Genomic DNA, 40,932 nt, shown 5'->3' on the forward strand with positions numbered 1-40,932 from the left:
ATGAAGGTGAAGTGATGCGTGGCGCCTTCGCCGGTGTACCGCATGGCCAACTCGAGGCGGCCCGCGCTTTCGGCATGAGCCGTTGGAAAATCTTCAGGCGAATATGGCTCCCGCAGGCGATCAGCCGGGCGCTGCCGACGCTGGCGGGTGAAACCGTTCTCCAGTTGAAAGCAACACCGCTGGTGGCAACGATAACCATGGTCGACATCTATGCCGTAGCCTCGCGGGTGCGCCAGGATCTCTTCGTCACCTACGAACCCTTGCTGCTTCTGGCGTTGGTCTATATGTCCATCACCGGTATCCTGGTGTTCGGCTTCCACCGGCTCGAGGCGCGGATCCCGAGCAAGCTAGGCTAAAGCTGTTAAAGTCGCGAATTCAGGGCAGCTACCATGCAACTCAGTCTCGACCAGGCGACAGGGCTGTGCCGGATGGCCGCACTTGGCGCCGGCGCCAACGAAGAGGCGGCGCAGTCGCTGGCTGCCTCGATCGTCGCGGCCGAGGCTGAAGGACTGTCGACCGTCGGGCTGTCGCATTTCATTGATTATCTCGAAGCGCTGGAAGCCGGCCGTATCGACGGCAATGCCGATCCTGTCATCACCAGGCCAGCGCTCGCGGTTTATCTCTCCGATGCCCGCGGCGGACTGGCGCATACCGGTTTCGACCGCACGATCGATGACCTCGCCAAGGCGGCGCGGCTGTTCGGCGTTGCCATCTTTTCGCAGAAGAATGCCTATACGTGCGGCGCGCTCGGCTATTTCACCGGACGGCTGGCCGCGCAGGGATTGGTGTCGTTCGCCGCGACCAACGGCCCGGCCGTGCTTGCCGGCTCGGGCTCGGTCAAGCCGGTCTACTGCACCAACCCGATGTCCTTTGCCGCACCCGCCGCGGACGGGGCGCCGCTGGTCATCGACCAGTCGTCGAGCGCCACCGCCTTCGTCAACATCCGCAAGGCCGCCGAGGATGGCAAGAAGATCCCCGAAGGCTGGGCTCTGGACGCCAGCGGCAATCCAACCACGGACCCGGCAGCCGCCATGAAAGGCGCCATGCTTGCCTTCGGCGGCCAGCGCGGCGCCAACATCGCGCTGATGGTCGAGGTACTGGCTGCGGGCCTGTCGGGCGCCAACTGGTCCCTCGATGCGCCATGGTTCAGCGGCGGGCCGGACAGTCCGGGAACCGGCCTGTTCGTGCTCGCCGTCGAGCCCAAGCTGCTCGATCCGGACTTCGAGAAACGGATGAAGGACCAGCTCGACCGGTTGCGGCGGCGCTATGGCGTGCATGTGCCGGGGCGTGCCCGGGCCGAGGCCGCGGAGAAGGCGGCGGCGCGCGGCATAAGCGCGCCGAAAGCCGTGGTGCAACGCATTTCCGAATTCGCCGCGCGCTATTCGTCCTGAAGAAATTCGTTTGTCCGATGAGCGGCTGAGGAGGCCGGCCGATCCGGCAGCGCGAGCCTACTTCCCGCAATAATGATCGTTGATGACGTTCGCCGCATTCGCGTCCGGTCCTACCCTGTTGTAGGAGCAGGGTTCGGCGGCCGTCGTGAACAGGTGGTTGTCATAGTAGCGCGGGCCGCCGAACAGAATGTCGATGATGTCTCCGTTGGCCGGAACGTAGCGTTCGGGTTGAGCTTGGTGGTGATGCCGGTTTGCCGCGAATGCCGAGGCACCAATGCTGCAGCCTGTTGCGAAAGCCAGAGCGAAGAGCGCAACGCGTTTTGTCGTCATCGGCAATATCCTCCATTCGGAATCAAACCATACATCTAAAATCGCCGGCCGAACAAAGGTTCCTGTTTCGAATGGAGTTGCCGTAAAGCCGGGCGGCGGCGGCGTTTACTGCCATTTCGAACGGATATCAGAAATCATGCTTCAACAATGCCGGGCGACCGATGGTCGCCCTTTGCCTTTGGCGCGAAACCGACTATGAAACGGCTTCAATCAAGCCCATCTGGATAGCCCGCCGGAGCCAGCCATGACCGAAATCCTGCAGACCCCAAAGCTCGTCGTCGTCTTCGGCGGCTCCGGCTTTGTCGGTCGTCATGTCGTGCGGGCGCTGGCCAAGCGCGGCTACCGCATCCGGGTCGCCTGCCGCCGGCCCGATCTCGCCGGCCACCTGCAGCCGCTCGGCAATGTCGGGCAGATCCAGCCGGTGCAGGCCAATGTCCGGGTGCGCTGGTCGGTCGACCGCGCCGTGCAAGGCGCCGACCACGTCGTCAATCTGGTGGCAATCCCGTATGAGGCCGGCCGGCAGAAATTTACTGCCGTCCACGAGTTCGGCGCGCGTGCCATCGCCGAAGCGGCGCGCGCCGTCGGCGCCGGCGTCACCCATATCTCGGCTCTGGGTGCGGATCTCCACGCGCAATCGGACTATGCGCGCACCAAGGCGCTTGGCGAAAAGGCCGTTCTTGAGACGGTCCAGGACGCTGTGATCCTGCGGCCATCGATCAATTTCGGGCCGGAGGACGGTTTCTTCAACCGCTTTGCCAACATGGCCCGCTTTTCCCCAGTCCTGCCGCTGATCGGCGGCGGTCAGACGAAATTCCAGCCGGTCTATGTCGGCGACGTCGCCGAAGCGGTGGCGCACTCGGTCGACGGCAAGGTCCAGGGCGGCCATATCTATGAGCTCGGCGGGCCGCAGGTGCTCACTTTCAAGGAATGCATGCAAGAATTGCTTGTTATCATCGAACGCAAGCGGTTTTTGCTGCCTATGCCGTGGTGGCTGGCGAACCTCCAGGCATCAATTCTCGGGCTGCTGCCCAATCCGTTGTTGACCAAGGACCAGGTCCTGCTGTTGCGCCAGCACAATGTCGTGTCGGATGCCGCCGTCAAGGACAACAGGACGCTCGCCGGCCTCGGAATCCAGCCACGGTCGATCGGAACCATCCTGCCCAGCTATCTCTGGCGCTACCGCGCCGCGGGCCAGTTCCAACGCAAGTCCGCCGCATAGTACCGGCGCGAATGGACGTTCAGCCGCTTACGAGGCGCGCCGGGTGACTTGCATCGGCAGCCCGCCTTGCGGTTGCGTCGTCAGCTTCTGCACCGGCCAGGGGCGGGTCTCCGCGGTGGTGTCGAAGCGGTAGCGCGACAGCATGATCGCCAACGCAATGATCGCCTCCTGCATGGCGAAGCTGGCACCGATGCAGACGCGGGGGCCGGCGCCGAACGGCAAATACTGGAAACGGTCGATCTTTTCGCGATTCCCCGGATGAAAGCGCTCCGGCATGAAAGCGTCCGGTCGGTCCCATAATTTCCTGTGGCGATGGACGACCCACGGCATCACCAGCACCGCGGCGCGGCGCGGTATATAGAGGCCGTTCCAGGTTTCGGGTTCGATCGGTTCGCGGTTGATCGACGGCGCCGGCGGATAGAGCCTGAGCGCCTCGTCGAAGGCGGCACGGGTCAGCGGCATGGCGTCGAGCCATTTCGTCGGGTCGGGCTCACGCGCCAGCACAGCATCGATCTCGTGCTCGATCTTTTCGCGCTCCCACGGCGCTTCGGCAAGGCAGTAGAGCGTCCAGCCGAGCGCCCTGGCTGTAGTCTCATGGCCGGCGCCGATGAAGGTGATGATGTTGTCCTCGACCTCGGCCCGGGTCAGCCCGCCCGGTCCCTCCGCCTTCAGCAGCAGCGTGAGAAAATCCTGCGGCACCGTGTCCGGAGCGCGCCTCAGCCGCGCCTCGCGCATCTGCACCGTGTCGGTTACGATCTTGCGGAAGTAGGCCATGGTCTTGCGGCCGCGGATGCGCGTCAGGCGCGGCAGCCAATCGGGCGCACGCAAAAGGTCGAGCGGATCGACCCGGCCCATCGTCTCGAACAGGCGGTCGATCTCCTTGGCGAAGCTGCCCGGCTCGCCCGATATCTCGCCCGAAAACAGCGTCTCAGCCAGGATGTCGAAGGTGAGCAGCGTCATGTCGTGGGCGATATCCGACGTGCCACCTTGCTCGTAACGGGTGACGAATTCGAGCGTGCGTTTCAGCATCGGCTCGGCGAAGCCGAAAATGTGACGCGGCGTGAACACCGGCGCCATCGCCTTGCGCGAACGCCGCCACACCTCGCCTTCGGCGGTCAGCAGCCCGTCGCGCAGGATCGGCCGCAGGATCTTCTGGCGCACCGTCGCCATCTTGTAGTTCTTGGCGTTGTCGACCAGCACATGGCGGATGAGGCCGGGATCGTTGGCGATGACCAGCGGCCCACCGACGCCGTTCACCGAAATCCAGGGCTCGTTGTAGGTCGCCTCGCCCCACAGTTCGAGCGGATTGCGATAGACGATGCGGATCATCTCCAGCGTCGAAGGCGGCGCGGTGCGCGGCTTCGGCGCCGGCGGGACGAAGGGGACGGGCTGACTGTCCATGGCTTGCTCCGCTGACCCCTCAATGTAGTGGCTGGCAAGGCAAGCGTCCATGTGGCCGGACGACAAGGCGAAGCATCCGCTCTCTGGAATGTGACCGGGGCACCGGAAAGTGCCTGCTTGCTGTGTCCGGCTGTGTGTCTTAGGTGGCAGCACCACAGATGCCACTAACCGGCGGGAGCCTGCCTTGAAGCACCAGTTGAACGTCATCATCGGCAGCACGCGGCCGGGCCGCGCCGGACCCGTTTTCGCAAGGTGGTTGGAAAGTTTTGCGCGCGAACACGGCAAATTCGAGCCATTGCTCACCGATATCGCCGCCTTCAACCTGCCGGTGCTGGACGAGCCGCATCATCCTAGACTCGGCAGATACGAAAACAGCCACACGAAAGCCTGGTCGAAAGCAATCGACGCCGCCGACGCGTTCGTCTTCGTAGCGCCGGAATACAATTATTTCGCAGCCCCCGCGATCGTCAACGCGGTCGACTACCTGCTCAGGGAATGGCGATACAAGCCGGCCGCCATCCTCAGCTACGGCGGTGTCTCCGGTGGCTTACGAGCGGCGCAGGCGGTCAAACCGTTGCTGACCGCGGTCGGCGTCATGCCGATTCCGGAAGGCGTGGCGCTCCCGATGTACCAGAAGCTGCTCGACGAGACCGGCGCCTTCCTGCCCAGCGAGCAGGTGCTCGGCGGAGCCAAGACCATGCTGGACGAGCTGTCCCGCTGGAGCGAAGCGCTGAGGCCGATGCGCGCCAGCTAACAACGCGAACGGCCGGGCTTGCCGATGCCATAACTTGCTCATGCCATAAAGAGATGGAATGCTCCGGGAAATGACCGGGCCGGGGCGGTTCGATTTGCGTCTTCTGTTTGCTTTGCTGCTGATCCTCTCGACGGCCTCCGGTGCCATGGCGGAGCGGCGCGTTGCGCTGGTCATCGCCGAGAACGACTACCGGCTGATCCGGCCGCTCGCCAATCCCGTCAATGACGGCGAGGTCATGGAAACGGTGCTGAGGAAGCTCGGTTTCGAGGTCTTCCTCGAAACCAACCGCGACCTGCGGCGCATGCGCCGGGCGCTCGACGATTTCCGCGAGGATGCTAAAGGCGCCGACGTGGCACTGGTGTTCTTCTCCGGCCACGGCGTCGAGATCGCCGGCGAGAATCGGCTCCTGCCGGTGGATGCAGACGCGTCGTCGCTCGCTACGCTGGAAGGGACCAGCCTGCCGCTGGAGGAGATCCGCGCGGCCGTCGCCGCCACCAGCAAGGTCGGACTGATCGTGCTCGATGCCTGCCGCAGCGATCCGTTTGCTGCCACGGGCGGCGAAGGCCGCGGCGCAACGGCGCTGGTAAAAGAGGTCAGCGACAAGGTCCGGCCGGGTCTTGGCCGCATCGGGCGGGCAGAAAACATCCTGTTTGCCTTCTCGGCGGCGCCCGGCGAGACCGCCTCGGATGGGACCGGCCAGAATTCGCCGTTCACCGCGGCGCTGACGAAATACCTCGGCACCGAGGGTCTTGAGATCCGCTCCGTGCTGACGCTCGTGCAGCAGGAGGTCTACGATCTCTCGCGCGGCAGGCAATTGCCCTATGTCGAGAGCGGCCTGCCGCAGTTGTTCTTTGCCACGACAGCCAAGGAGAAACTGCCGGAGCGCGAACGCTTGTTGCTGGCCATGGCCGAGGTGACGCCCGCGATGCGTGGCGAGGTGGAAAAGATCGCCAGCGACGCCGACATGCCGCTGGCACCGCTCTATGGCGCGTTGATCAGTTCCGATGCCGGCCGCCTCTCCGCGGACAGTCTGAACGCCAGGCTGCGTGAGGCAGCCGACGCCTTCGTCAAGGTGCGGAGCGAAATGCGGACGCTTTCCTCCGACGATCTCAGAGTGGCAGCGTTGCGCCGGCAGGCGGAAGAGCAGCTTTCGCTGGGAGCGTTCGATGCCGCGCGGAAAAAGCTTGCCGAAGCAGCCGAGATCGACAATATCTCGCGCAACGCGCTGAAGGCCAATTTCGTCAGTCGCACGCTTTCCGAAGCCGCGACGCGCTATTTGTCCGGCGGGGCAGCGCGCGCCGACCTCGACTACGCCACAGCCATCAAGGATTATGAATCCGTGCTCACGCTTTATGGCGAAGCCGGACAGGTGGTGCTGTCGCTCGACGACGCCGACCGCTTGATCCGCACGCTGGACGAGCTCGGCAAGCTCTATACCACGGTCGGCAACATCGATGCTGCTGGCCGCGCCTTCGAGGCGCTGCAAGCCGATCTCGAGCGGCGGTCGCGCCACGAAACCGATCCCAACGTGAAGCGCGACTTCGCCGTCAGCCACGTCAAGCTCGGCAACGTGCGGATGGCGCAAGGCAATCTGCCGGCAGCGCTGCAAAACTATGAAACGGCCAAGACCATTCTGCAGGACCTGACCGAGGCAGAGCCGGACAATCTGGAGTGGTTCGGCGACCTCGCCATGACCGACGACAAGATCGGTAACGTGCTGGCGACGCAAGGTGATCTGGCCGGCGCCGCACAGGTCTATCAGGAAAGCCTGTCGATCAAGAAACAGCTCGCTGCCGGAGAGCCCGACCGTGCCGAACTGCAGCGCGACCTGACCATCACCTATGATGAGATCGGCCACCTTGCCCATGTCGCAGGTCAACTGGACAACGCACAGGCGGCCTATCAAGAGAGCCTGAAGGTGCGGCTGGCGCTGGCGGCGGACAGACCGGGAGACGCCGATCGGCAGCGTGACGTCTCGGTCAGCCACGATACGATAGGCGACCTGCTGCGCGAACGCGGCGACGCCGCTGGGGCGCTGACGGCCTACAAGGAAGGCCTGGCGATCGTCAAGCAACTGGCGAAACGCGATCCGGACGACACCGAGCTGAAACGCGACCTGTCCGTCGGCAACGCCAAGGTCGGCAACGCGCTGAGCGACCAGCAGAATTGGCCGGCGGCACTTTCGGCTTATCGTCAGGCATTCTCGCAAGCCAGCGCGCTCGCCGCCGGCGACCCGAACAACACCGATTGGCAGCGCGACCTGTCCGTGTGCCTCGAGAAGGTCGCCGGCGTCCTGGCGATACAGGGCGACCACAAAGGCGCACTGAAAGCCTATCTGGACAGCTACGCGATTGCGGAGAGGCTGGCGAAGCTCGATTCCGCCAATTCCGACTGGCAGCGGGACTTGTCGATAACGCTGTCCGAAGTCGCCACGCTCCGCCTCAGGCAGCGCGACGTCAGGGGAGCCCGGCAAGCCCTTCAGGACAGCCTTGCCATTCGCGAGAAACTTGCCCAGTCAGATCCGGACAACGCCACCTGGCAGCGCGACCTGGTGCTTGCCTATATCGACTACGCCCAAGTCGCAAAGGACCCGAAAGCCGTCCTTTCCAAGGCACTCGACATGACGCTGGAGCTCGACCGGACCGGTCGGCTGGCGCCGCGATACAAGTTCATGATCAAGTTTTTGCGTGAGCGGCTGGCCAGGATCGAAGCCAGGCGCCGGTAGCGGGTTCACGCGACGGTCATTCCGTTCGGAAATGCCTGCAAACCTTGGAAAAACCGCCTTTTGCGCCTATATCTACGACATTAGGAATGCGCGATTCGACGCCGATTTTTCGCGCTCTGCACACGGCACCAATCAGACAGGTTTTCATGAGCGACCAGACCGACATCGCCAACGGCGTTGAAGCCGAATACGGCGCCGATTCCATCAAGGTTTTGAAGGGCTTGGACGCCGTTCGCAAGCGGCCGGGCATGTATATCGGCGACACCGACGACGGCTCGGGCCTGCACCACATGGTTTATGAGGTGGTCGACAACGCCATCGACGAAGCACTGGCGGGCCATGCCGACCTGGTGACGGTGACGCTCAATCCGGACGGCTCGGTGACGGTCATCGACAATGGCCGCGGCATTCCGACCGATATCCACACCGGCGAAGGCATTTCGGCGGCCGAAGTGATCATGACGCAGCTGCATGCCGGCGGCAAGTTCGACCAGAACTCCTACAAGGTGTCGGGCGGCCTGCACGGCGTCGGCGTGTCGGTCGTCAACGCACTGTCGGCCTGGCTGAAACTGAAGATCCGCCGCAACGGCCAGATCTACGAGATGAGCTTCACGCATGGCGACGCCGACGCACCGCTGCGCATCACCGGCAGTTATGAACAAGACAAGGTCCCCGGCACCTATGAAGGGCGCAGCGGCAGCGAAATCACGTTCTTGCCGTCGTCCGAGACCTTCACCATGGTCGAGTTCGACTATGGTACGCTGGAGCACCGGCTGCGCGAGCTCGCCTTCCTGAACTCCGGCGTGCGCATCGTTTTGACCGATGCCCGCCATGCCGACATCGTGCGCCATGAACTGCACTATGATGGCGGGCTGGAAGAGTTCGTCCGATATCTCGACCGAACGAAGAAGCCGTTGCTCGACAAGCCGATTTCGATCCGCGCCGAGCGCGACGGCATCACCGTCGAAGTCGCCATGTGGTGGAACGACAGCTACCACGAGAACGTGCTGGCCTTCACCAACAACATCCCGCAACGTGACGGCGGCACGCATCTCGCCGGTTTCCGGGGTGCGCTGACACGCCAGATAACCGGCTATGGCGACTCCTCGGGCCTGACCAAGAAGGAAAAAGTGGCGCTGATCGGCGACGATTGCCGCGAAGGGCTGACCGCGGTGCTGTCGGTCAAGGTTCCCGACCCGAAATTCTCCTCGCAGACCAAGGACAAGCTGGTGTCGTCCGAGGTTCGCCCGGTGGTCGAAGGCCTGGTCAACGAGGCGCTCGGCACCTGGCTCGAGGAGCACCCGACCGAGGGCAAGGCGGTCATCGAGAAGGTCATCCAGGCCGCTGCCGCGCGCGAGGCCGCGCGCAAGGCACGCGACATCACCCGCAAGAGCTCGCTCGGCGTCACCTCGTTGCCCGGCAAGCTGGCCGATTGCCAGGAGCGCGATCCGGCGAAATCCGAAATCTTCATCGTCGAGGGCGACAGCGCGGGCGGCTCGGCCAAGGGCGGCCGTTCGCGCCAGAACCAGGCCATTCTTCCGCTGCGCGGCAAGATCCTCAATGTCGAGCGCGCCCGCTTCGACCGCATGCTCGGCTCCGACATGATCGGCACGCTGATCACCGCGCTCGGCACCTCGATCGGCAAGGACGAGTTCAATGCCGACAAGCTGCGCTACCACAAGATTATCCTGATGACCGACGCCGATGTCGATGGCGCCCATATCCGCACCTTGCTGCTGACCTTCTTCTTCCGCCAGATGCCGGAACTGATCGAACGCGGTCATCTCTATATCGCGCAGCCGCCGCTCTATAAGGTGACGCGAGGGAAGAGCTCGCAATATATCAAGGATGAAGCCGCCTTCGAGGAATTCCTGATCGGCTCGGGGCTGGAAGAAGCGTCGCTTGCGCTCAGCACGGGCGAGGTGCGGGCCGGACAGGATCTGCGCGGCGCCATCGACGATGCCCTGGCTGTCCGCCAACTCATCAACGGATTGCATACGCGCTATAACAGAGGCGTGGTGGAGCAGGCAGCGATTGCCGGCGCGCTCAACCCCGAAATCTTCACCGACCTCGGTCGCGCCAACGAGATGGCCGAGCGCGTTGCCCGCCGTCTCGACATTATCGCCGAGGACACCGAGCGCGGCTGGACAGGCCGCATGTCGACCTCCAACGAGGGCGTCGGCGGCTATGTATTCGAGCGCACGGTGCGCAGCGTCAAGGAGTTCGCGCATCTCGACCTGGCGCTGATCAATTCCGCCGACGCACGCCAGCTCGACCGCTATGCGCCGCGCCTGGCAGAAATCTATGGCGAGCCGCCGGTGCTGCGCCGCAAGGATGTCTCCGAAACAATTTCGGGGCCGCTGGCACTGCTCAATGCCGTGTTTGCCACCGGCCGCAAGGGTCTGACCATGCAGCGCTACAAGGGCCTTGGCGAAATGAACGCCGAGCAGCTCTGGGAAACGACCCTCGACCCGAATGTGCGCTCGCTCTTACAGGTCAAGGTCAATGACGCGACTGACGCGGACTCACTGTTTTCGCGACTGATGGGCGACGAGGTTGAGCCAAGGCGCGAATTCATCCAGGAAAACGCGCTGTCGGTCGCCAATCTGGACATCTGAGCCGCCATCCAGAATACCCAGCCTGCAGGCATGAAGTGCATTGGTGCATCTTGGCGCACCGACGCCGACTGCTGCACCGCAACAAAGATCACCGAGGATCTCCCGGAACGGAAAGTCTTTCAAGGCATTGTAGTTGATCACAATCGCCGCAGGAGGCATTCATGGGACGTGGCATTTTGCTCTGGCTTCTCGGAGTCCCGATTCCGATCATTATTCTGATTCTGCTTTTTGCAAGGTAGGAGGCTTCCATGCCGTCCACCCTAACGACTACCGAGGTTTCCGCACCGACGGAATCCTCATCCCCCGCCGTCAGCTGGGGACCAATCGTCGCCGGCGCCTTTGCTGCGTCGACGCTTACCTTCATCTTGATGCTGCTCGGCTCCGGGCTTGGGCTGAGTATGGTCTCGCCATGGTCCGGCTCGGGTGCGTCAGTCACAACTTTCGCCGTTTCCACCGCCGTCTGGCTGATCGTCGTGCAGTGGCTGTCGTCGGCCCTCGGCGGCTATCTTGCCGGGCGCCTGCGCACCAAATGGGTCGGCATCCACACCGATGAAGTCTTCTTCCGCGATACCGCGCATGGCTTCCTGGCCTGGGCGCTGGCGACGCTGCTCGTCGCCGGTATACTCGGCACGGCGCTGTCGGCCGCGATAGGCACCGGTGTCCAGGCTGCTTCGACTGTGGCATCCGGCGCGGCAATGGGCGCTTCGACAGGTGCTGCTGCAAACGCTGGTGGCGCCTCGACTGACAACGCCACATCGTATTTCGTCGATATGCTGTTCCGCCCGGCCGATCCGGCAAGGCTCGCTGCCGCCAATCCGGAGAGCGACGCCGCGGCAACGGCGCAGGCATCGCGCATTCTGATCGCGAGTGCCGCAGCAGGCGAAATATCGGCCGACGACAAGACCTATCTGTCGCGGCTGGTGGCCGCCCGGACAGGCCTGTCCGAAGCCGATGCCACCGCTCGCCTCGATGCGGTAATCGCCAGAGCGCAGGACGCCAAGGTCAAGGCCCAGCAGGCGGCCGACACCGCCAGAAAGGCCGGCGCCACCTTCTCGCTGATTGGCGCGCTGTCGCTGGTCGTCGGGGCTTTCATTGCCAGTGCGGCTGCGGCACTTGGCGGCAGGCAGCGCGACGACGAGGAAGCGATTTTCCTGACCAATCGCTGATCGGCGCCTAAGCGAACTCGGTCCGCTTCGAAGATTACTCCGAGCGGACCTTGCTTTGGGCTGTCGGCGCAGCATTGTCGTGCGTTGCTCGCCACCGACAGCTCAGTCCCCCAGCTTGCGGCCGAGATCGACCGCATCGCGCAGCACGGCAAGGTGCGAGCGCGGCACGCCGGACGGTGCGTTGGCCTCGACGCCGCTCGCCGTCAACGACCAGTAGAGAGTGTGCGTGAAGACGCGGCCGAGCGAGCCGCGCAGCTCGACCTGGATGTTTTCCACGCCCGGACCAAAGTTCTCCGTCATCGGCCCGGAGATCGGGTCGCCGGTCAACCAGCCATTGCCTCTGTCGAAAATGTTGGTCCAGCGCATCGCGGCAAACATCGCGCCATGATGCACCGCCCGCTGTGGCTTGCCCGAATGGCTGCGGCCTTCCTGATAGAGCATAGTCCCGCCCGCCGCCCTGTCGGCGATCGGCGGGCATGCCGAGAACAGCCGCTCGGCGATGCCGCGCCTGAACTCGGCAAGATTGTAGGTCACCAGAAACTCGCTGTGGGTCAGCGGACTGCCCAGCGTGACGAAATCGCTGATCTTCCACGGCAGCGGATGATCGGCGTCACTGTCGCGAAGCTGCCGGTAGAGTTCCCATTGGCCGCGCCGGAATGCGGGGAGGTCATCGAGGCGGTCGGGCCAGGCGGAAGCATCGGCGGCCAGCGTCGCCTTATCGACGGCGTGGATCGCCTTCAGCCTCGCTCTGTCGCGAATGGCTTCCAGCTTTCGAGGCCTGAAATCGGCCCATAATATCTGCAACAGATCATAGGCTATGATCGACCCCAGGCTGTGCGAGACCAGCACGATGCGGTCGTAGGCGTCGTCCACCATAAGGCGCTTCAGCAGCTTGAGGCCACGCTCGCGGACCAGCGCGCGCTTCTCGACCGTCGCCGCTTCGGCCCGCACATAGGCGGCGACATCGCCGAAATAGGGCAGGCCAAACTGGTCCACCGACCAGATAACGAACGACGCCAGGACGGTGACAAGCACGCCGGTCGTCCAGGAGATATAGCCTTGCCAGGCCGACGTTGCGAGCGCCAGCGCCGCGCCAAGGACGACGATGGTGGCCAAAAGCGTGACGACATAGAGTTTGCGCACATCGCGCGGAATATCGGCGGGCTTGCGCCAGAGCAGGGTCGTCACCCAGGCAGCAAGGCGGCTCCGGGTCGTGCCCTGGGTGATGTCGGCCCAGTAAAGCTCGTAGAAATCGGTGCGGCGGCCATCGACATCATACGGTGTGGTGATCCGGCGAAGCTCGTGCGAATTGGTCCGGCTGTCGGGCGTGATCCAGCTCTGGTTGATCTTCGCACCCATTGGGTCGGCCGGATCAGCGACATGGGCATAGAACGGAGCACGGGCCGGATCGTGGCTCCAAACGGCCTGGACAAATCCCCTCAACGTGTCCATGGGCCGCTGTTCGCCCATACCGTGCACGACCACCACCGCCTGGCTGCGCTTGCGCGGCACCTTCTCTGCTGCGGTCAGATCGGCGGCCGGCGACGCGGCAGAACCAGGGTCGGGCACCAGCACCTCCACCGATGACGCCGTTAGACAAGACGACGGGTCGCTATCGTAGCTTCAGAACCGGTAACAGCCAAGAAAAAGCCCGGCGCGGAGCCAGGGCTGTATTTCGACGACCGGCAGTGAGTTGGCAACGACGCCGTTTCAGTGATCAATCGCCTTGACGATCTCCTCGGTCATCTTCTTGGCGTCGCCGAGCAGCATCATGGTGCCGTCCTTGTAGAACAGCGTGTTGTCGATGCCGGCATAGCCGGACCCGAGCGAGCGCTTGACGAACAGGCAGGTGCGCGCCTTGTCGACGTCGAGGATCGGCATGCCATAGATCGGCGACGATTTGTCGTCGCGGGCGGACGGATTGGTGACGTCGTTGGCGCCGATGACATAGGCGACATCGGCCTGCGCGAACTCAGAGTTGATGTCCTCCAGCTCGAACACTTCGTCGTAAGGCACGTTGGCTTCCGCCAAGAGCACATTCATGTGGCCGGGCATGCGGCCGGCCACCGGATGGATGGCGTATTTGACGTCGACGCCGTTGGCCTTGAGCTTGTCGGCCATTTCGCGCAGCGCGTGCTGCGCCTGGGCGACGGCCATGCCGTAACCCGGCACGATGATGACCTTTTGCGCATTCATCATCAGATAGGCGGCATCCTCGGCAGAGCCCTGCTTGACGGTGCGCTCGATGCCGTCGTCGGCAGCGGCTGATGTCTCGCCGCCGAAGCCGCCGAGGATGACCGAGATGAAGCTTCGGTTCATGCCTTTGCACATGATGTAGGACAGGATGGCGCCCGATGAGCCGACCAGCGCGCCGGTGATGATCAGCGCCAGATTGCCGAGCGTGAAACCGAGTGCCGCCGCTGCCCAGCCCGAATAGGAATTGAGCATCGATACGACCACCGGCATGTCGGCGCCGCCGATCGGGATGATGAGAAGGACACCGAGCACGAGCGAGGCGGCAACGATCAGCCAGAACACCAGCTTGGACTCGGTGGTGACGAGCAGCATGATCAGCACAATGAGCGCTATGCCCAGGGCTGCGTTGATGAAGTGACGGCCGCCGATCATGATCGGCTTGCCCGACATGCGGCCGTCGAGCTTCAAGAAGGCGATGACCGAGCCGGTGAAGGTGATGGCGCCGATGGCAACGCCGAGGCTCATCTCGATCAGCGCCTGGGCATGGATATCGGCGACGGTGCCGATGCCGAAACTTTCCGGCGCATAGATGGCGGCGGCCGCCACCATGACCGCGGCAAGACCGACCAGCGAGTGGAAGGCGGCGACCAGCTGCGGCATCGAGGTCATGGCAATGCGCCGTGCCGTGACCGCACCGACCGAGCCGCCGATGGCGAGGCCGAGCACGATCAGCGCAAAGCGGCCGGCGGAAGGGGTGGCCAGCGCCAGCGTCGTGACAATGGCGATGCCCATGCCGATCATGCCGTACATGTTGCCCTGGCGGCTGGTGGTCGGATGCGACAGGCCGCGCAATGCCAGGATGAACAGGATGCCGGAGACCAGATAGAGGAAGGAGGCGAAGTTGGCGTTCATAGCGGCCTACTTTTCCTTCTTCTTGTACATGGCCAGCATGCGCTGGGTGACGAGGAAGCCGCCGAAGATGTTGACCGATACCAGCATCAGCGCAACAAAGCCGAAGCCGGTGGCGATGCCCGAGGCCGAGATGCCGACGGCAAGCAACGCGCCGACGACGATGACGGAGGAAATGGCGTTGGTGACCGCCATTAATGGCGTGTGCAGCGCCGGCGTGACCGACCAGACGACGTAGTAGCCGACGAAGATCGCCAGCACGAAGATGGCGAAGCGGAAGACGAAGGGATCGATCGCGCCGCCGGACAGCGCGTGCGCGGCGTCACCAGCGGCCTCGGTGCCGGGCGCGGTGGCCAGGTTCCGTACCGCAAGGCGGACGGCAGCTGTGGCCTGGTCGAGCTGGTCGAGGGCTTTCTGCAGGGTCTGATCCATCACGCGATCCCTCCGGTGGTCTTGGACTTCCTCGAAGCGGCCGGCCTCTTCGCAGCCGGCTTCGCCGAAGCCTCGGCAACCATCGTCTTGGCCGGAATGGCCGGCGGTTCGACATGTTGGCCCTTTGGCGGCTCCTGCTCAGCCCTGACGAAGGCGGGATGCACGACCTTGCCGGCATCGGTCAGCATGGTTGCCTTGACCAGCTCGTCGTCGCGGTTGATGGCAAGCGTCTTCGTCGCCTTGTCAACCAGCGTCTCGAGGAAGGCATAGAGGTTTCTCGCATAGAGCAGCGAGGCGGAGGCGGCGACGCGACCGGGAACGTTGAGATGGCCGACGATCTTTACCCCGTTGGCGGTGGTCACCACCTGCCCCGGAACGGCGCCCTCGACGTTGCCGCCACGCTCGACCGCAAGGTCGACGATCACCGAGCCGGGTTTCATCGAGGCGACCATTGCCGCAGAAACCAGCTTCGGCGCCGGCCGGCCCGGTATCAGCGCGGTGGTGACGACGATGTCCTGCTTGGCGATGTGCTCGGCGGTCAGCGCCGCCTGCTTGGCCTGATACTCCCTGGACATTTCCTTGGCGTAGCCGCCGGCCGTCTCGGCCGCCTTGAATTCCTCGTCCTCGACCGCCAGGAACTTTGCGCCGAGCGAAGCAACCTGCTCCTTGGCAGCCGGGCGCACATCGGTGGCGGTGACCACGGCGCCGAGGCGGCGCGCGGTGGCGATGGCCTGCAGACCGGCGACGCCGACGCCCATGATGAAGGCCTTCGCCGCCGGTACCGTGCCAGCCGCCGTCATCATCATCGGCAACGCCCGGTCATATTCGGCAGCCGCGTCGATCACCGCCTGATAGCCGGCGAGGTTCGCCTGGCTGGATAGAACGTCCATCGACTGGGCGCGGGTGATGCGCGGCATGAACTCCATGGAAAAAGCAGTAGCACCGGCCCTGGCCAACGCGGCGACGCCGGCATCGTTGCCATAGGGATCCATGATGGCGATCACGGCAGTGCCCGGCCGATAGACTTTCAGCTCGGCATCGCTCGGCCGGCGCACCTTCAGCACGACATCAGCCCTGGAAACATCGCCGGCCTTGCCGATCGCGGCGCCGGCCTTGGCAAACTCCTCGTCGGGAATGCGCGACGCCGCGCCGGCGCCAGCTTCGACGACCACGTCGAAACCCAGCGCCGCCAGCCGCTTCACCGTGTCGGGCGAGGCCGCGACGCGCGGCTCGTTCGCGTCGAGCTCACGAGGGATGAAAACCGTCTGTCCCACCACATGATCCTTTCGGCCGCAACCCGTTACCGCAAGACGCCGGCCGGCCCCCGGCGGCGTCCTCGACAAAAATTGGAGGAGTTATCGGAGAATAAAGGCGCCGACGGCCAGGATCAGAACGAACAGGATGGTCCCCGAGAAGAAGCCGCCCACAAAGAAGCCGAACGCCATGGCCAGAAGCACTGCGGCGCAAAACAGCGACCCGTATTTGGCCAGCATCAGGAAGCCGGCATAGGTGCGGTCGTGCTCGGCATAGTCCATCTTCGCGCCCAGTTCGACAGGACCGGTCGGCGTGTGTTCAGCCATAGGAATACCCCTTCGAAGACCTCTTTCAGGCACATAGCGAAAAGCCGCGTTAAGGGCAATGGCGCTATTGCCGCATCGCCGCAGCCAACAGTCTCAAGCGAAACTTGAAATCGCTGCGTCAATGATGTGCCGCAACGTGCGCAGCGGCTATGACTGACCCAACCCCTGAAACGAGGCGGGTCGGAGCGCGGCCATACCAATCACAATGGATGGCAGGTCCGCTATTGCCGATGTCGTTAGCTGGCGAGGTGCGGGAACAGCCCGAGCAGGCCGACAACGATCAGATAAAGGGCGACGATATAATTGAGCAGCCGCGGCATCACCAGGATCAGCACGCCTGCAATCAGCGAGATAAGCGGGGTAAGGGCGAGTGTCGAAATGGTCATATCGGTTCCTTGGATCGGATCGCTATCGAAGCGATGCTTGGCGGATGCCAGCCTACCACCAGCACCTTGCCCAGAACGCCGAAGCTACCGGAAGGCTCCATGGGCTCGTTCAGGCGGCTTCGCGAAAATACTTGGCGGTAGGCAGGATGGTCAGCGGAGCGAGTTCGCCGGCACCGGGCGCATTGAATAACATACGCTGCTCCATTGGCGTCGAACGGAAGAATGGAAAGCGCGACAGCGACCGTTCGCGAATAGCGCCAACATCAGCACGGTAGAGCACGACCTTGTTATAGACGCCAGGATAGGCACGAGGCTCACTGATCTTCTCGGCGTAGTAGATCCGCTTGTAGAAGCCGGCGTGATCCTCGCGGATGGTCGAAAGGCAATAGGGCGCGTTGAAGTGAAAACATGCCATGCCGGCGAGCCGCAGCGTGAGATAGGGTATTTGCGGATAGACGCGCGACCATTCCGGGTCGGAGGCGAACCGACTGGGGCAGACGAAGCTCATGCCCTCCTCGAGCATCGGCATGACGATGTCACCGAAAGCTTTGGTGGAAGGCGATCTTGGCGTCGACAGCGTTACGTGATGAATACGCAGTGTGCTGACGAGTTCCTGGTCGATGTAGACACCGAACCGGAAGACGTTAGGCACCTCGTCGAGTTCGTCGTGAATGGTGTGGTTCTCGTTATCGGGAACCATATCGTTGGAACGGTACGACTTGTAGCGCAGGCGATAGATGTCCTCGAGATCCTCGCCCTTGTCGCAACGGCGGTATTCCGTCCGCTCCAGCATCGCCGAAACATTCCTGGCGAAACTAGACATAGTTTCGGACGAATTTTCACCGCCCGCGCTCGCCGCATGGCCGAGCGAACTCAACTGGGCACACATGAACTCTATTCCCCGCGATTACCGCCACCAGCCGACACTACGGACGGGTCATGAGATGTAAAGATGAAAATGAGTACGAGCTCGTTTACCGCTCGTTAAGGTTAACAATTAATAAAATTATACTAAAATACGCGGTTTTCAGCGCAAATCAGCGCCGCGGCGCCTTCCTTGCGGTCTGGATGTCTTTGGCGAATGGCCAGACGGTGCTTGACATCGTCTCGATGCCGGACGCGCTGAGTGCCGACCCGAACAGAAAGCCCTGGACCAGGTCCGGCTTGATCTGCAACGCCAGGATCTTGAGCTGTTCGAAGGTCTCGACACCTTCGACGGTAACCGAAAGTCCCAGCGGCCGTGACAGGTTGACGATGCCCTTGAGCAATTCGAGCGACCGGCTGTTCTGGGTAACGTCGATCAGGAACGAGCGATCGATCTTGATCTTGTCGAGCGGCAGTTTGTGGAGATAGCTGAGGCTCGAATAACCGGTACCGAAATCGTCGAGCGCGATGCGAACGCCGAGCCGCTTCAATTCCTCGATATATTGGCGTGTCAGCGACTTGTCATCGAGCAGCGCCGTCTCGGTGACCTCGATCTCGAGGCGGTCGGCCGGCAGACCGGAACCGGCCAGCGCATCGCGAACCTTCTGGATGACATCACGATTGCGGAAATCCTTGGCCGAGAGATTGACCGACACGCTGGTCTGGGCCGGCCATTTGGCGCATTCCGTGCAGGCCGCATGCAGGACGAAAGTGCTGATGTCGGAAATGATGCCCATTTCCTCCGCAAGAGGAATGAAGATACCGGGGGAGATCGGCCCGAGGTCGGGATGATCCCAGCGGCACAGCGCCTCGCAACTGGCGATCCGCATCGTGTTCATCGCGACGATCGGCTGGTAGACGACTCGCAGCTCCTTGTTTTCCACCGCACTGCGCAGATCCGCCTTCATCAGCTGGCGGCTGCGGAAGGCAGCGTCCATGGAGGCCTCGAACAGCCGCCAGCCGTTCTTGCCAAGCTCCTTTGCCTTGTAGAGTGCAAGGTCGGCCTTGACGATCATGGCATCGACGTCGGTATCCCTGACCCGCGAGAGCGCCGCACCTCCGCTGGCCTGGATGCGCAATCCGTGGCCGGCGACATCGACCTCGCCCTGTAGATTGACAAAGATCTCATCAACCTGGCCGGTCAGATGGCTTTCATCTTCGATGCGTTCGAAGAAGATCATGAACTCGTCGCCGCCGAAGCGGCTGACGGTGATACCTGGCCCGGCGATCGCGGCCAGCCGCTCAGCGACGGCGTAGATCAAACCGTCACCGACCGGATGGCCGAGCGTATCATTTACGCTCTTGAAATCGTCGAGGTCGAGCACGACCAGCCCGCAGAGACGGTCTGGATCGCCCGAGGCCATGGCCTCCACGACCAGCTCATGGAAATAGGCGCGATTGGGCAGACCGGTGAGACTGTCGTAGCGCGCCATGAAGCGGATCTTGTCCTCCGCCTCGACGCGGGCGGTCACATCCTCGAAAGTGATGACGCCCAGTTCCTGGCTGCCTTCCCGGGCAGAAAATTCATAGTGCTGGCCGTTGGCGAGCGAGACCAGAACCTTGCGGTCGCGGCCCTCGCGCAGGGCGCGCGTCAGTTGGGCTTCGATGTAGCGGCAATCCTTCGGCGCCAGCATGCCGCCGGCAACGCCGCGCATCAGCAGACCGTGGATCGACCGTCCGAGCAAGGCATCCGGCGATTTGAGCGACATCAGGTGCGCGGCTTCGGCATTGGCCACCGCTACCCGGCCGTCCGGACCGAGCATGACAAGACCATGCGACATGGTGTTGAGGGCGCGGTTGAAACGCTGTGCGATGCGGTTCGCCTTTTTTTCCTCCGAGACGGCGGCAAAAAGCACGTCGCGGACCGTGTCGGCGAATTTGCGAATAGCAAACAGGAATGGGGCGGACAGGAGCCCGAGAAGGATGTGGTAGATATCGCCACGTAAAAGGAACCCCAACGAGATCGGCCACGTCAAGGCAAGCGTCAGGATGGTGACCATGCGCGGGGAGCCATAGTTGCGCCCGGCAATGGAGGTGGCCGTGGCCAGCGTCAGGCAGACGGAGGCGATCTCAGCGAAATTGTCGCGCGCAAAATAGATGCCAAGCAGGCAGAAGGCGCCAAGCGTGAGCCCGTGCAAGGAGCCATAGAGGATGTAGTCGTTCTCGCGCTTGTGCGCCTCTTCCCAGGTCGCCGGCGGGGGCAAGCTGTTGTATTTGCGGAAGTTTCTCATACGGAAGATGCCGACGAGAACCATCGCGATCGCGACAAGCAGATAAAGCGGGTCGCCGCTTTTCCACCAGACAAGGCCGATCAGGAAGGTCTGCGCGACAATGCCGATCGAAAGCGTAACGCCGTCGCGAAACAGAGTTTCCACGAACGGAATGTAAACGTCGACCGGAATCTCGTTTTGTCTTTTCAGATTCACGCCTGGATCCCAACCCTTGGGAACCCAGCAGTGTCACATTGGCCTTAAGAAAGGTTTAGAGAGGCGGTTAGAGACCTGCCGGGATCCCCCGCTGACGCTGCGGAAACAGGGAAACTACCGTTCAGGTAAACAAGGCGTATCACGGTGCGGAATCATTCGGCGGCTTGAAGCTGCGGCCGCAGTGGCGCCGTCGAAAGGCGGTCGAGCAGACGCTGGCGTTCGCCGGCGGCTTTTTCGGCACTGGCCCGCTTGACGTGGCCATAGCCGCGGATGAGCGCCGGCACCGAGACAAGCGCGGCAGCGGCCTCGATCTTGCCCGGTGCCAGCGCGCCGGCGACAAGCTCCAGGTCGGCTTCATAGATGGCAAGAAGCTGCCGCTCCATACGCCTCTCGGCGCTGTAGCCGAACAGGTCGAAAGCGGTGCCGCGCAGGCCCTTCATCGCCGCCAGCAGGCGGAACCCGTTCATCATCCACGGACCAAAGCTCGATTTCTTCGGCTTGCCGTCACTGCCGCGCCTGCCCATGATCGGCGGTGCGAGATGGAATTCGAGCCTGTCGTAACTCTGGAACTGCTTTGCGAGATCTGCGGCAAAGGAGCCGTCGGTATAGAGCCGCGCCACCTCGTATTCGTCCTTGATAGCCATCAGCTTGAACAGGTTCTTTGCGGCAGCTTCGGTCACCACGGTCGAACCGGGCACGACCTTGGTTTCGGCCTTACGCAGCGCTGCCAGTCTGTCGGCATAGCGCTTGCCATAGGCGGCGTTCTGATAGGCGGTCAGGAAGGCGACGCGGCGGGCAATGATGTCGGCCAGCGTCTCGGCAATCGCGGCAGGCTGCGTGGCCTTGCCCGGCTGGGTGAGAAGGCCGCGCACGAAATCCGGCTGGTGGGCGGCGCGGCGACCCCAGCGAAATGCCGCGATATTCATCGCCACCGCCTCGCCGTTGAGCTCGATTGCCATCTCGACCGCCTCGTCCGACAGCGGCAAGCCGCCATGCTGGAAGGCAAAGCCGAGCATAAACATGTTGGCGCCGAGCGAACTGCCGAACAGCGCGGTGGCGGTGCGGGTGGCATCGAAGAAATGCGCCTTGTCGTCGCCCGCGGCAGTTCTTATCGCTTTCTTCAGCCGCTCGATAGGCAGCGAGAAATCGGCCGAACGGGCGAACTCGCCCGGCATGATCTCGGCGGTGTTGGCGAGGAAGATGGTATGGCCTTCGCGCACCGCGGCCAGCACCTTCTTTGCACCCGAAACGACGAGATCGCAGCCAAGCACGAGATCGGCCTTGCCGGCCGATACGCGAATGGCGTGGATGTCGTCCGGCGTGCGGGCAATACGGACATGGGTGAACACGGAGCCGCCCTTCTGGGCGAGGCCGGCCATGTCGATCATGCCGCAGCCCTTGCCTTCGAGGTGGGCTGCCATGCCGAGCACCGCGCCTATGGTGACGACGCCGGTGCCGCCGACACCGTCTATGATCGCCGCCCAGCCTTGTTCACCGAGTGTAAATTGCGCCGGCGCCGGCACCCCAGCGAGCGGGTCGGCCGTGCCGGCTATGCCTTCGGCTTTCCTGATTTTGGCGCCGTGGACGGTGACGAAGGACGGGCAGAAACCATTGACGCAAGAGAAGTCCTTGTTGCAGCTCGACTGGTCGATCTTGCGCTTGCGGCCGAATTCGGTCTCGACCGGCTGGATCGAGACGCAATTCGACTGCACGCCGCAATCGCCGCAACCTTCGCAGACCAACTCGTTGATGAAGATGCGCTTGTCGGGATCGGGGAAGGTGCCGCGTTTGCGGCGGCGGCGCTTCTCGGCGGCGCAGGTCTGGTCGTAGAGCAGCACCGAGACGCCCTTGACCGAACGCAACTCGCGCTGGACGAGATCGAGGTCGTCGCGGTGGTGGATGGTGGCGCCGGCGGGAAATTCCACCTTGCCGGTATATTTGTCCGGCTCGTCGGTGACGATGGCGATGCGCTCGACGCCCTCGGCGCGCACCTGCCTGGCGATCATGTCCACCGTCAGGCCGCCCTCGTGCGGCTGCCCGCCGGTCATCGCGACGGCGTCATTGTAGAGGATTTTGTAGGTGATGTTGGCGTCGGTCGACAGCGCGAAGCGGATCGCCAGCACACCCGAGTGGTTGTAGGTCCCATCGCCCAGATTCTGGAAGATGTGCTCGCGCTTCGAGAACGGCGCCTGGCCGACCCACTGCGCGCCCTCGCCGCCCATGGCAGTGAAGCCGACGGTGTTGCGGTCCATCCACAGCGCCATGAAATGACACCCGATTCCGGCGGCGGCGAGCGAGCCGTCCGGCACCTTGGTCGAGGAATTGTGTGGGCAGCCGGAGCAGAAGAAGGGCGTGCGCGAGGCGATGTCTGACGTGTCGGCCAGCATCGCCTGGAACTGGCGCAATTTCGCCACCCGCGCGGCAATTTCTTCCGACGGGCCGATCGTTAGCAAGATCCTCTCGCCGAGTGCGATGGCAATGTCGTTGGGGTCGAGCGCGCCCTTGGCCGGGAACAGCCAGTCGCCGCGTTCGTTTTTCTTGCCGACGATGACCGGCTGCGTGGCGGTGCCGTAAAGGTTCTCGCGCAGTTGCACCTCGATCAGCGAGCGTTTCTCCTCGACGACAACGATGGTGTCTAGGCCGCGAGCAAAGTCGGCGATGTGCTGCAGGTCGAGCGGCCACGGGCAGCCGACCTTGAACAGCCTGATACCGATACGATTGGCGGCCACTTCGTCGATGCCTATGTCTTCGAGCGCCTGCCGAACGTCGAGATAACTCTTGCCGATGGTGACGATGCCAAGCTTCGGGCTGCTGCCGCCTGAATAGACGATCCGGTTCAGCCCGTTGGCGTGGATGAAGGCCGAAGCAGCGGCGCGCTTGTATTCATGCAACCGCTCCTCCTGGCCGAGCATGTCGATCTCGTTACGGATGTTGAGGCCGCCGGGCGGCATGTCGAAGTCCGGGATGACGATATCTAGCCGGTCGAGCGCGGCATCGACCGAGGCCGTCGATTCGATGTTGTCCTTGACGCATTTGATCGCCGCCCAGGTGCCGGCAAAACGCGACATGGCAAAGCCGTAGAGGCCGTAGTCGATGATCTCCTGGACACCGGCCGGATTGAGGATCGGCACCATGGTGTCGACAAACAGGAACTCGGTGGCATGCGCGTTGGTCGAGGATTCGGCCATGTGGTCGTCACCCATCAGGGCCAGCACGCCGCCATGTTTCGACGAGCCGGCGAGATTGGCGTGACGGAACACGTCGCCGGAGCGGTCGACGCCCGGACCCTTGCCGTACCAGACCGAAAAAACGCCGTCACGAGTGCCCTCGCCCAGCAATTCGGCCTGCTGCGAGCCCCAGCAGGCGGTGGCGGCGAGCTCCTCGTTGAGACCGGGCTGGAAGACGATGTCCGACTGCGCGAGCTGGTCCCGGGCCTTCCACAGCTGCATGTCGAGGCCGCCGAGCGGCGAGCCGCGATAGCCGGAGACGAAACCGGCGGTGTTCAGGCCAGCCCGGCGGTCGCGCTCGCGTTGCATCAGAAGCATGCGGATGACTGCTTGGGCACCCGACAGGAAGATGCGCTCCTTTGCCAGGTCGAACTTGTCGTCGAGCGCGACATTGTGCAGCGTCATCAGGCATTTCCTGTGCGGAAGCCGCACCTGGAGGGTGCGCGGCCAACGTCGGAGTCAAGTACCTATAGTCTTTCTTCCCTTGCCGGGGAGGTCAAACAAAATCGAAGCCGCCAGGCGGTCCGCAACAAATCATCAACGCCGCGCCCGCCGGCGTAAGAAACCGCGCGTCGGCTGTTTTCGACAGCAATAAAATTCCGCGCCATCCGATGCCGTCGAAAAATGCGTCAGAGACCTTTCGAACAGTCGGGCTTAGGTTCGTTCGGCAACTTGCCGTCCGGGTGGCCGGCAAGGTCCGGATTGGGCGTATAAAGCTGATCGATGACCAGCGGCCGGTCGGGCAGGACGGACTGGTCCTCCGTCGACATCAGAGTGGTGTCGATCTTCTGGAGGATCGTGCCGTCAGCGTCCTTGATGCTGATCGCGATCGCGTAAGGCTTGTCCTTGACGACGCATTGAAGCGCCGGACTCTCCAGCGTCACCTTGTCGAGCTTCGGCCAGATTTTCTGCTCGACTGCCAGCGGCTCGCCGCCGGCCGGGTTTTGGAAGCTGGCGACCGCGACCTGCCCCTCCCCCATCGGCCGCAACGGCCGCAGCGTAACGAGGTAGGTCGCCCTGGCGAGGCGATAGTTGAACACGAATATCTTGCCTGAAATCTCGAACAATTTGCCATCGCCGTTGTCGTCCGTGCCCGTCTCGCGACAGGCGCCGAGCGCTGCAGCCACAATCAGCGCAACCCCGACAACGATCGAGCGCGAAAACAGCCTAGCCATTCTGGACCTCGCCATTGTGGACCTCGTTCGCCGCCGTCCGGCGGCGATAGTGACGGTTTGCCTTCTGGCGGTTGCCGCATACCGCCATGTCGCACCAAAGGCGGCTGGAATTGCGGCTTCGGTCGACAAACAGCCAGCTGCAGTTGGGACAAATCCTCAGCCTGGCGATGGTGTCGCCGCGCAGCAGCGACAGCGCCGAGACCGCCAATGCCGCCTCAAAGGCGATCGGCGTCGCCGGGTCGCCGAACGGTTTTCCAAGCGTCCCGATTTCGGTGCGGCCATGGGCGAGGCCGTCGGCGCAGGCTTCCAGGAATTCAGGCATGTCGGCGGTGGCGATCGCACCTTTCGACACCGCGCGGCGAAACAGCCGATCGGTGGTTTCGCGGATCGACAGTACCACCGGCGCGATCTTGTCCGGCGACGGGGCCTCCAGCCGCCTGCCGCCGAGCTCGGCGGCGCGAAAGCCGCTGGCGGCTTCGGCAAAGCGGGCAATCTCGGCGGGATCGTCGAAACGGTCGAAGGTCTTCTCCGGATGGTGCCGCAGCACAACGGTGTTCGCCGTGTCGAGCGCAAGCATGCCGCCGGTGAAGCGGTGCGGAGTCCAGGATACCGTCATGCGATGAAATCTAACCGATAAATCGCATTTGACAAGTTAGATTCCGAGTGCAACGCTCTTCACGGCTGCGAGCGCCGCGGCTTGTAGCACTTTGATTTTGTGCATGATCCCAGCGAAAGTCGATTTCCGATTATTCGGAGCCATGCACCGAGGATTTTGCATGCTCTATTTCTTCCAGCAGGTTCTGAACGGGCTGCATTCGGGCGCGCTCTACGCACTGCTTGCCTTCGGCTATGTGCTGACTAACGGCATCCTGCACCGCACCAATCTTGCCTATGGCGCGCTGTTCGCCTTTTGCGGGCAAACGATGATCCTCACCGCGGCATTCGGCTATCAGGCACTGTGGCTGACGCTGCTTGCATCGGTCGCGCTCGGCATAGTTGCGGCGTTTCTCTACGCGGCGCTGATCAGCCACGTTCTGTCACGAAGCATCTTCGAACCCTTGGCCGACCGCTCGCCCAATGCGATCGTGGTGACAACGCTCGGTATATTGCTGGTCTTGTCGGAAGCCAGCCGCATCGCCGCCAACACCCACGATCTGTGGTTGCCACCGATGCTGGCCCAGACCATCGTCTTCGCGCAGAGTGCCAGCTTCAAGGCGACGTTGACGCTGATCCAGTTGCTCGATTGCGCTGCCGTGCTGGCGGCCATTGCGCTGGCTGCGTGGGGCTTCACACATTCGAGCTTCGGCCGCAGTTGGCGCGCCGTTTCCGACGATCCCAAGGCTGCTGCGATGTGCGGTGTCGATGTCCGCGCGGTGTTTCGGCGTGCGGTGCTTTTCGGCGGCCTTTGCGCTGCGCTGGCCGGCGTGCTCGCCGGCTTCTACTACGGCAACATCAGCTTCGGCACCGGCCTGGTCTACGGGTTGAAGATCCTGTTCGTGACGGCAGTAGGCGGCTATCTTTCGCCGCTGCGGGCGGCACTGGGCGCCGCCGCTTTCGGCATGGCCGAATCGCTATGGGCCGGCTATTTCCCGCTCGAATGGCGCGATGCCTGGATGTACCTGTTCCTCGTCGCCATGCTTGTGCTGATCGGCGCCGGCCGCGACCAACAGAAGATCGCCTGAGCCGCACCCGACTTTGGTTGGTGAAAGAGCCGCATGTCCTTGGACATGCAAAGGACGCGGCAGCTTTTTTGCCGGTCGTCACCTCACAACTGTGTTTATGCGGGCAGGCCCGTGTTGACCCGCCGAACCACGCACTGCATACCGTTGGTCCACAGCGGCGCAACGGACAGGGAACCGCCGCGCTCTGACACAAGGGAGGAATGCATGGCAGGGCTTCTCGCTCTTTCCAGAACCATTGACCGTTTGAACGAATTCATCGGCAAATGGGTATCGTGGCTGATCCTGCTCGCAATTCTGGTAAGCGCCGCTAACGCCGTCATCCGCAAGCTGTTCGACATGTCCTCGAACGCCTGGCTGGAATTGCAGTGGTATCTGTTCGGCGCCGCCTTCATGCTGGCCGCCGCCTACACGCTGAAGCAGAACGACCATATCCGCATCGACATCGTCTACGGCATGTTCTCGCGCCGCGTGCAGCACTGGATCGACCTTTTCGGTCACGTCTTCTTCCTGATGCCGTTCGTGACATTGATGGTGGTCTATTTCGTTCCCTATGTGTCGCTGTCGTATCGCAGCGGCGAGATGTCGAACAATTCCGGCGGGCTGATCATCTGGCCGGCGAAGGCGATCCTGCTGGTCGGCTTTTTCCTGCTTGCGCTGCAGGGCATTTCCGAAATCATCAAGAAAATCGCCATCATGCGCGGTCATATGGACGATCCCACTCCATTCATATCGGTGCATGAACAGGCCGAGCTAGAAGCCAAGGCGCTCGTCGAAGAGGTGCGCTCGTGATCGAGTTCATCGCCCAGAACATGGCGCCGATCATGTTCGCCTCGCTGATCTTCTTCCTGCTGATCGGCTACCCCGTCGCCTTCTCGCTTGCCGCCAACGGCCTGATGTTCTTCTTCATCGGCGTGCTGCTGTCGCCATATTCGGGCGGCTCGATCAACCTCGCCTGGCCGTTGCTGCACGCGTTGCCGGACAATTTCTACGGCAGCCGGGTGATGTCGAACGACACGCTGCTGGCGATCCCGTTCTTCACCTTCATGGGCATCGTGCTCGAACGATCCGGCATGGCCGAAGACCTGCTCGACACGATCGGCCAGTTGTTCGGACCGGTTCGTGGTGGCCTGGCCTATGCCGTGATTTTCGTCGGCGCGCTGCTGGCCGCGACGACCGGCGTGGTGGCGGCTTCCGTCATTGCCATGGGGCTGATTTCGCTGCCGATCATGCTGCGCTACGGCTACGACCGGCGGCTGGCATCCGGCGTCATCGCAGCATCGGGCACGCTCGCCCAGATCATCCCGCCGTCACTGGTGCTGATCGTGCTGGCCGACCAGCTCGGCCGCTCGGTCGGCGATATGTACAAGGGGGCGCTGATCCCCGGGCTCATTTTGACCGGCATCTACATGCTCTACATCCTGCTCATGTCGATCGTCCGGCCGAAGTCGATGCCGGCACTGCCGCTGGAGGCCCGCACGCTCGGCCACGGTGTGCTGTCGCTGCTGGCGGCGCTGCTGGCGGCGGTGGTGGTTTCCTATGCCGCGTATCGCTACCTCGCGCCAAACCATGGCGGCAATGCCGATATCCTCGGCGCCACCATCGGCGTGATCTTCATCTATGTCGTGGCGATCATCGACCAGCGCCTGAAGATCAACCTGATGTCGAGGTTGGCACAGCAGGTGATCATCGTGCTGATCCCGCCACTGGCGCTGATCTTCCTGGTGCTGGGTACCATTTTCCTCGGCATCGCCACGCCGACGGAAGGCGGCGCCATGGGCGCCGTCGGCGCGCTGGCGATGGCGGCGATGAAGGGGCGGCTGTCGCTCGACGTGGTCAAGCAGGCGCTGGCCTCAACGACGCGGCTGTCGTCCTTCGTGCTGTTCATCCTGATCGGCGCGCGGGTGTTCTCGCTGACCTTCTACGGCGTCAATGGCCACATCTGGGTCGAGCACCTGTTGACGTCGCTGCCGGGCGGTGAAGTCGGTTTCCTGATTGGCGTCAACATCCTCGTCTTCGTGCTCGCCTTCTTCCTCGATTTCTTCGAGCTCGCCTTCATCATCGTGCCGCTTTTGGCGCCGGCGGCCGACAAGCTCGGCATCGACCTGATCTGGTTCGGCGTGCTGCTCGGGGTTAACATGCAGACCAGCTTCATGCATCCACCGTTCGGCTTCGCGCTGTTTTATCTGCGCTCGGTCGCCGCACGCGTGCCCTATCTCGACCGGCTCACCGGCAAACAGATCGCGCCCGTCACCACCGGGCAGATCTATTGGGGCGCAGTGCCGTTCGTCTGTATCCAGGTGATCATGATCGGCCTGACCATCGCCTTCCCGCAGATGGTGATGCACTACAAAGGCGCCGTCGTCGATCCAGCGACGATCGACATCAAGGTGCCGGAGATGCCCAGCCTGTCGCCGCTCGGCACGCCGCCGGCCGGTGGCAGCACGGCACCCGCTGCGCCCGGCGCGCAGGACCTGTCGCAGCCGCCAAGCTTCGACGAAAAGCCGCCCGCGAAACCGGCGGCACCGGCAACCGATCTGTCGCAACCACCGAGTTTCAATTGACGAAGGCCCGGCAGCCATGAAGGCGGTGCGACTGGAGCGAGTGGGCGGCCTCGCCGTGTGCGAGGTCGAGAAACCGACTGCCGGACCGGACGAGCTGCTGGTGCGGATCGAGGCGTGCGGCGTCTGCGGCACCGACCGGCATCTTTTCCATGGCGAATTCCCGTGCACGCCGCCGGTGACTCTCGGCCATGAATTCTCCGGCATCGTCGAGGCGATCGGACCTGCCGTATCCGGCTTTGCCGTCGGCGACCGCGTCACCGGCGATCCCAACATCGCCTGCGGCCGGTGCGCGCATTGCCAGGCCGGCCGGGTCAACCTCTGCGGCAATCTGCGTGCCATCGGCATCCATCGCGATGGCGGCTTTGCCGAATATCTTGCCCTGCCGCAGAAACAGGCTTTCGTCCTGCCAGGCGATCTGGCGCCGACGCATGGTGCGTTCTGCGAGCCGCTCGGCTGCTGCCTGCATGGCGTGGACCTTGCCGCGATCAGACCAGGTTCGTCGGTTGCCGTGCTCGGCGGCGGCGTGATCGGCCTGCTCACCGTTCAACTGGCAAAGCTCGCCGGTGCGACGACCATCATCCTGTCGACGCGCCAGGCCTCGCGGCGCGCCCTTGCCGAGGAACTTGGCGCAACGGCGACGGTCGATCCCAGCGCTTCCGACATCACCGACGCGATCGTCGGCCGGTCGGGTTTGATGCCGGGCGGCGTCGACGTGGTGTTCGAATGCGCCGGCGTGAAAGACACCGTCGAGCAGGCGATGCGGCTGGCCAAGGCGGGCGGCACAATTGTCGTCGTCGGCGTCATGCCGCAAGGCATGAAAGCGGCGTTCGAACCGTTCGACCTGCTGTTCCGCGAGTTGAAGGTCCTGGGCTCCTTCCTCAATCCCTTTACCCATCGCCGGGCCGCCGATCTCATCGCCTCGGGTGCGATCGAGGTAGACCGGCTGATATCGCGACAAGTCGACCTCGACGAGGCGGTGGCGATCATTGCCAACCCGTCGGCACCAGGTGAGGTCAAGGTCCTGGTAGTGCCTCAGGGCTGATCGATCGGGCCAGTTGCCACCGGCGGGGCGACCGGTTACAGAAACTACGCCGAAAAAGACATTGCCGGTTCGGTAGTCCGGCTCTTCCCGTCCTGAGCACGATGCTCGGGGAAGCCTGTTCGCCACATTACTTGTGGGAGAACCCGCGGCCGGCAAGCGAGGCGAAACTCGCGAGCCGGTCGGGTCACGTCCGGATTTTCGGATGTAGCGGTCCCGCCGGTTTGCGCTCTTCGGTCGAAGCCTGTCCGCATTCAACCCGTGGCAGGAGACGCATCATGAAACTGAACCACATAAATCTCGTCACCACCGAAGTTGCCGGCCTTGCCCGCTTCTTCACCAGCCATTTCGGCTTTGAATTTGTCGCCGTGCGCGGCAAGGACGCCTTCGCGGTTCTGCGTGGCATCGATGGCTTCATCCTCAATCTGATGAAGCCGGGGAAAGGCGAGCCCGCCAGCTATCCGGACGGCTTTCACGTTGGCTTCTTCGTCGGCAAGCCGGAGTTTGTGCATGCAAAGCGAGCCGGGCTTGCCGATGCCGGCCTGCAACCGGGCGAGGTCCAGCAGCTAATGCGCGGCCGCATCCAGTCGACGACGTTCTATTGCCATGCGCCGGGTGGAGTACTGGTCGAAGTCAGTGCGTCCGAAGGCTGACAGGGAAGGACCGCGGGGCGTGGCTCGCGGTCCTTTGACGAGATCCATCAAACGCCTGGAGCGGAATGCATTCAAACCAAACGGGACATCCGCTTTGTTTTAGCCCTTTTCTGCGACGCCGAGTGGAGCCACTCGGCGTCGCAGAATATTCTAGAGCTTGCCGTTGCGCTGCTGGACCATCATGAAGGTGTCGTAATTGTACTCGGCCACCTGCGCCCAGAGATAATGCTCCTTGCGGAACGCCTTGATCGAGTCCCAGATCTTCTTGAACGGCGCGTTCGAGGCTTCCATCTCGGCATAGACTTCGTTGGCCTTTTCGAAACAGGCGGCCATGATCTCCTGGCTGAACGGGCTCAACTTGGCGCCGCCGGCAACCAGCCGCTTCACCGCCGCCGGGTTGAGGTAGTCGTATTTCTGCAGCATGTTGGCGTCGGCCGCTTGGGCGGCAGTGTGCACCAGCGACTTGTAAGCCGGCGAAAGTTCGTCGTATTTCGCCTTGTTGAACATCAGATGGACGGTCGGTCCACCTTCCCACCAGCCGGGATAGTAGTAATAGGGCGCAACCTTGTAGAAGCCGAGCTTCTCGTCGTCGTAGGGGCCAACCCATTCGGCGGCGTCGATCGTGCCTTTTTCCAGCGCCGGATAAATGTCGCCACCGGCGATCTGCTGCGGAACTACGCCGAGCCTTTGCACCACTTTGCCGGCAAAACCACCGATACGCATCTTGAGGCCGGAAAGGTCGGCGACCGTTTTGATCTCCTTGCGGAACCAGCCGCCCATCTGCACGCCGGTATTGCCGCCCGGCAGCCCGAACAGACCCTGCGTCGCCAGGAACTCGTTGAACAGATCGATGCCGCCGCCATGATAGTGCCAGGCGTTTATGCCGCGCGCGTTGAGCGAAAACGGAACCGCCGCCCCCAGCGCCCAAGTCGGGTCCTTGCCCCAGTAATAGTATGCCACCGTATGGCAGGCCTCGACGGTGCCGGCAGTGGTGGCGTCGGCGGCCTGCAGGCCGGGAACGAGTTCGCCGGCGGCGAAGACCTGGACCTGGAAGTTGCCGTCGGTCGCCTCCGACAGCATCTTGGAAAACACTTCGGCGCCACCATAGATCGTATCGAGCGACTTCGGGAAGGACGACGCCAGCCGCCAGGTCACTTTCGGGTTGGACTGGGCGATGGCCGGCGCAGCAAGTGTCGCGGCAGCGGCCGCGGCGCCGAAACCGGTGGTGCCGGCCTTGCGGATGAACGAACGACGATCCATGAAGTTCCTCCCTTTTGGATCAACTGACCGACATTCAGGACGCTTCGGGGCCCGGATCGGCTTCGAGCCCGACAATACACAGGCAAGGAGTCGAGTCCAGCGTGGCAGCCCGGTTTGAGTGGCGCATTTCGGGGAAATTCACGGCGTTGGGGCAGATCTTGCAACTATAGTCTAAGGTCGATTAACTGGCCTACGCGACACGCCGAAACTTGCCATGGAAATGCGCCTTCGGATCGCCTATTTTGCAGGCAGATAATTCGTTGCACCCGATGGGATCCGGACCAAATGCACCAGCCGCTCGTCGCCATATCGACCGACGTCCGCCAGTTCGACAATTACATCTGGCATGCCGCGCCACAGCAATATCTTGAAGCGGCGCTTTCGGGTGCAGGCGTGTTCCCGCTGCTGGTACCGTCCTTCGGCGACCGGCTCGACTTCGATGAACTGCTTTCCGCCGTCGACGGCGTCATGGTCACCGGTTCGAAGTCCAACGTTCATCCCTCGCTCTATGGCGGTGACGCCAGCGAAGCCAATGGTCCTTACGACTCCGCCCGCGACGCGACGACGTTGCCACTGATCCGCCGGGCGGTGGAGCGCGGGGTACCGCTGCTCGCCATCTGCCGCGGAATCCAGGAGATGAATGTGGCACTGGGCGGCACGCTGGCGACCGAAATCCAGGAACGCGTCGGTTCGCTCGACCATCGTGCGCCGGCAAGCGACAATCAGGACGAACGCTTCGCCATCCGCCAGAGCGTGTCGATAAAACCCGGCAGCTGCCTGGCCGGGGTCTTCGGCGCCGGCGACATCCTGGTCAATTCGGTGCATCGCCAGGCCATCGATCGGCTTGGCCCGAAGCTGCAGGTCGAAGCGGTCGCCGCCGACGGCACTGTCGAGGCGGTTTCGGTCAAGGACGCCCGCGCCTTCGCTGTTGGCGTGCAGTGGCATCCAGAGTACTGGGTCGAATCTGACAACATCTCGGCAAAGATTTTCCGCGCCTTCGGCGACGCTGTACGTCTGCATCAGGCGGCGAAATCGGGCGCGCGCGCAGCGGCAGAATAGCGCTCGTCAGTTGCCGGCCGACGCCAGCGATAGCAGCGGCAGCGCCGGCGCGTAGGATTCGTAACCGTCGCCATCGGCGACTGAGAACATGACGATTGGATCGGTGCCGTTGGCGCTGAATGTGACCGTGCCGTCATTCTGCTCTCGCCAGAACTTCGCCTGCTCGACACCGGGCAACACCCGGCGGCAATTCGCGGCGACCGTCAACAGCGACAAGCCTTGCGAAATCTCGGCGCCACGGCTGACCGCACAAGACGCCTCGTCACCATGGGCTACCAGCCGGTAGTTGCCGGATGAAGGTGGTGACTCACTGGCTGCACGGCTTTCACCGCTACCGGCATAAAACAGCTGGACGCTGCCGAACAGCACAGCAACCGCCATCAATGCAGGAAGCGTTTTCATCCTGTTTCTCCGCGCATTTCAAGCGCGCCGCGTTCGAAGAGATCAGGAGGCGCGCTTCATCTTGCTGTCATGTGCTGTCAGGCGGACAGACACTAGGAAGGGACCAGAATGATTCCGAAGGGTTAAGCTGAAGTTAATAGATATGGCAGCCCGCTTACGGCCTTGCCTTGACATTTGCCGTCTCCGGCACCGGCGTCAGTGCCTTGCGCTGCGAAAACCACGAGACCAGATTGTCGACGCATAGGTCCGCCATGGCGCGGCGGGTGTGCTGCGAGGCGGAGCCGACATGTGGCAAAAGCGAGGTGTTGGGCGCGGCAAGCAACGCCGCTGGCACATTCGGCTCGTCGGCAAAGACGTCTAGCCCGGCAGCGGCGATGCTGCCGCTGGCAAGTGCGGCGGCAAGGGCTGGCTCGTCGACCGTGCTGCCCCGGCCGATATTGACGAAGACGCCGTTCGGCCCAAGAGCCGAGAGGATTTCGGCATTGACTGCCCTTTCCGTCGCGGCCCCGCCGGGCGCCACCGAGATCAGTGTGTCGACCGCCTCGGCGAGACCTTTCAGCGTCGGGTGATAGTCATAGGACAGGCCTTCGACGCGGCGCCGGTTGTGGTAGGCGATGGGCAGCCCGAAAGCGTCGAGCCGGCGGGCAATGGCGAGGCCGATGCGGCCCATGCCAAAGATACCGACATGGCGCCCGCGCAGGGTCAGCCGGCTCAGCGGATAGTTGCCTTTGCGCAGCCAACTTCCGTCGCGCAGCCAGGCCTCGGCGCGCGGCAGTTCGCGGATGGTGTTGATCAGCAAGCCGAGCGCCGTATCGGCGACCTCTTCGGTCAGCACATCCGGGGTGTTGGTGACCATGATGCCGCGCTGTACGGCGTGGCGGACATCGACAGAATCATAGCCGACGCCGAAATTGGCGATGATCTCGAGCTTTGGCAGCGCGTCCATCAACGCGGCGCTTATGCCGCCGAAGGCGGCTATGCCGCGCACCGTACGGCGCATGTCGTCGGTGACCAGCGACGGATCGGCGCCTTCGATCCGGACGCGGCTGAACGCCCCGTCGATGCGGCCGACCGCATGGTCGTTGAACTGGCCCGGCACCAGAATGGCGACAGCTTGCTGTTCGGTTTTTGTCATGCACGTTCCACCGGTTTGCCGGTCGACTGGCGCACATGCAGTTCCGGCTTGATCAGTTCCTGCGACGGCCGCACCGTCTGTCCGTTGAGTTTGTCGAGCAGCGCGCTGGCGGCGCGGCGGCCAACCTCGCGCTGGCCGTTCCAGACCGTGGTCAGTGCCGGCGTCGCGATCGCCGCTTCCTCGAGGTCGTCATAGCCGGTAACGGAGATGTCGATGCCCGGCACCAGCCCCGCGCGCGCAATGCCGTTCATCAGGCCGATGGCGACGAGGTCGTTCCAGCAGCAGGCCGCGGTAGGCCTGTCTTTCAGCGCCAAGAACTGCCCGGCAGCCTCGAAGCCGGCCTGCTTGGTGCGCGGGCCGGCGATACGCCATGACGGCCTGACCTCGAGCCCTGCCGCCTCCATGGCGTTGACATATCCCTGATAACGGTCGCGGCCGGTCGACGTCTGGTCGGTACCGCCGATCATGGCGATGCGCTTGTGGCCAAGCGAGATCAGATGATTGGTAGCAAGCCCGGTGCCATAGGCATCGTCGCCGCGAAACACCGGCACGTCGGCACCTTCGACGGTGCGTGCAATCAGCACTGCCGGGAGACCGTTCTCCTCGGCCATGATTATGTCTTCGGGCGGTGTGCCGATGGCCGGCGACATGATGACGCCGTCAGCGCCGAGCTGCAGAAGCGTGTCGATGAAGGTGCGCTGTTTCTCGAGTTGGTCGTAGTGGTTCGACAGGATGAAGGTCTGCCGGCTGCGGTCGAGTTCGCTCTCGATCGAACGCAGTATCTCGGCAAAGAACGGGTTCATGATGTCGTGGACGACGACGCCGACAATGCCCGAGCGTGAGGTGCGAAGGCTGGCGGCGCGGCGGTTGTAGATATAGCCGATGGCGCGTGCATGTTCCTTGATACGGTCGCGGGTGCCGCCGGCGACCAGCGGGCTGTCGCGCAAGGCCAGCGAGACCGTGGCCGTGGACACGCCGAGCGCATCCGCGATGGTCGAAAGCTTGATCTTCTGTGCCAGCGCCCTGCGCTCCCGAAGCAATTTAAACTGTTTAAAGGCCGGCTCTTATGCCATCGATCCCGAGCAAATCAAAGTTTTTTTGCCAGCGCTTCCGCCTCCGCGTCCAGCGTCGCGCGGTTGTGCAAGCGAAGCCGGTGCTCGCGGTGGACGATGTAGAGGCCGCTGGCGACGATGACGGTGGCACCGACCAGCGTCCAGCGGTCGGGAAACTGGTTGAAGACGATCAGGCCGGAGATGATCATCCAGATCATCTGCGAATAGGGATAGGGAGCCAGGGCCGTGGTGGTGGCAAGGCGATAGGCCTGCACAAGAAGCCAATGGCCGATGGCGCCGAAGACGCCAAGCATCAGCAATATGAACCAGTGCCAGCCATCCTGCGGCAGCGAAAGCGAAAACGGCAGTGTCGGCAGCAGCAGCACGGCCGGCGCCAGCGCCGAAAACAGGATGAGACTTTCCGAGGTTTCCGTCGCCGACATACGGCGCGTCATGATGACGTAGAAACTGTTCGATAGCATCGAGCCGAGCGCAAAGAGATGGCCGACGCCAAAAACCCCGATGCCCGGCCGGGTGATGATGAGGACGCCGACAAAGCCGCTCATGATCGCCAGCCAGCGCCGCCAGCCGGCCCATTCGCCGAGCAACGGACCGGCAAGCGCGGTGATCACCATCGGGCCGAAGAAGTAGATCGAGGTGGTTTCCGCCAGCTGCAGCGTCCGCAGCGCCAGAATGTTGAACATGGTCGATCCGAACAGGAGCAGACCGCGCGTGAGATGCGCCGGCAGGTTGGCGGGACGAAAACGCAACGGCTCACGCCATCCGCGCAGAAAGACGCCGACAAGCAGGACATGGACCGCGAAGCGGGTCCAGGCGACGATCAGCGCCGAGACGCCAGCCAGCACAAGGTACTTGCTGCTGGTGTCGAGGAAGGTGAAAAACACATAGACGGAAAGCATGCACAGGATCGCCGCCGGCGACGTCGCGCTTTCGTCTTGTCTTGGGGGAGCATTCAATTTCAGGCCGGACGGGAAGCAAGGCAGTCCCTCACCAATGCGGGAATTGTCGCCAGCGGGCAAGCCAAAAGAGGCTGGCACACCGACAGGCGACGACAGGCTCAGTTTTGTTCCTGGTGGCCGGAGAGTCAGGTGTGCATGCGGGCACCCTTGGTGATCTTGTCGACGAGCTTCTTTTCGGCGCGAAGCGCGATGCCGACCACCTTGGCATCCTCCGGCGCAAATTCGGCAAAGACGGCACGGTTGGCCAGATCGTACCCAGTCGAAAACATTTCCTCGACATAGAGCGAAACCGTCACACCACGCTCCAGCGCCCGCCGCTGGATCGTTCCGAGCGCCTGGCCGTCTGCCGAAAGCACGATGACCGGCTGGATCGATAGCGGGTTGTAGATATTGCCGGCGCGGTCACGGTAGGGCTCGCCGATGAGGTCGGGAAACTGCGCGACGATGCCGCTGGTCAGAAAGGCGGTGACGTTGAGCTTCTGCCAGACGGGAAGATCGTCCCTGAGCACGATTGCAAATTTCGTATCGAACATGCGACAGTTTCCAATCCGAAAGGGGGCCAATCCGAGGCTGCGAGTGAAGCGATGCCGCACGGTCTAGACGGGGAAGCCTTTCAGGGTCTTGGACGTTTGTGCGTGGATGCAGCCGAGAACTGCATCGTATCGGCACCCGGTACTGCCGGCATGGAACGCATCGAGGCCCGGTTCCACGGCAACGCCTTCGATCTCCATCGCCACGACACCTATGCAATCGGGGTGACGCTTTATGGCGTACAGAGCTTCCGCTATCGCGGCGCGACGCATCAGAGCCTGCCTGGCCAGATCATTATCCTTCATCCCGACGAAATGCACGATGGCGGCGCCGGCACAGAAGACGGCTTGCGATACAGAATGCTGTATTTGGAGCCGTCCCTGATGCTCGATTGTCTCGGCGGCGGATCACTGCCATTCGTCGGGAATGCCGTGGTGACAGACCGCGATCTCCGCGCGACGCTGCTTTCGGCGCTCGGGCCGCTGAATCAGGAACTGGACGAGCTGTTTGTCGTCGATTTCATGACGCAGCTTATGCAAAGCCTGGCCCGGCACGCCGGTCGGCCGGGGAAACCGGTTGCGAAAACTGCGTGGCGCGCCGCCAGCCTAGCGCGCGACTATCTGGAGGAAAATGTCGCGCGGATTGTACGTTCGGATGAATTGGAGGCGATCACCGGATTGGACCGTTATGCCCTGTCGCGGCATTTCCGCGCCACCTTCTCGACCAGCCCGCACCGGTTCTTGTTGATGCGCCGGCTTCAGCGAGCCCGTCGGATGATCGAAGCCGACGAGCCGCTGGCGCAAATCGCCATCGCAGCCGGCTTCAGTGACCAAAGCCATTTCAATCGGCATTTCAAGAAGGCGTTCGGCGTCACACCCGGACGCTGGTCGGCACTGACGCGGCGGCCGTCAGCGGCGAACGCGTGACCTATTCAAGGATCTTGTCCTCGATATCCAGTTCGTCATCGGGGAGCACCATTTCGCCGTTCGAAAGATTCGCTTCGACACGTGCAAGCAGCTTGAACAGCGATTTCTGATCCTTCTTGTCGAGACCCTTCAATGCCTGCTTTTCGGTCTTCTTCACCGATTTCTCGATGGCGTGGATGATTTCGCGGCCGGTGTCGGTGAGGAAAATATGAGCCTGGCGGGCATCGGCGGAGGAGGCGCGCTTTTCCAGAAAACCCTGTGCCTGCAGCCGGTTGATGGTCTTGGTGATGGTCGGCGGACGCACGCCGAGGCGGCCGGCAAGATTGCCGGGCGTCTGCCCGTCCTCGCGATCGAGCGCCAGCATGATCTGGTCCTGGCCGGCATAGAAGCCATGCGCCAGAAGCCGGGCGGCGAGCGCCGTGCGCGCCAGCCGCGCCGCCGAATGCAGCCGGCTCATTGTTGCAGTCTTGTCCGCCTTGGCCATGCTCATTCCTCCTCGGCCGAACCGGTGCGGACAGCATAGAAGCAGGCCGCCGATTGGCAATGACGATCGAAAACATTCCGGCTCGGAAAATAGCTTTGCCGGCAAGCATCGCGGTGTTCGCCGTGGCTAAATGCCAGATGTTTATTTCAGTTAGATGACAAACGACTTTCCGCGACGGCTGGATGGCGACGTGACGAGGTGTCCTCAACCGGCCCTCACCGCGACCACCGTCAAGGCCTGATAGGCGTCCGCCATTTCCCGCAGCGCTGCCTGCGACGGCGGCCCGGCCTGCCGCGCAATGCCGTCCCGCATGTTCGATGTATCGCGTTTGCCGGGGCGATCGTTATAGGGCGCGACGGTGGCGAATATCTGCTCGCTCAAGCTGTCGGGGAAGAACATCTGGCCGGTCATTGCCGAGCGGTCGTCGGGGAAGATCTTGAAATGGATGTGGGTGGTGCGGCCGCGATACCAGCCGGGATAGATGGTGGCGAAAGAAGCGATGCCGCTTCCATCGCTTCTCTGCCAGCCGCGCAGAAAGCTCTGGCCGGACGTGTCGATATCCTGCCCGTCGCCCTGTCCGGGATAGCCGGAATAGGCGCCCTGGGCGTCGCAATGCCAGATATCGACGCGTGCGCCGGGAAGCGGCCGGCAGGCGGCGTCGACGATTTGCAGCCGCACATTGAGGGCGACGCCCTTCTTGCCCTCGGTGATATCGGCGCGTTCGAGCTTCGGGTCGAAATAGAACGGTCCTTCGGTGACCTCGGGCGTCATGGTGCAGACGCCGGCACCGGCTTCGAACAAAGCAAGCCCGGCATAGGGCGAGACCTGCCCGGCCCTTACGCCGGCGGGCAGGAATATGCCGCCCGTGGTGACCGCTACAAGACCGAGAGCCTGCCGCCGGCTTAATGGCAAGGACTTGTCGGACATCTGGCGCCTCCTCAGTGCGAACAACCCCTCGCCCTATCTAGGCCCCACCGCCAGCCCGCGCCAATGAACGTTCGGCAATGTGAGGAAAGTTCGGCAATACCGGCCTCTTTGGCCCATCGGTTTGCCTCGTGCAAAAGCCGAGCACACATCCTATATGGAGCCGACAATCCCTATTCGAGGCACAATATGAGCGACGCACAGACGCAGATCCCCGTTACCGTCCTTACCGGCTATCTCGGCGCCGGCAAGACGACACTGCTCAACCGCATCCTTTCGGAAAACCATGGCAAGCGCTACGCCGTCATCGTCAATGAGTTCGGCGAGATCGGCATCGACAACGAGTTGATCGTGGAATCCGACGAGGAAATCTACGAGATGAACAATGGCTGCATCTGCTGCACCGTGCGCGGCGACCTGATCCGCGTCGTCGAAGGTCTGATGCGCAGGCCCGGCCGCTTCGACGCCATCGTCGTCGAGACCACAGGCCTCGCCGATCCCGTGCCGGTAGCGCAAACCTTCTTCATGGACGACGATGTGCGTTCCAAGACCAGGCTCGATGCGGTGGTGGCGCTGGTCGACGCCAAGCACCTGCCGCTGCGCCTCAAGGATTCCCGCGAGGCCGAGGACCAGATCGCCTTTGCCGATGTCGTCGTGCTCAACAAGACCGACCTGGTCACCCCCGAAGAGCTGAGCAAGGTGGAGGCGACGATCCGCGCCATCAACCCGGCGGCACGCATCCATCGCACCACACGCGCCGGCGTGGCGCTGTCCGAGGTGCTCGATCGCGGTGCGTTCGACCTGTCCCGGGCGCTGGAGAACGATCCGCACTTCCTCGAGGCGCATGACGATCACGACCATCATGATCATGATCACCATGATCACGAGGGCCATGATCATCACGATCATGACGGGCATGACCATCATCACGCGCACCCTTCCGACATCCATGATGTGACGGTGCAGTCGGTGTCGCTGCGCGGCGGCGAGATGGACCCGAAAAAGTTCTTCCCGTGGATCGAGAAGGTCACCCAAATGGAAGGCCCGAACATCCTGCGGCTGAAAGGTATCATCGCGCTGAAAGGCGATGACGAGCGCTATGTCATCCAGGGCGTGCACATGATCATCGAAGGCGACCACCAACGCGCCTGGAAGGACGGCGAGAAGCACGAGAGCCGGCTGGTGTTCATCGGCCGCGAACTCGACGCCGAGCGGCTGAAGACAAGCTTCCAGGCCTGCCACGCCGCTTGATTTAGCTGCCCTTTCCCCCTTCTCCCCTTGTGGACCTGTTGCGCAGTCATGAGCAAAAGCTTGCGGCGGCGGGGTTGCGGCGGTTGTTCGCTTGTTTGCGGGGGATTTGACGTCTTGTTTGGGGTTTCAGGCGG

General features: G+C 63.0%; 36 protein-coding genes. 15 read left to right on the forward strand and 21 right to left on the reverse strand.

Translation table 11 applies throughout. The features are described from left to right. Both NKH71_RS30900 and NKH71_RS30905 read left to right on the forward strand, forming a co-directional pair. A partial coding sequence (locus NKH71_RS30900; protein ID WP_352895951.1) for an ABC transporter permease subunit occupies positions 1-356 on the forward strand: 356 nt, incomplete at its 5' end. Positions 357-389: 33 nt separating this feature from the next. After that, on the forward strand, positions 390-1,391 hold the full coding sequence (locus tag NKH71_RS30905; RefSeq protein WP_352547920.1) for an Ldh family oxidoreductase: 1,002 nt from the start codon (positions 390-392) through the stop codon (positions 1,389-1,391). 57 nt (positions 1,392-1,448) lie between these two features. On the opposite strand, the gene NKH71_RS30910 is transcribed toward NKH71_RS30905, so the two are convergent. Next, positions 1,449-1,721 (reverse strand): hypothetical protein, encoded by a 273-nt coding sequence (locus tag NKH71_RS30910; RefSeq protein ID WP_292660454.1) that lies wholly within the window; start codon positions 1,719-1,721, stop codon positions 1,449-1,451. Between the two features lie 244 nt (positions 1,722-1,965). On the opposite strand from NKH71_RS30910, the gene NKH71_RS30915 reads away from it, so the two are divergent. Beyond that, complete coding sequence (locus NKH71_RS30915) at positions 1,966-2,940, forward strand: complex I NDUFA9 subunit family protein (RefSeq protein WP_352484388.1); 975 nt, start codon at positions 1,966-1,968, stop codon at positions 2,938-2,940. 27 nt (positions 2,941-2,967) lie between these two features. On the opposite strand, the gene NKH71_RS30920 is transcribed toward NKH71_RS30915, so the two are convergent. After that, positions 2,968-4,341: a cytochrome P450 gene (locus NKH71_RS30920; protein ID WP_023718033.1), complete on the reverse strand. Its 1,374-nt coding sequence runs from the start codon at positions 4,339-4,341 to the stop codon at positions 2,968-2,970. 184 nt (positions 4,342-4,525) lie between these two features. Between NKH71_RS30920 and NKH71_RS30925 the strand changes: the two genes are divergently transcribed. The 4 genes from NKH71_RS30925 (at position 4,526) to NKH71_RS30940 (ending at position 11,604) form a co-directional block, all read left to right on the forward strand. After that, positions 4,526-5,095, forward strand: a complete 570-nt coding sequence (locus tag NKH71_RS30925) for an NADPH-dependent FMN reductase (RefSeq protein WP_023718034.1) — start codon at positions 4,526-4,528, stop codon at positions 5,093-5,095. A 58-nt stretch (positions 5,096-5,153) separates the two neighbouring features. Further along, the gene (locus tag NKH71_RS30930) at positions 5,154-7,820 is read left to right on the forward strand and encodes a caspase family protein (protein WP_352789352.1); all 2,667 of its coding nucleotides are present in this window, start codon (positions 5,154-5,156) and stop codon (positions 7,818-7,820) included. A 146-nt stretch (positions 7,821-7,966) separates the two neighbouring features. Next, positions 7,967-10,438: a DNA topoisomerase (ATP-hydrolyzing) subunit B gene (gyrB, locus tag NKH71_RS30935; protein ID WP_352789354.1), complete on the forward strand. Its 2,472-nt coding sequence runs from the start codon at positions 7,967-7,969 to the stop codon at positions 10,436-10,438. Between the two features lie 248 nt (positions 10,439-10,686). Then, a complete protein-coding gene (locus tag NKH71_RS30940) occupies positions 10,687-11,604 on the forward strand; it encodes a hypothetical protein (RefSeq protein ID WP_352789356.1) in 918 nt (305 codons plus the stop codon). 102 nt (positions 11,605-11,706) lie between these two features. Here NKH71_RS30940 and NKH71_RS30945 read toward each other — a convergent pair whose 3' ends face one another. The 11 genes from NKH71_RS30945 to NKH71_RS30995 form a co-directional block, all read right to left on the reverse strand. Further along, the gene (locus NKH71_RS30945; protein WP_036244458.1) at positions 11,707-13,173 is read right to left on the reverse strand and encodes a hypothetical protein; all 1,467 of its coding nucleotides are present in this window, start codon (positions 13,171-13,173) and stop codon (positions 11,707-11,709) included. A 141-nt stretch (positions 13,174-13,314) separates the two neighbouring features. Next, positions 13,315-14,712 (reverse strand): NAD(P)(+) transhydrogenase (Re/Si-specific) subunit beta, encoded by a 1,398-nt coding sequence (locus NKH71_RS30950; protein WP_023718039.1) that lies wholly within the window; start codon positions 14,710-14,712, stop codon positions 13,315-13,317. 6 nt (positions 14,713-14,718) lie between these two features. After that, positions 14,719-15,141, reverse strand: a complete 423-nt coding sequence (locus tag NKH71_RS30955; RefSeq protein WP_502899045.1) for an NAD(P) transhydrogenase subunit alpha part 2 — start codon at positions 15,139-15,141, stop codon at positions 14,719-14,721. Next, positions 15,141-16,415, reverse strand: coding sequence for a Re/Si-specific NAD(P)(+) transhydrogenase subunit alpha (locus NKH71_RS30960; RefSeq protein ID WP_352547931.1), 1,275 nt, complete (start codon positions 16,413-16,415; stop codon positions 15,141-15,143). The genes NKH71_RS30955 and NKH71_RS30960 overlap by 1 nt, the downstream gene beginning before the upstream one ends. 81 nt (positions 16,416-16,496) lie before the next feature. Then, positions 16,497-16,721, reverse strand: a complete 225-nt coding sequence (locus tag NKH71_RS30965; RefSeq protein WP_023718042.1) for an aa3-type cytochrome c oxidase subunit IV — start codon at positions 16,719-16,721, stop codon at positions 16,497-16,499. A 236-nt stretch (positions 16,722-16,957) separates the two neighbouring features. Further along, complete coding sequence (locus NKH71_RS30970) at positions 16,958-17,107, reverse strand: DUF3096 domain-containing protein (RefSeq protein WP_023718043.1); 150 nt, start codon at positions 17,105-17,107, stop codon at positions 16,958-16,960. A gap of 109 nt (positions 17,108-17,216) precedes the next feature. Then, positions 17,217-17,900: an N-acyl amino acid synthase FeeM domain-containing protein gene (locus NKH71_RS30975; RefSeq protein WP_245278538.1), complete on the reverse strand. Its 684-nt coding sequence runs from the start codon at positions 17,898-17,900 to the stop codon at positions 17,217-17,219. A 244-nt stretch (positions 17,901-18,144) separates the two neighbouring features. Further along, positions 18,145-20,457 carry a putative bifunctional diguanylate cyclase/phosphodiesterase gene (locus NKH71_RS30980; protein WP_352789362.1) on the reverse strand — a complete coding sequence of 771 codons (2,313 nt, stop codon included), beginning with the start codon at positions 20,455-20,457 and terminating at the stop codon, positions 18,145-18,147. Between the two features lie 152 nt (positions 20,458-20,609). Further along, positions 20,610-24,089 (reverse strand): indolepyruvate ferredoxin oxidoreductase family protein, encoded by a 3,480-nt coding sequence (locus NKH71_RS30985; protein WP_352789364.1) that lies wholly within the window; start codon positions 24,087-24,089, stop codon positions 20,610-20,612. A gap of 224 nt (positions 24,090-24,313) precedes the next feature. Then, entirely contained in the window at positions 24,314-24,859 is a 546-nt protein-coding gene (locus NKH71_RS30990; RefSeq protein WP_023718048.1) for a hypothetical protein, read from the reverse strand. Further along, positions 24,852-25,475: a CGNR zinc finger domain-containing protein gene (locus NKH71_RS30995; RefSeq protein WP_023718049.1), complete on the reverse strand. Its 624-nt coding sequence runs from the start codon at positions 25,473-25,475 to the stop codon at positions 24,852-24,854. Before NKH71_RS30995 ends, NKH71_RS30990 begins: the two co-directional genes overlap by 8 nt. Positions 25,476-25,635: 160 nt before the next feature. On the opposite strand from NKH71_RS30995, the gene NKH71_RS31000 reads away from it, so the two are divergent. The 5 genes from NKH71_RS31000 to NKH71_RS31020 all read left to right on the forward strand — a co-directional run bounded on the left by NKH71_RS31000 (position 25,636) and on the right by NKH71_RS31020 (position 30,794). Then, complete coding sequence (locus NKH71_RS31000; protein WP_023718050.1) at positions 25,636-26,541, forward strand: branched-chain amino acid ABC transporter permease; 906 nt, start codon at positions 25,636-25,638, stop codon at positions 26,539-26,541. A 204-nt stretch (positions 26,542-26,745) separates the two neighbouring features. Next, positions 26,746-27,330 carry a TRAP transporter small permease subunit gene (locus tag NKH71_RS31005; protein ID WP_023718051.1) on the forward strand — a complete coding sequence of 195 codons (585 nt, stop codon included), beginning with the start codon at positions 26,746-26,748 and terminating at the stop codon, positions 27,328-27,330. Next, positions 27,330-29,102 carry a TRAP transporter large permease gene (locus NKH71_RS31010; RefSeq protein ID WP_031193698.1) on the forward strand — a complete coding sequence of 591 codons (1,773 nt, stop codon included), beginning with the start codon at positions 27,330-27,332 and terminating at the stop codon, positions 29,100-29,102. Before NKH71_RS31005 ends, NKH71_RS31010 begins: the two co-directional genes overlap by 1 nt. A 16-nt stretch (positions 29,103-29,118) precedes the next feature. Next, complete coding sequence (locus NKH71_RS31015; RefSeq protein WP_352495209.1) at positions 29,119-30,144, forward strand: zinc-dependent alcohol dehydrogenase family protein; 1,026 nt, start codon at positions 29,119-29,121, stop codon at positions 30,142-30,144. A 275-nt stretch (positions 30,145-30,419) separates the two neighbouring features. After that, positions 30,420-30,794: a VOC family protein gene (locus tag NKH71_RS31020; protein ID WP_352484380.1), complete on the forward strand. Its 375-nt coding sequence runs from the start codon at positions 30,420-30,422 to the stop codon at positions 30,792-30,794. 150 nt (positions 30,795-30,944) lie between these two features. Here the strand turns inward: NKH71_RS31020 and NKH71_RS31025 are convergent, their stop codons facing one another. Beyond that, positions 30,945-32,054 carry a TRAP transporter substrate-binding protein gene (locus NKH71_RS31025; protein WP_023718055.1) on the reverse strand — a complete coding sequence of 370 codons (1,110 nt, stop codon included), beginning with the start codon at positions 32,052-32,054 and terminating at the stop codon, positions 30,945-30,947. Between the two features lie 285 nt (positions 32,055-32,339). Here NKH71_RS31025 and NKH71_RS31030 point away from each other — a divergent pair, with 285 nt between their 5' ends. Next, the gene (locus tag NKH71_RS31030) at positions 32,340-33,113 is read left to right on the forward strand and encodes a gamma-glutamyl-gamma-aminobutyrate hydrolase family protein (protein WP_352484379.1); all 774 of its coding nucleotides are present in this window, start codon (positions 32,340-32,342) and stop codon (positions 33,111-33,113) included. 6 nt (positions 33,114-33,119) lie between these two features. Here the strand turns inward: NKH71_RS31030 and NKH71_RS31035 are convergent, their stop codons facing one another. The 5 genes from NKH71_RS31035 to NKH71_RS31055 form a co-directional block, all read right to left on the reverse strand. Beyond that, a complete protein-coding gene (locus NKH71_RS31035) occupies positions 33,120-33,515 on the reverse strand; it encodes a hypothetical protein (protein ID WP_352484378.1) in 396 nt (131 codons plus the stop codon). Positions 33,516-33,669: 154 nt separating this feature from the next. Beyond that, a complete protein-coding gene (locus tag NKH71_RS31040) occupies positions 33,670-34,650 on the reverse strand; it encodes a 2-hydroxyacid dehydrogenase (RefSeq protein ID WP_023718057.1) in 981 nt (326 codons plus the stop codon). After that, a complete protein-coding gene (locus NKH71_RS31045) occupies positions 34,647-35,669 on the reverse strand; it encodes a LacI family DNA-binding transcriptional regulator (protein ID WP_023676245.1) in 1,023 nt (340 codons plus the stop codon). The genes NKH71_RS31040 and NKH71_RS31045 overlap by 4 nt, the downstream gene beginning before the upstream one ends. A 68-nt stretch (positions 35,670-35,737) precedes the next feature. Continuing rightward, complete coding sequence (locus NKH71_RS31050) at positions 35,738-36,622, reverse strand: DMT family transporter (RefSeq protein ID WP_352484377.1); 885 nt, start codon at positions 36,620-36,622, stop codon at positions 35,738-35,740. A 185-nt stretch (positions 36,623-36,807) separates the two neighbouring features. Then, positions 36,808-37,215, reverse strand: coding sequence for a DUF2000 family protein (locus NKH71_RS31055; protein WP_023718059.1), 408 nt, complete (start codon positions 37,213-37,215; stop codon positions 36,808-36,810). A 51-nt stretch (positions 37,216-37,266) separates the two neighbouring features. Here NKH71_RS31055 and NKH71_RS31060 point away from each other — a divergent pair, with 51 nt between their 5' ends. After that, on the forward strand, positions 37,267-38,139 hold the full coding sequence (locus NKH71_RS31060; protein WP_352640552.1) for an AraC family transcriptional regulator: 873 nt from the start codon (positions 37,267-37,269) through the stop codon (positions 38,137-38,139). A 1-nt stretch (position 38,140) separates the two neighbouring features. Here NKH71_RS31060 and NKH71_RS31065 read toward each other — a convergent pair whose 3' ends face one another. After that, the gene (locus NKH71_RS31065; protein WP_023718061.1) at positions 38,141-38,623 is read right to left on the reverse strand and encodes a MarR family winged helix-turn-helix transcriptional regulator; all 483 of its coding nucleotides are present in this window, start codon (positions 38,621-38,623) and stop codon (positions 38,141-38,143) included. Between the two features lie 204 nt (positions 38,624-38,827). Then, complete coding sequence (locus tag NKH71_RS31070; RefSeq protein ID WP_352640553.1) at positions 38,828-39,550, reverse strand: intradiol ring-cleavage dioxygenase; 723 nt, start codon at positions 39,548-39,550, stop codon at positions 38,828-38,830. 186 nt (positions 39,551-39,736) lie between these two features. Here NKH71_RS31070 and NKH71_RS31075 point away from each other — a divergent pair, with 186 nt between their 5' ends. Then, on the forward strand, positions 39,737-40,798 hold the full coding sequence (locus NKH71_RS31075) for a CobW family GTP-binding protein (RefSeq protein WP_023718063.1): 1,062 nt from the start codon (positions 39,737-39,739) through the stop codon (positions 40,796-40,798). Positions 40,799-40,932: the final 134 nt, after the last annotated feature.

It is taken from the genome of Mesorhizobium sp. M0983 (assembly GCF_040318975.1).
Classification (GTDB): Bacteria; Pseudomonadota; Alphaproteobacteria; order Rhizobiales; family Rhizobiaceae; genus Mesorhizobium.

Coding starts and splice junctions, on each gene's coding strand:
- NKH71_RS30905 (WP_352547920.1), top strand. CDS start 390: ATGCAACTCAGTCTCGACCAGGCGACAGGGCTGTGCCGGATGGCCGCA.
- NKH71_RS31030 (WP_352484379.1), top strand. CDS start 32,340: ATGCACCAGCCGCTCGTCGCCATATCGACCGACGTCCGCCAGTTCGAC.
- NKH71_RS31060 (WP_352640552.1), top strand. CDS start 37,267: ATGCCGCACGGTCTAGACGGGGAAGCCTTTCAGGGTCTTGGACGTTTG.
- NKH71_RS31050 (WP_352484377.1), bottom strand. CDS start 36,622: ATGCTTTCCGTCTATGTGTTTTTCACCTTCCTCGACACCAGCAGCAAG.
- NKH71_RS31025 (WP_023718055.1), bottom strand. CDS start 32,054: ATGGATCGTCGTTCGTTCATCCGCAAGGCCGGCACCACCGGTTTCGGC.
- NKH71_RS30920 (WP_023718033.1), bottom strand. CDS start 4,341: ATGGACAGTCAGCCCGTCCCCTTCGTCCCGCCGGCGCCGAAGCCGCGC.
- NKH71_RS31070 (WP_352640553.1), bottom strand. CDS start 39,550: ATGTCCGACAAGTCCTTGCCATTAAGCCGGCGGCAGGCTCTCGGTCTT.
- NKH71_RS30955 (WP_502899045.1), bottom strand. CDS start 15,141: ATGGATCAGACCCTGCAGAAAGCCCTCGACCAGCTCGACCAGGCCACA.
- NKH71_RS30990 (WP_023718048.1), bottom strand. CDS start 24,859: ATGGCTAGGCTGTTTTCGCGCTCGATCGTTGTCGGGGTTGCGCTGATT.
- gyrB (WP_352789354.1), top strand. CDS start 7,967: ATGAGCGACCAGACCGACATCGCCAACGGCGTTGAAGCCGAATACGGC.
- NKH71_RS30940 (WP_352789356.1), top strand. CDS start 10,687: ATGCCGTCCACCCTAACGACTACCGAGGTTTCCGCACCGACGGAATCC.
- NKH71_RS30975 (WP_245278538.1), bottom strand. CDS start 17,900: ATGCTGGAGCGGACGGAATACCGCCGTTGCGACAAGGGCGAGGATCTC.
- NKH71_RS31005 (WP_023718051.1), top strand. CDS start 26,746: ATGGCAGGGCTTCTCGCTCTTTCCAGAACCATTGACCGTTTGAACGAA.
- NKH71_RS30910 (WP_292660454.1), bottom strand. CDS start 1,721: ATGACGACAAAACGCGTTGCGCTCTTCGCTCTGGCTTTCGCAACAGGC.
- NKH71_RS31015 (WP_352495209.1), top strand. CDS start 29,119: ATGAAGGCGGTGCGACTGGAGCGAGTGGGCGGCCTCGCCGTGTGCGAG.
- NKH71_RS30985 (WP_352789364.1), bottom strand. CDS start 24,089: ATGACGCTGCACAATGTCGCGCTCGACGACAAGTTCGACCTGGCAAAG.
- NKH71_RS31055 (WP_023718059.1), bottom strand. CDS start 37,215: ATGTTCGATACGAAATTTGCAATCGTGCTCAGGGACGATCTTCCCGTC.
- NKH71_RS30950 (WP_023718039.1), bottom strand. CDS start 14,712: ATGAACGCCAACTTCGCCTCCTTCCTCTATCTGGTCTCCGGCATCCTG.
- NKH71_RS30965 (WP_023718042.1), bottom strand. CDS start 16,721: ATGGCTGAACACACGCCGACCGGTCCTGTCGAACTGGGCGCGAAGATG.
- NKH71_RS31020 (WP_352484380.1), top strand. CDS start 30,420: ATGAAACTGAACCACATAAATCTCGTCACCACCGAAGTTGCCGGCCTT.
- NKH71_RS30915 (WP_352484388.1), top strand. CDS start 1,966: ATGACCGAAATCCTGCAGACCCCAAAGCTCGTCGTCGTCTTCGGCGGC.
- NKH71_RS30930 (WP_352789352.1), top strand. CDS start 5,154: ATGCTCCGGGAAATGACCGGGCCGGGGCGGTTCGATTTGCGTCTTCTG.
- NKH71_RS31035 (WP_352484378.1), bottom strand. CDS start 33,515: ATGAAAACGCTTCCTGCATTGATGGCGGTTGCTGTGCTGTTCGGCAGC.
- NKH71_RS31040 (WP_023718057.1), bottom strand. CDS start 34,650: ATGACAAAAACCGAACAGCAAGCTGTCGCCATTCTGGTGCCGGGCCAG.
- NKH71_RS31065 (WP_023718061.1), bottom strand. CDS start 38,623: ATGGCCAAGGCGGACAAGACTGCAACAATGAGCCGGCTGCATTCGGCG.
- NKH71_RS30995 (WP_023718049.1), bottom strand. CDS start 25,475: ATGACGGTATCCTGGACTCCGCACCGCTTCACCGGCGGCATGCTTGCG.
- NKH71_RS30970 (WP_023718043.1), bottom strand. CDS start 17,107: ATGACCATTTCGACACTCGCCCTTACCCCGCTTATCTCGCTGATTGCA.
- NKH71_RS31000 (WP_023718050.1), top strand. CDS start 25,636: ATGCTCTATTTCTTCCAGCAGGTTCTGAACGGGCTGCATTCGGGCGCG.
- NKH71_RS31075 (WP_023718063.1), top strand. CDS start 39,737: ATGAGCGACGCACAGACGCAGATCCCCGTTACCGTCCTTACCGGCTAT.